Source organism: Streptomyces sp. V1I1 (assembly GCF_030817355.1).
In the GTDB taxonomy this organism is placed as follows: Bacteria; Actinomycetota; Actinomycetes; order Streptomycetales; family Streptomycetaceae; genus Streptomyces.
In genome coordinates this window covers 1-56554 of sequence record NZ_JAUSZH010000001.1, presented here as the reverse complement: position 1 = coordinate 56554, position 56554 = coordinate 1, and the positions used below count along the sequence as shown (strand labels likewise).

At 68.2% G+C, this 56554-nt stretch carries 53 protein-coding genes and 5 pseudogenes; 36 read left to right on the top strand and 22 right to left on the bottom strand.

Features of this window, described 5'->3' with window-relative positions; all coding sequences use genetic code 11:
• Window positions 1-241: 241 nt before the first annotated feature.
• The gene (locus tag QFZ67_RS00280) at window positions 242-661 is read right to left on the bottom strand and encodes a transposase (protein ID WP_307659096.1); all 420 of its coding nucleotides are present in this window, start codon (window positions 659-661) and stop codon (window positions 242-244) included.
• Here QFZ67_RS00280 and QFZ67_RS00275 point away from each other — a divergent pair.
• Window positions 638-844: a hypothetical protein gene (locus QFZ67_RS00275; RefSeq protein WP_307659095.1), complete on the top strand. Its 207-nt coding sequence runs from the start codon at window positions 638-640 to the stop codon at window positions 842-844. The two genes, QFZ67_RS00280 and QFZ67_RS00275, sit on opposite strands and share 24 nt — an antisense overlap.
• Window positions 845-1129: 285 nt before the next feature.
• Here QFZ67_RS00275 and QFZ67_RS00270 read toward each other — a convergent pair whose 3' ends face one another.
• Window positions 1130-2266 carry a PP2C family protein-serine/threonine phosphatase gene (locus QFZ67_RS00270; protein WP_307659094.1) on the bottom strand — a complete coding sequence of 379 codons (1137 nt, stop codon included), beginning with the start codon at window positions 2264-2266 and terminating at the stop codon, window positions 1130-1132.
• A gap of 371 nt (window positions 2267-2637) precedes the next feature.
• Here QFZ67_RS00270 and QFZ67_RS00265 point away from each other — a divergent pair, with 371 nt between their 5' ends.
• Both QFZ67_RS00265 and QFZ67_RS00260 read left to right on the top strand, forming a co-directional pair.
• Window positions 2638-3279 carry an ISAs1 family transposase gene (locus QFZ67_RS00265; RefSeq protein ID WP_307659093.1) on the top strand — a complete coding sequence of 214 codons (642 nt, stop codon included), beginning with the start codon at window positions 2638-2640 and terminating at the stop codon, window positions 3277-3279.
• Complete coding sequence (locus QFZ67_RS00260; RefSeq protein WP_307659092.1) at window positions 3276-3653, top strand: hypothetical protein; 378 nt, start codon at window positions 3276-3278, stop codon at window positions 3651-3653. The genes QFZ67_RS00265 and QFZ67_RS00260 overlap by 4 nt, the downstream gene beginning before the upstream one ends.
• Window positions 3654-3742: 89 nt before the next feature.
• Here the strand turns inward: QFZ67_RS00260 and QFZ67_RS38865 are convergent.
• Window positions 3743-3856 (bottom strand): annotated as a pseudogene (locus tag QFZ67_RS38865) (Tn3 family transposase); the annotation flags it as partial.
• Between the two features lie 67 nt (window positions 3857-3923).
• Window positions 3924-4052: pseudogene (locus tag QFZ67_RS38860) on the bottom strand (Tn3 family transposase); the annotation flags it as partial.
• 31 nt (window positions 4053-4083) lie between these two features.
• Between QFZ67_RS38860 and QFZ67_RS00255 the strand changes: the two are divergent.
• From QFZ67_RS00255 to QFZ67_RS00220, 8 genes and pseudogenes are all read left to right on the top strand, one after another.
• Window positions 4084-4468, top strand: a pseudogene (locus tag QFZ67_RS00255) (LuxR C-terminal-related transcriptional regulator); the annotation flags it as partial.
• A 128-nt stretch (window positions 4469-4596) separates the two neighbouring features.
• A complete protein-coding gene (locus QFZ67_RS00250) occupies window positions 4597-6438 on the top strand; it encodes a glycoside hydrolase family 18 chitinase (protein WP_307659091.1) in 1842 nt (613 codons plus the stop codon).
• 271 nt (window positions 6439-6709) lie between these two features.
• Window positions 6710-6850: a hypothetical protein gene (locus QFZ67_RS00245; protein WP_307659090.1), complete on the top strand. Its 141-nt coding sequence runs from the start codon at window positions 6710-6712 to the stop codon at window positions 6848-6850.
• 210 nt (window positions 6851-7060) lie between these two features.
• Window positions 7061-7444 (top strand): hypothetical protein, encoded by a 384-nt coding sequence (locus QFZ67_RS00240; protein ID WP_307659089.1) that lies wholly within the window; start codon window positions 7061-7063, stop codon window positions 7442-7444.
• A gap of 39 nt (window positions 7445-7483) precedes the next feature.
• Window positions 7484-8646, top strand: a protein-coding gene (locus QFZ67_RS00235; protein ID WP_307659088.1) for an IS3 family transposase whose coding sequence is annotated in 2 segments (ribosomal slippage) — window positions 7484-7768 and window positions 7771-8646 — 1161 coding nt in all. Because the reading frame shifts where the segments join, the coding sequence is not laid out codon by codon here.
• A 303-nt stretch (window positions 8647-8949) separates the two neighbouring features.
• Window positions 8950-9282, top strand: coding sequence for a glyoxalase superfamily protein (locus tag QFZ67_RS00230; RefSeq protein ID WP_307659087.1), 333 nt, complete (start codon window positions 8950-8952; stop codon window positions 9280-9282).
• 36 nt (window positions 9283-9318) lie between these two features.
• A complete protein-coding gene (locus QFZ67_RS00225) occupies window positions 9319-10452 on the top strand; it encodes an IS630 family transposase (protein ID WP_307659086.1) in 1134 nt (377 codons plus the stop codon).
• A gap of 165 nt (window positions 10453-10617) precedes the next feature.
• Entirely contained in the window at window positions 10618-11349 is a 732-nt protein-coding gene (locus tag QFZ67_RS00220) for an A24 family peptidase (RefSeq protein ID WP_307659085.1), read from the top strand.
• Window positions 11350-11830: 481 nt separating this feature from the next.
• Here QFZ67_RS00220 and QFZ67_RS00215 read toward each other — a convergent pair whose 3' ends face one another.
• From QFZ67_RS00215 to QFZ67_RS00190, 6 genes are all read right to left on the bottom strand, one after another.
• Window positions 11831-12346 (bottom strand): ATP-binding protein, encoded by a 516-nt coding sequence (locus QFZ67_RS00215; protein ID WP_307659084.1) that lies wholly within the window; start codon window positions 12344-12346, stop codon window positions 11831-11833.
• Window positions 12347-12414: 68 nt separating this feature from the next.
• Window positions 12415-12672 carry a hypothetical protein gene (locus tag QFZ67_RS00210; protein WP_307659083.1) on the bottom strand — a complete coding sequence of 86 codons (258 nt, stop codon included), beginning with the start codon at window positions 12670-12672 and terminating at the stop codon, window positions 12415-12417.
• A 225-nt stretch (window positions 12673-12897) separates the two neighbouring features.
• The gene (locus tag QFZ67_RS00205; protein ID WP_307659082.1) at window positions 12898-13179 is read right to left on the bottom strand and encodes a hypothetical protein; all 282 of its coding nucleotides are present in this window, start codon (window positions 13177-13179) and stop codon (window positions 12898-12900) included.
• A 389-nt stretch (window positions 13180-13568) separates the two neighbouring features.
• Complete coding sequence (locus QFZ67_RS00200; RefSeq protein WP_307659081.1) at window positions 13569-14141, bottom strand: dihydrofolate reductase family protein; 573 nt, start codon at window positions 14139-14141, stop codon at window positions 13569-13571.
• Window positions 14142-14451: 310 nt separating this feature from the next.
• Complete coding sequence (locus QFZ67_RS00195; protein ID WP_307659080.1) at window positions 14452-15003, bottom strand: transposase; 552 nt, start codon at window positions 15001-15003, stop codon at window positions 14452-14454.
• Complete coding sequence (locus tag QFZ67_RS00190; RefSeq protein WP_307659079.1) at window positions 14976-15578, bottom strand: helix-turn-helix domain-containing protein; 603 nt, start codon at window positions 15576-15578, stop codon at window positions 14976-14978. The genes QFZ67_RS00195 and QFZ67_RS00190 overlap by 28 nt, the downstream gene beginning before the upstream one ends.
• 299 nt (window positions 15579-15877) lie before the next feature.
• Between QFZ67_RS00190 and QFZ67_RS00185 the strand changes: the two genes are divergently transcribed.
• Both QFZ67_RS00185 and QFZ67_RS00180 read left to right on the top strand, forming a co-directional pair.
• A complete protein-coding gene (locus QFZ67_RS00185; protein WP_307659078.1) occupies window positions 15878-17509 on the top strand; it encodes an MFS transporter in 1632 nt (543 codons plus the stop codon).
• A gap of 98 nt (window positions 17510-17607) precedes the next feature.
• Window positions 17608-18249, top strand: coding sequence for an isochorismatase family protein (locus QFZ67_RS00180; protein WP_307659077.1), 642 nt, complete (start codon window positions 17608-17610; stop codon window positions 18247-18249).
• A 28-nt stretch (window positions 18250-18277) separates the two neighbouring features.
• Here the strand turns inward: QFZ67_RS00180 and QFZ67_RS00175 are convergent, their stop codons facing one another.
• Window positions 18278-19042, bottom strand: coding sequence for a VIT1/CCC1 transporter family protein (locus tag QFZ67_RS00175; protein WP_307659076.1), 765 nt, complete (start codon window positions 19040-19042; stop codon window positions 18278-18280).
• A gap of 305 nt (window positions 19043-19347) precedes the next feature.
• Between QFZ67_RS00175 and QFZ67_RS00170 the strand changes: the two genes are divergently transcribed.
• From QFZ67_RS00170 to QFZ67_RS00150, 5 genes and pseudogenes are all read left to right on the top strand, one after another.
• Window positions 19348-19992, top strand: coding sequence for an isochorismatase family protein (locus tag QFZ67_RS00170; RefSeq protein WP_307659075.1), 645 nt, complete (start codon window positions 19348-19350; stop codon window positions 19990-19992).
• A 226-nt stretch (window positions 19993-20218) separates the two neighbouring features.
• A pseudogene (locus QFZ67_RS00165) lies at window positions 20219-21170 on the top strand (pirin family protein).
• Between the two features lie 73 nt (window positions 21171-21243).
• Entirely contained in the window at window positions 21244-21843 is a 600-nt protein-coding gene (locus tag QFZ67_RS00160; protein ID WP_307659074.1) for an antibiotic biosynthesis monooxygenase, read from the top strand.
• On the top strand, window positions 21836-22762 hold the full coding sequence (locus QFZ67_RS00155; protein WP_307659073.1) for an LLM class flavin-dependent oxidoreductase: 927 nt from the start codon (window positions 21836-21838) through the stop codon (window positions 22760-22762). The genes QFZ67_RS00160 and QFZ67_RS00155 overlap by 8 nt, the downstream gene beginning before the upstream one ends.
• Entirely contained in the window at window positions 22759-23097 is a 339-nt protein-coding gene (locus tag QFZ67_RS00150) for a hypothetical protein (protein ID WP_307659072.1), read from the top strand. The genes QFZ67_RS00155 and QFZ67_RS00150 overlap by 4 nt, the downstream gene beginning before the upstream one ends.
• Here the strand turns inward: QFZ67_RS00150 and QFZ67_RS00145 are convergent.
• A complete protein-coding gene (locus QFZ67_RS00145; RefSeq protein WP_307659071.1) occupies window positions 23084-23641 on the bottom strand; it encodes a YceI family protein in 558 nt (185 codons plus the stop codon). The two genes, QFZ67_RS00150 and QFZ67_RS00145, sit on opposite strands and share 14 nt — an antisense overlap.
• 124 nt (window positions 23642-23765) lie before the next feature.
• Between QFZ67_RS00145 and QFZ67_RS00140 the strand changes: the two genes are divergently transcribed.
• Genes QFZ67_RS00140 through QFZ67_RS00125 form a run of 4 tightly spaced genes read left to right on the top strand, consistent with a single transcriptional unit; the run spans window position 23766 to window position 27905 of the window.
• Window positions 23766-24857, top strand: a complete 1092-nt coding sequence (locus QFZ67_RS00140; RefSeq protein WP_307659070.1) for an NAD(P)-dependent alcohol dehydrogenase — start codon at window positions 23766-23768, stop codon at window positions 24855-24857.
• Window positions 24858-24903: 46 nt separating this feature from the next.
• Window positions 24904-25209, top strand: coding sequence for an antibiotic biosynthesis monooxygenase (locus QFZ67_RS00135; protein ID WP_307659069.1), 306 nt, complete (start codon window positions 24904-24906; stop codon window positions 25207-25209).
• Window positions 25210-25229: 20 nt separating this feature from the next.
• Entirely contained in the window at window positions 25230-27113 is a 1884-nt protein-coding gene (locus QFZ67_RS00130) for an alpha/beta fold hydrolase (protein WP_307659068.1), read from the top strand.
• Window positions 27114-27158: 45 nt separating this feature from the next.
• Complete coding sequence (locus QFZ67_RS00125) at window positions 27159-27905, top strand: PIG-L deacetylase family protein (protein WP_307659067.1); 747 nt, start codon at window positions 27159-27161, stop codon at window positions 27903-27905.
• Window positions 27906-27909: 4 nt separating this feature from the next.
• Here QFZ67_RS00125 and QFZ67_RS00120 read toward each other — a convergent pair whose 3' ends face one another.
• Window positions 27910-28449 carry a MarR family winged helix-turn-helix transcriptional regulator gene (locus QFZ67_RS00120; RefSeq protein WP_307659066.1) on the bottom strand — a complete coding sequence of 180 codons (540 nt, stop codon included), beginning with the start codon at window positions 28447-28449 and terminating at the stop codon, window positions 27910-27912.
• Window positions 28450-28819: 370 nt separating this feature from the next.
• On the opposite strand from QFZ67_RS00120, the gene QFZ67_RS00115 reads away from it, so the two are divergent.
• The 4 genes from QFZ67_RS00115 (at window position 28820) to QFZ67_RS00100 (ending at window position 33538) form a co-directional block, all read left to right on the top strand.
• On the top strand, window positions 28820-29728 hold the full coding sequence (locus QFZ67_RS00115; protein WP_307659065.1) for an LLM class flavin-dependent oxidoreductase: 909 nt from the start codon (window positions 28820-28822) through the stop codon (window positions 29726-29728).
• A gap of 115 nt (window positions 29729-29843) precedes the next feature.
• Window positions 29844-30347, top strand: coding sequence for a nuclear transport factor 2 family protein (locus tag QFZ67_RS00110; protein ID WP_307659064.1), 504 nt, complete (start codon window positions 29844-29846; stop codon window positions 30345-30347).
• A gap of 92 nt (window positions 30348-30439) precedes the next feature.
• A complete protein-coding gene (locus tag QFZ67_RS00105; RefSeq protein WP_307659063.1) occupies window positions 30440-31933 on the top strand; it encodes an MFS transporter in 1494 nt (497 codons plus the stop codon).
• Window positions 31934-32593: 660 nt separating this feature from the next.
• Window positions 32594-33538: a hypothetical protein gene (locus QFZ67_RS00100; RefSeq protein WP_307659062.1), complete on the top strand. Its 945-nt coding sequence runs from the start codon at window positions 32594-32596 to the stop codon at window positions 33536-33538.
• Between the two features lie 434 nt (window positions 33539-33972).
• Here the strand turns inward: QFZ67_RS00100 and QFZ67_RS00095 are convergent, their stop codons facing one another.
• Window positions 33973-34968: an NADPH-dependent FMN reductase gene (locus QFZ67_RS00095; RefSeq protein ID WP_307659061.1), complete on the bottom strand. Its 996-nt coding sequence runs from the start codon at window positions 34966-34968 to the stop codon at window positions 33973-33975.
• Window positions 34969-35019: 51 nt separating this feature from the next.
• Window positions 35020-35388: a hypothetical protein gene (locus QFZ67_RS00090; RefSeq protein WP_307665687.1), complete on the bottom strand. Its 369-nt coding sequence runs from the start codon at window positions 35386-35388 to the stop codon at window positions 35020-35022.
• A 617-nt stretch (window positions 35389-36005) separates the two neighbouring features.
• Here QFZ67_RS00090 and QFZ67_RS00085 point away from each other — a divergent pair.
• The gene (locus QFZ67_RS00085) at window positions 36006-37403 is read left to right on the top strand and encodes a nucleotide sugar dehydrogenase (protein WP_307659060.1); all 1398 of its coding nucleotides are present in this window, start codon (window positions 36006-36008) and stop codon (window positions 37401-37403) included.
• Between the two features lie 461 nt (window positions 37404-37864).
• On the top strand, window positions 37865-38299 hold the full coding sequence (locus QFZ67_RS00080) for a hypothetical protein (protein ID WP_307659059.1): 435 nt from the start codon (window positions 37865-37867) through the stop codon (window positions 38297-38299).
• 276 nt (window positions 38300-38575) lie between these two features.
• On the opposite strand, the gene QFZ67_RS00075 is transcribed toward QFZ67_RS00080, so the two are convergent.
• Window positions 38576-38995, bottom strand: coding sequence for a CBS domain-containing protein (locus tag QFZ67_RS00075; RefSeq protein ID WP_307659058.1), 420 nt, complete (start codon window positions 38993-38995; stop codon window positions 38576-38578).
• A gap of 974 nt (window positions 38996-39969) precedes the next feature.
• Between QFZ67_RS00075 and QFZ67_RS00070 the strand changes: the two genes are divergently transcribed.
• From QFZ67_RS00070 to QFZ67_RS00060, 3 genes are all read left to right on the top strand, one after another.
• Window positions 39970-41250 carry a transposase gene (locus QFZ67_RS00070; RefSeq protein ID WP_307659057.1) on the top strand — a complete coding sequence of 427 codons (1281 nt, stop codon included), beginning with the start codon at window positions 39970-39972 and terminating at the stop codon, window positions 41248-41250.
• A gap of 259 nt (window positions 41251-41509) precedes the next feature.
• Window positions 41510-42118: a hypothetical protein gene (locus tag QFZ67_RS00065; protein ID WP_307659056.1), complete on the top strand. Its 609-nt coding sequence runs from the start codon at window positions 41510-41512 to the stop codon at window positions 42116-42118.
• Window positions 42119-42333: 215 nt separating this feature from the next.
• On the top strand, window positions 42334-42936 hold the full coding sequence (locus QFZ67_RS00060) for a recombinase family protein (protein WP_307659055.1): 603 nt from the start codon (window positions 42334-42336) through the stop codon (window positions 42934-42936).
• 332 nt (window positions 42937-43268) lie between these two features.
• Here the strand turns inward: QFZ67_RS00060 and QFZ67_RS00055 are convergent, their stop codons facing one another.
• Complete coding sequence (locus QFZ67_RS00055) at window positions 43269-44180, bottom strand: hypothetical protein (protein ID WP_307659054.1); 912 nt, start codon at window positions 44178-44180, stop codon at window positions 43269-43271.
• Between the two features lie 389 nt (window positions 44181-44569).
• Between QFZ67_RS00055 and QFZ67_RS00050 the strand changes: the two genes are divergently transcribed.
• Together QFZ67_RS00050 and QFZ67_RS00045 are read left to right on the top strand one after the other, a co-directional pair.
• A complete protein-coding gene (locus QFZ67_RS00050) occupies window positions 44570-46015 on the top strand; it encodes an NF041680 family putative transposase (RefSeq protein WP_307659053.1) in 1446 nt (481 codons plus the stop codon).
• A gap of 150 nt (window positions 46016-46165) precedes the next feature.
• Complete coding sequence (locus QFZ67_RS00045) at window positions 46166-47605, top strand: NF041680 family putative transposase (protein WP_307659052.1); 1440 nt, start codon at window positions 46166-46168, stop codon at window positions 47603-47605.
• Between the two features lie 71 nt (window positions 47606-47676).
• Here the strand turns inward: QFZ67_RS00045 and QFZ67_RS00040 are convergent, their stop codons facing one another.
• Window positions 47677-49785 (bottom strand): hypothetical protein, encoded by a 2109-nt coding sequence (locus tag QFZ67_RS00040; protein ID WP_307659051.1) that lies wholly within the window; start codon window positions 49783-49785, stop codon window positions 47677-47679.
• A gap of 324 nt (window positions 49786-50109) precedes the next feature.
• Between QFZ67_RS00040 and QFZ67_RS00035 the strand changes: the two genes are divergently transcribed.
• Entirely contained in the window at window positions 50110-51513 is a 1404-nt protein-coding gene (locus QFZ67_RS00035) for an IS701 family transposase (RefSeq protein WP_307659050.1), read from the top strand.
• A 363-nt stretch (window positions 51514-51876) separates the two neighbouring features.
• Here QFZ67_RS00035 and QFZ67_RS00030 read toward each other — a convergent pair whose 3' ends face one another.
• Window positions 51877-52380, bottom strand: coding sequence for a hypothetical protein (locus tag QFZ67_RS00030; RefSeq protein WP_307659049.1), 504 nt, complete (start codon window positions 52378-52380; stop codon window positions 51877-51879).
• Between the two features lie 318 nt (window positions 52381-52698).
• Window positions 52699-53052: a hypothetical protein gene (locus QFZ67_RS00025; RefSeq protein WP_307659048.1), complete on the bottom strand. Its 354-nt coding sequence runs from the start codon at window positions 53050-53052 to the stop codon at window positions 52699-52701.
• A 294-nt stretch (window positions 53053-53346) separates the two neighbouring features.
• Between QFZ67_RS00025 and QFZ67_RS00020 the strand changes: the two genes are divergently transcribed.
• Together QFZ67_RS00020 and QFZ67_RS00015 are read left to right on the top strand one after the other, a co-directional pair.
• Complete coding sequence (locus QFZ67_RS00020; protein ID WP_307659047.1) at window positions 53347-53577, top strand: hypothetical protein; 231 nt, start codon at window positions 53347-53349, stop codon at window positions 53575-53577.
• A 110-nt stretch (window positions 53578-53687) separates the two neighbouring features.
• Window positions 53688-54688 (top strand): annotated as a pseudogene (locus QFZ67_RS00015) (IS5 family transposase).
• A gap of 729 nt (window positions 54689-55417) precedes the next feature.
• Here QFZ67_RS00015 and QFZ67_RS00010 read toward each other — a convergent pair.
• Together QFZ67_RS00010 and QFZ67_RS00005 are read right to left on the bottom strand one after the other, a co-directional pair.
• Window positions 55418-56104 (bottom strand): histone-like nucleoid-structuring protein Lsr2, encoded by a 687-nt coding sequence (locus QFZ67_RS00010; RefSeq protein WP_307659046.1) that lies wholly within the window; start codon window positions 56102-56104, stop codon window positions 55418-55420.
• On the bottom strand, window positions 56101-56554 hold a 454-nt coding region (locus QFZ67_RS00005; RefSeq protein ID WP_307659045.1), incomplete at its 5' end, for a DNA/RNA non-specific endonuclease. The genes QFZ67_RS00005 and QFZ67_RS00010, both read right to left, overlap by 4 nt.

Genomic DNA, 56554 nt, shown 5'->3' with positions numbered 1-56554 from the left:
GCAGTCCCCGCATTTCCTGTGTACGCCGTCCGAGGCATTCCGTGTGCCCATCCGGACTCCAGGCATGCCGAGCGGGCGGCCTGTTGCGACGGATGGATCGGTGAGCGCGGCGAGCGGCCGTGATGGCACGACGAACGGCACAGTGCACGGCCGCACGGGCCCGTTCGCGCTGAGCAGGGGCCCGTGACACCGCCGTCTGCGGACTAGTGCTGCTCCGCAGAAGTTCGTGGAGGGGTGTTGATCAGGTGGTCTTGAGTGGGGTGCCGTCGTAGGTCCAGCGGTAGGGCTTGGCGGTTTCGTTGTGGCCGATGACGTAGGCGTCCAGCTTGTCGATCAGGTCGTCGCGGCTGGAGAAGTCGCCGTGCCTCAGTACCCGACGGGCCAGGGTGGAGAAGAACAGCTCGACCTGGTTGAGCCAGGACGCGTGCGGTGGCGTCCAGTGCACGTGCCAGCGCGGGTGGTCGGCCAGCCACTTCTTGGTGTGTTTGGCGGTGTGCGAGGATCCGTTGTCGAGCACCACGCGGATCTCCTTGCCTGGCTCGACGGCGGCGTCGAGCTGGTCGAGAAACGCGGTGAAGGTGACCGCGTTGTTCCGGGCGGGCACCAGGAGCTCGCCGAGGTGCCGGTCGTCGCCCTCATGGACATCATCGTTGAGATTCATGTGCCCCTTCGGGAAGCTCCGGGCACTCCGGAAGGTTCCTATCCGTTCCCCTGGATCGACCAGGTCGAGGACTTCCTCGCTGAACAGGAGGAAGCGGAAGTGCATGACGAAGGAGAGGAGTACGACGACGCGTACGTCTTCTTCATCACCGGGGCCGCCGAGGTTATCTCGGGTGCGTTTTGAGCGTCAGGCAAGTCTGGCAAGTAGGGCCAGGAGCCCGTGCCTGACGGGTATCAACGGGTCATTCAGGCACGTACGGCATGTTTGTGAAGTGCGGCCCGGGCCTTTGGCTTCGTTCACTTCAAGCAGCAGCGTGTGTCCGCCGGTTTGGCCAGCAGTTGACGATCTTGAGACTCGTGGATGTTCACGAGAGATGACGTCAGTGCCTGAGCTTGGGGTTGTGACGCACTTGGGCTGCCATCGCTCCTGCCTCCGCCCTCAGCGGTTCGAGGAAGGAGAGCTCCTCGGCTACCTCTCCGCCGAGGACATGGGGCGCGTGGAACGGGCTGTACGCGCCGTGCTCGACATGTATCCGCTGTCGGCGGTGTCCTCGTCGAGCCGGTCGACGAGGATCATCGCCACGTCGTCCGTCAAGCGGCCTCCGGTATGGCGGATCAACGCCTGGTGCAGTTCCTCCAGGAACTCCCGAGGGGTGGTGCTCGCCCGTATCCCCTCCATGGTCTCCGGCAGAGGGAAGAAGTCGTTGTCGCGATTGCGGGCTTCGATCACGCCGTCGGTGTACAGGAGCAGACGGTCGCCGCGTACCAACGGATAGCTCTCGGCCTTGGCGGTAAGGCCGTCCACGAGGTCTTCCAGACCCAGCGGCGGCAGCGGCGAGGCCGGCATCAGGGCCTGAACGCTGCCCCGGTGCAGCACTAGCGGAGGCGGATGGCCACGGTTGACCACAAGCACCACCTGTTCCTCCGGCACCTGGGCCACGAGGGCGGTAGTGAATCCCTCCGTCAGAACTTCCTGAGAGTACGTACCGGGCACGGCCGCCTCCCGTTGCAGGGCGGCCTCGCAGCAGTACATGACCTCCGTCAGCTCGTCCTCGTAGTGCACGGACACCCGGAACGCGCCCAGGGTCACCGCGACCGCGCGCATGGCAGTCAGCCCCTTGCCCCTCACGTCCCCCACGATCAGCCGGACGCCGTACGGCGTCTGCACGGCCTCGTACAGATCACCGCCGACCAGCGCCCCTGTCCCCGCAGCGAGGCACAGGCTGGCGGCCCGCACCGGGCCCAGCCGCTCGGGGACGGGCCGCAGGACGACCTCCTGCGCCGCTACAGCGATCCGGCGGACCTGGTCGAGCTCGCCCTGCCTGCGCGTACGCATGGCGTTGCTCAGGATGACACTGGCCACGGACACCACGAACAGCCCCAGGAAGTTCCCGATGATCAGCTGGGTCAGCGTCCCCCACGACTGGTTGTAGGTCGCGGAGGCCGCGTTCACACCCGCGGCGAGGACTGCCGTGGACAGCGTGCCCATCGGCCCCATGGTCAGCGCGGCCAGCGCCGGCGTCGTGGTGAGCACGGGGCCGGTGACCAGATCGTGCGCGGGCGAGAGCTCGATGCCCAGCACGGCCAGCACGATCGCGAAGGGCACACACTGCCCCAGCATGAACGGAACCCCGCCGTGACCGCCCGCTCCTGGTCGAGTGGACGCTCCGGGCCGCAGAGAGGGGCGGAGGCGGGAACGCATAGGTACAGCCTGCCTCGCCGGAAGGGAGCGCTCCACCCCTCGGCCCGTGCCGGGCTCCCGGATCAGCGGACCGGGAGAAACGGTTTGACCGAACCGTTTCCGACGCCACCTGAAAGACCGTGCCTGCCGACGCATCTTCACCGATCCCACCTGCCCTTGACCAGCTCAGCGAGCATCCCGAGGTCGTGCCGAGGGAAGTGCCCGGCCTTCTGCACTGGCTGGCTGAGGTACCTGACCCGCGCGATCCACGCAGGGTCCGGCACCCTCTGAGCGTCGTGCTCGCGCTGACCGCGTGCGCGGTGCTGGCCGGGGCCACCTCCCTGCTGGCGGTCGGCGAGTGGATCGCCGACACCCCGCCCCACCTGCTTGCACTCGTCGGCGGGCATCCCGGCCCACTGTGCCCGAAGCGGCCCCTGCCTGCGGAAACGACCGTACGCAGGCTGCTGACCCGTATCGACGGCGACGCACTGGACCGGGCCGTGGGCTGCTGGCTCGCCGACCGTTGCACCCACACCGCGGGCGAACTGCGGGGGCTGGCCGTCGACGGGAAGAGCCTGCGCGGCGCGGCCAGAGCCAAGGGCCGCAAGATCCACCTGCTGGCCGCGCTCGACCACACCACCGGCATCGTGCTGGCCCAGCTGGACGTGCAGGAGAAGACGAGCGAGATCACCTGCTTCCAGCCGCTGCTGGACAACGTCACCGACCTGGCCGGCACGGTCGTCACCAGCGACGCGCTGCACACCCAGCGCGAGCACGCCGACTACCTCCTGAGCCGCGACGCCCACTACATCGCGATCGTCAAGGGCAACCAGAAGAAGCTCCGCAGGCAACTGAAATCGCTCCCCTGGAAGGATATCCCGCTCCAGGGGCGGCGGCCACGGCCGCGCGGAGATCCGCAGTCAAGGCCGCCACCGTGAACAACCTGCTTTCCCCCGAAGCCCGACAGGCGGTCCAGATCAAGCGCCGCCGTACCGACCGCAAGACCCGGAAGACCACCGTCAAGACCGTCTACGCGGTCACCGGCCTGACCGCCGGGCAGGCGACTCCCGTCCAGCTGGCGACACTCGTCCGCGACCACTGGAAAGTCGAGGCCCTGCACCACGTGAGAGACACAACCTTCGCCGAGGACGCCTCCCAACTGCGGACCGGTAACGCACCACGAGCCATGGCCACCTGGCGCATCCTCGCCATCGGAGCCCTACGACTGCAAGGCGCCAGGAACATCGCAGCCGGCCTCCGCCACAACGCCCGCGACCCGCGCCGACCCCTCAGCCTCCTCGGACTCACATGACCACGAAACGGACGCCACGTGACTACGCCGAAGCCTTGGTTGGAGAGGGGGAGGGCGGCCATGAATTGGGCGATGTCGACGTAGTAGATGAGCACCCCGCGGCCGCCGTAGCGCGAGTGACACTCGGTGAACAGGCTCTGGTCGTACGCGCGGACGTAGGTGGAGTCGGAGGAGGCGACCGCGGTCGAGCCCTGGCCCCACAGCTCGGTGCTGTGGGGCAGTGAAAGTGGCGTTCGCGATCTGGATGGCGATGGCGAGGGCAGCTTCTGCGGACAGGTATCGGCGCCTTAGGTACCGCAGCTCGTCTTCGGTATGGCCTTGGCCGCCGGATGCCACGGCCCTGATCCCGGTGTTCGTGCCGTACGCGTAGATGACCAGCAGCAGGCGCTCGGCCAACACCTTCGCCGAGAGACTGCCGCCGCCGGAGACGGACGTACTCTTCGGGCCTTTGCGGGCGGGTGCTGTCGGTTTTCTGCTGAAGAACACCGAGGCCAAGGATCTGTTGGAGGCGGTGCGCGCGGTGGCGCGCGGCGAGGGGCTGAGCGCCCCGGTCGTGACCGTCGGCTGATCGCGGAGTTCGCGACGCCGAGGCCCGTGCGGTCGGTGAACGCGCCCGATCCCGCGATCCTCGATGTGCTCACCCGGTGTACGCGAAAGTGCGGGCGTTTTTGGGTGAAGGGATGTCGAATGCCGCCATCGCCATGCGGCTGGCCATGGCCGAGGCAACGGTGAAGACCCAGGTCAGCAGGTTGCTGGGGAAGCCGGAGCTACGCCGCCGGGTACAAGCAGCCGTCCAGGCCCAGGAGTTGGGCGTCTATGGTCCGGACCTATTGACCATTGGTCCAGACCTCCCTACTCTCGCCGCACACGCTGCGGTTGGCAGTCGCAGGGTGCGCAGTGCACGGACCACCCGAACGTCTGTCCGCTACTCGTGGAGCACCCCTTGAGAACTCGCATCCCCCTCCGCCGAAGACCGATCAGCACCAGAGCTGTCGCGGGACTCACCGCGCTGCTGCTTCCCCTGGCCGCCCTAGTCGGCCTCGCCTCTTCCGCCGAGGCCGCGACCTCGGCGACCGCCACCTACGCCAAGGCCTCCGACTGGGGGACCGGCTTCGAAGGCAAGTGGACGGTGAAGAACACCGGCACCACATCGCTCAGTTCCTGGACCGTCGAGTGGGACTTCCCCTCGGGCACCGCGGTCACCTCCGCCTGGGACGCCGACGTCACCAGCTCCGGCACCCACTGGACCGCCAAGAACAAAACCTGGAACGGCACCCTGGCCCCCGGCGCCTCCGTCTCCTTCGGCTTCAACGGCACCGGATCGGGCGCCCCCTCCGGGTGCAAGCTCAACGGCGCCTCCTGCGACGGCGGCAGCATCCCCGGCGACAACCCGCCCTCCGCCCCCGGCACCCCGACCGCGAGCAACATCACCGATACCGCGGTCACGCTGTCCTGGACCGCTGCCACCGACGACAACGGCATCAAGAACTACGACGTGCTGCGTGACGGCGCCAAGATCGCGACGGTGACCGGCACGACGTACACGAACACCGGGCTGACCGCCGGTACCGACTACTCGTACACCGTCCAGGCCCGTGACACCGCCGACCAGACAGGACCGGTCAGCGGCGCCCGCGCGGTGCGCACCACCGGCGGCACCAACCCCGACCCTGGCAGCAAGGTCAAGCTCGGCTACTTCACCGAGTGGGGCGCCTACGACCGCAACTACCACGTCAAGAATCTGGTCACCAGCGGCTCCGCCTCGAAGATCACGCACATCAACTACTCCTTCGGCAATGTCCAAGGCGGTAAGTGCACGGTCGGCGATGCCTACCCTGCGTACGAAAGGGCGTACACGGCCGACCAGAGCGTCGACGGCGTCGCCGACGGCTGGGACCAGCCGCTGCGCGGCAACTTCAACCAGCTCAAGAAGCTCAAGGCGAAGTACCCGCACATCAAGGTGCTGTGGTCGTTCGGCGGCTGGACATGGTCCGGCGGCTTCGGCCAGGCCGCAGCGAACCCGACGGCCTTCGCCCAGTCCTGCTACGACCTGCTCAACGACCCGCGCTGGTCCGGGCTCTTCGACGGCATCGACCTGGACTGGGAGTACCCGAACGCCTGCGGTCTGTCCTGCGACACCAGCGGCGCCGCGTCCTTCAAGAACATGATGCAGGCGATGCGCGCCAAGTTCGGCAGCAAGCTCGTCACCGCGGCCATCACCGCCGACGCCGTCCCCGGCGGAAGGATCGACGCGGCCGACTATGGCGGCGCCGCCCAGTACGTCGACTTCTACAACGTGATGACGTACGACTTCTTCGGCGCCTGGGCCGCACAGGGCCCCACCGCCCCGCACTCCCCTCTCACCTCGTACTCCGGCATCCCGCAGCAGGGCTTCAACTCCGACGCGGCGATCCAGAAGCTCAAGGGCAAGGGGATCGCGGGCAGCAAGCTGAACCTGGGCATCGGTTTCTACGGCCGCGGCTGGACCGGCGTCACCCAGGCCGCCCCAGGCGGCTCGGCGACCGGCCCGGCCCCCGGAAAGTACGAGCAGGGCATCGACGACTACAAGGAGCTCAAGACCAGGTGCCCGGCCACCGGCACCGTCGCCGGTACCGCCTACGCGCACTGCGGCACCCAGTGGTGGAGCTATGACACCCCGTCCACCATCAGCAGCAAGATGACCTACGTGAAGAACCAGGGCCTCAAGGGCGCGTTCTTCTGGGAATTCAGCGGCGACACCAGCAACGGCGAATTGGCGACTGCGATCAGCAACGGCCTGCAGTAGGCCCTGCCACAAAGGAGCCCGGGAGAGATCCTCTCCCGGGCTCCGCCACGTTCGAGAGGCAGCCTTCGGGCTCTCTGGGTGTAAGGCCCGTCCAACAGCTCCTGCCCGTCGGCCTACAAGACGTCGAAGGCGATGAAGTGCGCGGGTATCACAGCGGCCAGGTATGCCACGGTGCGGCCGCGGCAGCGCAGCCTAGCCCACGGCGCTGCAACGCCTCGAACGACAGGCGGTCCCCCGACTACACGACGAGCTCGCCGTCGAGGATCAGGCCGTGCGGCAGCCGCTTCGCGGCGGTGACCAGGTCGGGGAATGGCGCTGGATCAGGCTGCCGCGCCGTGACTACAACAGCGTCGGACTGCGCGGTCGGGCCGGGGTGAACAAGAGGGCCGCTGTCGCTGAGCTGGGGCGGTAATTGGCTGCTGGGGGCACTGAAGCTGTCGGTCTAGGTCGCGGGACTGCGCCGGAGTGACCCCCGCCTGATGATGGATTCTCGCTCACTGGGCTGCGACGGGCGGGTTGGCTGTTCTCCGTCGAGCCACCGCGCTTGTGACGCTGGCTCGATAGGCAGAGGGATGTCGGCCATGAATTGGGCGATGTCGACGTAGTAGGCGTAGTCACCGCCTTGGATCATCTCGCGCAGCCAGGCGGTCTCGGCAGCCAATTCACCGTGAGCGCCCAGGACGGCGTGGTGGAAGCACACGGCCAGTTCGAGGGTGGGCTGGGCGGAGTTGAAGCCTGCGTTGTCGATCTCGGTTCGGAGCAGGCGGGCGCGGTCCTCGAGGTTCCCGGATTGAGGGCCGCAATGAAGCGGGTCGAGCAGACGAAGGAGGAGACGATGCGCGAGCAGCGCGGCCTCACCCTCCACGGCGCTGGGCAACGACTCGAGGACAGCCTTCAACCGGCCACCGAAGACAACCACGCGCTCAACGCCCGTCTCGCGAGCCTTGAAGCCGACCTGGCCGCAGCACGCACCAACGGGTCTGCTGCACGATCGGGTGACATCTGAACTGGCTTGCCCTGTGGGGCGGGTGGGAAGGATGTCGCTGTGCCCAAGCCTTATCCGGAAGAGTTCCGCGAGGATGTCGTACGGGTCGCGAGGAACCGCGGCCCGGGGGTGACGGTCGAGCAGGTGGCCGCCGACTTCGGAGTCCACGCGATGACCCTGTGGAAGTGGATGCGCCGGGCGGACATCGACGACGGGGCAAAGCCCGGAACGACCAGCCAGGAGAGCAGGGAACTACGGGAAGCACGTCGGCGGATCAAGCTGCTGGAGCAGGAGAATGAGGTCCTGCGCCGGGCCGCGGCCTACCTCTCGCAAGCGAACCTGCCGGGAAAAGGATCTACCCGCTCGTGAAAGAGCTCGCTGTGGACGGGGTTCCCGTCACGGTCACGTGCCGGGTCCTGAAGCTCGCCAGACAGCCCTACTATCGCTGGTTCGACGAGCCGGTGGCCGACGCCGCGTTAAAGGAGGCGTATCGCGCGAACGCGTTGTTCGACGCCCACCGTGAGGACCCGGAGTTCGGCTACCGCTTCCTGGCCGACGAAGCGCGAAGCGCGGGAGCTGGCATGGCTGACCGGACCGCGTGGCGGATCTGCCGGGACAACCGCTGGTGGAGCGTGTTCGGCAAGAATCGCAGCAGGACCAAGAAGGCCGGCCCGCCGGTGCACGACGACCTCGTCCGCCGCGACTTCACCGCGGATGGCCCGAACATGCTGTGGCTCACCGGCATCACCGAACATCCCACAGCGGAAGGGAAGTTGTATCTGTGCGCGGTAAAGGACGTCTTCAGCAAGAGGATCGTGGGCTACTCGATCGACGCGCGAATGAAGTCCCGCCTGGCCGTCGCAGCGCTGGACAACGCTGTTGCCCGGCGTGAGAACGTCGCCGGGTGTGTCCTGCACAGCGATCGCGGGTCGCAGTTTCGGTCCCGGAAGTTTGTCCGGGCGCTCGGCCGGCACCAGATCGCCGGCTCGATAGGCAGGGTCGGGGCGGCAGGCGACAACGCCGCCATGGAGTCCTTCTTCAGCCTGCTGCAGAAGAATGTCCTCGACCGCCGAAAGTGGGCCACCCGCCAGGAACTGCGGATCGCGATCGTGACCTGGATCGAGCGGACTTACCACCGACGCCGCAGACAACCCTCACTCGGCCGGCTGACTCCCGTCGAATACGAAACCGTCATGACCACTCCGGCCCTCCTGGCCGCGTGACCGAACCTGTCACCCAACCTTGCAGCAGACCCCAATTACCTGCCGGCGAAGCCGCATCAGGCAACGTTCGCCCTGTCCTGACGGTAGCGTTGTGGCCAGGTGGCGACCTCCTACCGGCATGGGAGGATTCATGAGCCAGCAGTTGACCTGGTGACATTGGGCGTCGACGATTTGAAGGTCAGTCGCCAGTTCTACAGCCAGGGCCTGGGCGGGTCTCCCCTGCTCGATCTGAACGAGATCGTTTTCTACTAGTGCCGCATCACGCAACGTTTGCCCTGTCCGTCGTCTGGGACGATGGGCCACATGGACGAGGAAGTCATTCCAATTCTTCACGTCGAGGACGCTGCTGCGGCGGTCGCGTGGTACGGCCGTCTGGGCTTCACCCAGCAGTGGGAACATCGCTTTGAGCCGGGGCTTCCCGCGTTCGTGGAGGTGGCCCGTGGCAGGGTCAGGTTGTTCTTGTCAGAGCACAAAGGCGACGCCCGTCCCGACACGTTGATCTACCTCCGCGTCCGTGAAGTCGATGCCATCGCGGGGGAGTTCGGTGTCCGAGCGAAGGACGCTCCATGGGCACGCGAGATTGAGCTGCGTGATCCTGACGGCAACCGCCTATGGGTGGGCACTCCTGCGGAATAAGCACTGCCGGTAGTGCGAGGCAGAGAAACTGTGCTGGTGGCAGAACGAGTACGTGTCCGTGAGATCGATGATGACGAGGGCAGGCGGCTGCTGCGGATCATCCGCCGCGGTACCGGTTCGGTGGTGACCTGGCGGCGGGCGCAGATGGTGCTGCTGTCCGCGCAGGGCATGACCGTGGCGAAGATTGCCGAAGTGACGTTCACCAGCACCGACCGGGTCCGGGACGTCATCCATAACTTCAACACTGACGGCTTCGGCTCCCTCTACCCGAAGTACAAAGGCGGCCGGCCGAAGACCTTCAGCCTTACCGAACGCCGCGAGGTCAAGAAGATCGCCAAGTCCCAGCCGGCTGAACACGGCCTGCCGTTCTCGACCTGGAGCCTGACCAAGCTGGCGGACTTCCTGGTTGCAGAGGGGGTGGTCGACGACATCAGCCACGAGGGCCTGCGCATCCTGCTCCGCGAGGAAGGCGTCTCCTTTCAACGCGTGAAGACCTGGAAGACCTCCCGCGACCCGGACTACGCGGCCAAGAAGGCGCGCGTCGAACATCTCTACGCGATCGCCGACGGCGAGGTCATACCTGAAGAAGGCGAGCCGGAGGTGGTCTTATGCCTGGACGAGTTCGGGCCGCTGAACCTCCAGCCACATCCGGGCCGTCAGTGGGCCGAACGCGGCGGCAAACACAAGGACCGAGACCGTGAACCCCGGCCCCGCCGACGGGCGACCTACACCCGCCCGCACGGGGTGCGGCATCTGTTCGCCGCCTACGACCTCGCCAAGGACAAGCTCTACGGACACATCAAGAAGACCAAGACCCGGTCGAAGTTCCTGGAGTTCTGCCGCTACCTGCGGACCCTCTACCCGCCGACGGTCCGCCTGGCGATCGTGTGCGACAACTACTCCCCGCACCTGACCACCAAGCGGTGCCGCCGCGTGGCGGACTGGGCCCAGGCCAACAACGTCGAGATCGCCTACACCCCGACGAACTCCTCGTGGCTGAATCGCATCGAGGCCCAGTTCACCGCCCTGCGCTACTTCACCCTCGATGGCACCGACCACGCCAGTCACAAGGAGCAGGGCAGCATGATCCGCCGCTACCTCATCTGGCGAAACCGTCATGCTGACGATCAGCGGCTACGAGCCGTGCTCGACAGGGCGAACGTTGCCTGATGCGGCACTAGTAAGCAAGTAGCCGGCCCTATGGCGTACTCGTCACCGGTGAGCCGCAGCCTGTCCCGCAGCGGCTCCATGAACGGCGGCAGGCGACTGCGGTGCGCGCCCTGGCCACTGCCCTGAAGGAGTGGACCGAGCGCAGCTGAGCATAGGCTCCGTCCGGTGGAGACGTTGTTGATCATCACGGCTGCTGCCCTGTGGGGTTGCGGCACAGACGTGCTCATACCCCGCCCCGTGTACCGGCTCTCCGTGCCGCCCGATGAACCCTGGCGCACGGCGTGCCCGGCAGGCCACCCCCTCACCGGCATCAGCAGCGGATGGCTGGGGCGTGCCCGCTGCGCCGCCGGGGATGCGTACGGCCCGAGCACGCTCTCTATCGCCTCCGTGTCGGCGGTGGTCTGCGCGCTGCTGGCGGTCGCCGCAGGGGCCCGCCCCGAGCTGGTGGTCTGGCTGCTGCTCGCCCCGCCCGGCGTACTGCTTGCCACCGTCGACTTCACGGCGCACCGGCTGCCCGACGTGCTCACCCTGCCGCTCGCCGCGGCCGCGCTCGTCCTGCTCGGCGTCGCCGCGTTGCTGCCCGATGCCGGCGGCAGCTGGATGTCCGCGCTGCTCGGCTCCCTCATTCTGGCAGCCGGCTATTTCGCGATCTTCCTCATCAGCAAGGGCTTCGGATTCGGCGATGTGAAACTCGCCCTCGTCCTGGGCGCGGTCCTGGGCTGGTACGGCTGGGCCATCGTCTTGATCGGGACCTTCGCCGGGTACCTGCTCGGCGCGCTGTACGGCATCGCGCTCATCCTCGCGGGCCGGGCTGGCCGGAAGACCAGGATCCCGTTCGGCCCGTTCCTGCTCGCCGGGACGTTCGTCGGTGTGCTCCTGGGCTCCTACGCTCATTGAATCCCGGCCGCCGGAGAGGAGTTCGACCAGTTACATACCGACCACTTCGCCGTCTGGGACCGATCACGCGCGTACACGGCCGCCGTTCTCGCCCTGCTGCGGGCTGGCGTGTAGCCCCCTGGGCGAACGGAGTTGAGCCATCTCGCGGCGACTTCACCCCGGAGACCGAGCGTGCCGAGGACGGGTATGGCAGCGTGGATTCAGGTCTGGCCCGTCACTCCCCCCGTGGTGGCGGGCCCGACCTTTTGCGGGCGTTGTCCGGCTCCGCACCCGAAGGGCCCTCGCCTTGCCGCTCGGACAGAAGTAGCGAGGGCCAGGGTCGGTGGCGACGACGATGAATGAACCGGCACGGCGTGGCTTCGGCATCATGAGGGCCATGGACGACGTCGAGCTCACCGAGGACGAGGTCAACGGCCTGCTCAGCGGTGAGGACCATGGGGCCGGGTGGGACGAGGAGGACGGCTACGAGTGGGTGAGCTGATCACCGCACTGCCAGCGCCCCGTCCAGCTTGTTGGCGCTGACGGCGTCCTCGTCGGGACTGGGGGGCTCGAAGCGGGCGAAGAAGTCGTCCAGCGCCCCGGGGGTGACGGTGAGTGCGTTGGCATCGGCGTGCTGGTTGCGTTCGTTCAGGCGCCGCAGCAGCTCCGTCTTCTCGACGGGGAGGTACACCAGTGCCCACCGGCCGCCCGCGGCCTCGACGGTCTTCTTCCACGCGTCGCGGTCCTCGCGCAGCCACAGCCCGTGGTCGAGAACGACGTCCCGGCCGGCGGCCAGCTCGTCGGATACCCGTTGTCGTACGGCGTCGACGACCGGACCTTCGCGCTCGAAGTACTCGTGCTCGGGGTAGTCGACGCTGTACCGGCCGTGGAGGCGGTGGACCTCTTCGTCGACCGACAGGCGGACCATCCCTCGGTCGGCCAGGGCCTGGGCGAGCACGGTCTTGCCGGAGGCGGTGATGCCGACCAGCAGCACGGCGAGCGGTGCGGACCTGCTCACGATCATCCTTTCGGCGGGCGGGTCCTTGTCCTTCCCTTGTGGCCCGGCCGCCCGGCTTGCGGGCTGGTTTACGGGCGGGTGCCGCTGCGGGCCGCGGGCGGGCGCCACGCGGTGGCGATCGTCTGGGCTTCGCGCTCCCATCCGGCGGGCAGTTGGCCGAGGCTCACGCGGCGGAAAGTGAGGCGGAGGTCGGCGACGTCGATCCGGCCGCCGTGGCGGCCGGTGTGGTCCAGCAGCCGGCCGGCTTCGTCCCGTACGGCCGGGGTGTGCTCGGTCCTGTCGCCGGAGGCGAACCGTTCGACCCGTCGCCGCAGGTCGTCGCGCACGCAGGAGCGCCAAGGGAGCCGTGCGGACCCAGGGGCATGCGTCGTTGCTGCGGCCACCGGGCGGAAGCGGTGCTGCCCGGCACCATGCCGCGTGTCTGGTTGATCTGGACGGTGGCCGCGACGATCGCGCCGAAGACGTCGGCGGGCAGGGACAGGTCTTGCAGCAGCGCATCGATCTCGCTGGAGAGCACGCAGGGCGAGCCCTCCGGCTCGCCGCCGTGCGGGTCACTCAACGGGCAGGCCGGCCGCGGCGATCGCCTCGGTGACGCTGTGGGTGGGCAGCGTGCCGCTCAAAGCAGCCTCGGTCAGCCGGTCGCCCTTCGCCTGGTCGGCATCGAGCGTGGCCTCGCACCACCACCGGCGCAGGACCGCCTCGGCGTCCTCGGGGGAGGCCGCCAGCAGCTCGCGGTAGAACTCCATGCGCCGCTCGCCGGACAGGGCGGCGCCGATGCCGTCGGCGTTACGCGGCACCTCCGACGGGTGGGCGTGTACGGGCTGTGCGGTCATCGGTTACGTCCCTTCCCTCAGGGTCGAGTCTGCCGTCTTCCCGGGCCCAGGTCGACCGCCCCGCCAAAGGCGGGCACGGCACGCGGTGTGTGCGAGGGTCCGGCGGCGGCATCGGCCGGACACAGAACCCGGCCGCCGGACCCCGGACTCGCCTACCCCCCGGTTCTGGCAGGCGCCGGGCCCGGCTGGGGTCTTGCGGTCGCGGTGTCAGCCGGTGTTCTGCGGGATGGCCAGCTCGTGGCCGCAGGAGAAGCGCACGATGCGGTCCAGCGGCTTGAGCACCGCCTCGCCGGAGGTCTGGCACTGCGTGCACACGGCCGCCTTCCCGTTCACGTACTGGCGAGTGCCACGTCCGGGGACGCGACGGCAGGGCGAGTGCGGGAGCCTTGTCAGCGGACGACGTCGAAGACGTTCTTCTGCAGGCCGTTGGCGTAGACCTCGTGCTCGACGAGCTTCAGCTTCTGGGTGTCCTTGTCGGTGGCGCTGAACAGACGCTTGCCCGCGCCGAGGAGGAGCGGGAAGACGAGCAGGTGGTAACGGTCGATCAGGCCGGCGTCCGAAAGGCTCTGGTTCAGGGTGGCGCTGCCGTGGACGATGATCGGGCCGCCCTCGGTCTCCTTCAGCGCGGCGACCTCGTCGAGCGAGCGCAGGATCCTCGTCTCGCCCCAGTTCGAGACCAGGTCGTCCTCGGTGAGGGTGGTGGAGACGACGTACTTCGGCATCGCCTTGTAGTCGGCGAAGTCCTCCATGTCGGGCCACACGGGGCTGAAGGCCTCGTAGCTGGTCCGGCCCATCAATATCGCGGTGGCTTCCTTCTGCTCCTGGCCCTTGATGTCGAATGCCTCGGGGAGGAACTCCATGTCCTTGAAGGTCCAGCCCGAGTTCCGGTATCCGGGCTCGCCGCCCGGGGCCTCCACGACGCCGTCGAGGGAGATGAAGGCGGTGCTGATCAGGGTGCGCATCTGGGGTTCCTCGGTGTCTCGTGTCTGGTTCTCAGCGGGTTTCGGTCGGTGCACGCTTCGACCACGCTCGTGACTGCGGTGCACCAATCATGATCTATGACTGTGGATCACGGAGAAACTCATCGGCCGTCGCCCGCTCCTTCCGGCGGCTTCGGTCATCCGGATCACCTCGGCGAGCCACACACGTGCCCGATCGCGAGAACTACCGGCAGCGAACAGCGACGAGCGGTGCATGGCCGCAACCGGTGACGCGGCATCTTGATGTCGTCGGGCTCGGTGATCCAAACCAAACGGCCTAGTGCTGGATTCCTCAAAGGCAGTACACATATCGGCGTCGTAGTTGGCGGGTTGGCGGGGCTGCTCGGCCCCAGATCCATGGTCTGGCACGGGCGTTGAGCTGGGCGGTGGCCACGGCCGTGGCTTGGGTGATGTCGTCCGGGTTGGCGAAGGACCGGCCGGCCAGGGCTGCCTTGCGGAAGATCCGCCACCAGCCCTCCTGCAGGTTCAGCCAGCACGCGCCGACCGGGATGAACGCGTGCCGGATCCGAGGATGATCCTCCAGCCAGGTCCGGGTGGACAGGCTGTTGTGGGAGGACAGGTTGTCGGTGACGATCCAGATCTCCCCGGTCGGGTTGGCGTCCTCGACCTGTTGCAGGAACTGCTGGTAGAAGGCGCTGTTGCGGGAGGATGCGGCCATGGTGATCTCCTGGCCGTCCCTCACGCGCAGGCCGCCGTATACCCAGGTCTTCTCCGGCCCGCGGCTGTAGTCGATCTCGTTCTTGATGCGATGCCCGTCCGGCGACCAGCCCGGTGCAGGTGGGAAGGCGCGCGGGATCACCGGCCCGAGTTCGTCGGCGCACACGACCGTCGCACCGTCCGGCGGGTGGGTGTAGAGGCCGATGATCCGCGTCCTTTTCCCGCGAAGTCCGGGTCCTTCGAGCGGGTCCAGGAGCGGGTGCGGCGCCAGCGCACCCCCTCGGCCAGCAGGATTCTGCGCACTTGGGAGCGGCCGACCTCGATCCCCAGCCGCTGGGCCTCGGCGGCCAGGGAGTCCAACGTCCACTCCGACGCGCCGCCCTCGTCCGCGGCCCACAGGTCCCCGTATGGCTGCATCTCCAGCCTCCCGGGCGGCACCTGCTTGACCAGGGCGATGATCCTCGACCGCTCGGCCTCGGTGATCCGCCGCTTGCGGCCCTGCCCACCGAGATCTTCCAGGCCCTCCAGACCGGCGCGGTTGAAGCGGTGCAGCCACCTGCGCACCGTCTTCTGACTGCAGCTCAGCTCATCCGCGATCGCCGGCACCCGCTGCCCCGCCCAGCTCAGTTCGATCATGCGGGCCCGCATCACCACATCCCGGGGGGCCTTGCGGGCTCGCGAGAGTCGATGGATGACCGCCTGCTCGCCCTCGTCACGGCTTTGTCGTGCTCGTAACACCATCAACCAGCACCCGCCCCCGAGCACCCGAACCGCCCCGCCACCAGCACATATACCCAACCAAAGCGGAATCCAGCACTAGAACGTGACCTGCGCAAGTTTGGGCTGCCGGACTGTGGAAAGCTGATCAGTGACGCCCTCAGCCTGCTGCGGCACCGGCCACCTGCCGCACGGTCGACGCCGTCACCGAGGTGGATCTCAAGATCGCGGCCACGTGACGGCGCCGTCAACCATCCGATGTCCTCGCCTGCTGGACCTGCGACCCGGGCCCCCAGGTATCAGGGTGGGACATGGAGGACGGTATGAGCGAGACGAAGGGCAGTGGTACCGGAGCCGGGCTGCAGAGCGGGGAGCCCGCACCGGCGGTCTGGGCTCCGCTCGCCCACCCGGTCTTCCGGGCGTTGTGGATCGCTCAGCTCGCCTCGGCCGTCGGGACGTGGATGCAGACGGTCGCCGCCCAGTGGCTCATGGTCCAGCGAGGGCCGACGTTGGTGGCGCTGGTGCAGACCGCGTCCATGCTGCCTGTCTTCGTGCTCGGGCTGCCGTCGGGGGTGCTCGCCGATCTGGTGGACCGCCGTCGTCTGCTGGTGGCCGCGCAGCTGCTCATGCTGGTGACGGCGGGCACCCTCGCTGGGCTGACCTGGGCTGGGCTGACCACGCCCGCCGTGCTTCTGGGCCTGGTCTTCCTACTGGGGTGCGGTACGGCGCTGATGGGTCCGGCGTGGCAGGCGATCCAGCCGGAGCTGGTGCCTCGTGCTCAGTTGCTCCAGGCGGCCTCGCTGGGTGCGGCCAATGTGAACATCGCCCGGTCGGTCGGCCCTGCGCTGGGCGGACTGCTGGTCGCGGTGGCCGGGCCGGCCTGGGTTTTCGTGCTGAACGCAGTTTCGTTCATCGGTGTCGTGGCGGTTCTGCTGCGGTGGCGGCGGCCCGCCCAGGTGCCGGTCGGGGGCGAGCGGGAGCGGGCGCTGGCGGCGTTGTGGGCGGGCGGGAGGTATGTGTGCAACGATCCCGAGGTGCGGAGGGTCCTGCTGCGGGTCCTGCTGTTCGTACCTCCAAGCGCCGCCTTGTGGGCCCTGCTGCCGGTGGTTGCCGACCAGGTGCTGGGTCTGGGCGCCGGTGGATACGGGCTGCTGCTCACCGCGGTGGGCGTGGGGGCCGTCTCCGGTGCGGCGGTGCTTCCCAGGGTCAGTCGCCGATGGGGCAGCACCCTGATGGTCGCCGTCGGGAGCGCGGCGCTGGCTCCTGTGCTTGTGGTGATGGCGGTCGCGGACGTCCCCGCGCTGCTGGCCGCGCTGCTCGTGGTGGCCGGGCTGGCCGAACTGGCGGTGCTCTCCACTTTCAATGCCTCCCTCCAACTGCTGATGCCCGCCTGGGTGCGGGCGCGCGGGCTGGCGATTTCCATGACCGTGTTCATGGGAGGGGCGGCCTTCGGCGCCGCGTTCTGGGGGGCGCTGGCCTCGCGTATCGGTCTCACTGAGACGCTGTTGATCGCCGCGGGCGTGCTGCTGCTGGGAGCGGCAACCGTAGCTGTCTGGCCGCTGAGCGAGGCGGCCGAGCTCGATCGTTCGGCCTCCATGCACTGGCCCGTGCCCAGTCTGATGTTCGAGCCCCCGCCGGACCGTGGCCCCGTCCTGATCAGCATCGATTACCGGGTGCCGCCCGAGAACAGAGCCGCGTTCGTGGAGACGATGCAGGAGCTGGCCCTGGCCCGGAGGCGTATTGGCGGCATGGACTGGGGGCTGTACCAGGATGCGTACGACGAGCAGCGGTTCGTGGAGAACTACCTTGTCGCCTCCTGGTCCGAGCACATGGCGCAGCATGGGGGAAGGCTCACCGGCGGCGACCGGGACCTTGAGGAGCGGGCATGGGCGCTGCTGAAGGAGCCTCCTGTCGTCACCCATGCCTTCGCCGCCACAGGTCGGCGAAGCCGGTAGGGCAAGGACCGCACCGACGCGCAGTCCGCGTACCTGAGAAAGAGGAAGGGAGCAACGAGAGAGAGGAGGAAGGGGGAAGGGGGCCGAGAGGGACAGAGATGACTGACACATCCGCCGTATCCCGTTTCCATGAGCCGCTGTCCCGGGAGAACGCGTTGCTGCTGCTGGTCGACCACCAGATCGGGCTGCTCACCGGTGTACGCGACATCGACGTGGCAGAACTTAAGCACAACGTGGTGGGCCTGGCGAAGGCCGCGCGGACGCTTGAGGTGCCGATCGTGGCCACCACCACGTCGGCCGAGAGCATGTGGGGACCGCTGCTCCCGGAGCTGGCCGAAGTGCTGCCGCCGGAGCTGGAGATCATCGACCGGAGCACCGTGAACGCCTGGCATGAGCCGCGGGTGCGGGAGGCCGTCGAGGCGACCCGCCGACAGAAGATCATCATTGCCGGTGTATCGACGGAGGTCTGCGTCGCCTTCCCTGCCATCGCCGCGACCGCAGCCGGGTACACGGTGTTTGCCCCGGTCGACGCCTCGGGGACCTTTAGCGAGACCAAACGCGCTGCCGGCCTGCTTCGTATGCACCAGGCGGGCGTGATCCTCACCGACTACGCCACCGCTGCCGTCGAGATGCTTGAGGACAACGCCTCGCCGCAGGCACCCGACCTGTACGCGGCGATCGACATGCCGTTCGCGGTTCTGGTCGGACAGCTCGCCACGGTGTACGCCAAGCGTTCCTGAGCTTGGTCGGACCAAGGGCGCACTCTGATCAGGCGAGCGACGTGCCGACCAGCCTTCCGAGCGCGAATGTCACACCGGCGGCGGCTGTCAATACGACCAGCTGACGCACTGCTCCTCGCACCACGCCGCGTTGCGAGGAGCGGGACAGCACGCCGCCGACGACCGTGGCCGCCAGTGCGGTCGCCACCACCGAGCCCCACACAGCCGCCTCTCCCCGCCACAGGAACCAGGGCAGCAGCGGGACGGCGGCTCCGAGTGCGAACAGCACCAAGGAGAAGGCAGCTGCGATCTTCGGGCTGCCGGGTTCATCGGGATTGATGCCCAGCAGCGCGCGGGAGGCCACCCGTAGTCGACCGTCCTGATGGCCAAGGACATCGCGCGCCGCACGCGCGGCGGAATCGGGCCGGTACCCGTTGCGGACGAACTCCTCCCGCAGGCGCCGTTCCACGCTGCTCGGGCTATGGCTCAGAAGGTCACGCATCGCCGCCAGCACGCCACGGGTGAGCTCTACCTGGGTGAGGACCGATATCCACTCCCCGGCCGCCATGGAGAACGCGCCGGCGACCAGGCTGGCGAAACCGGCGAGCTGGACGGCGGCGGGTGAGGCGCTCGCCCCTGCGAGTCCGAGTACCAGACACAGGTTGGTGACCAGGCCATCGTTCACGCCGAGCACCGCTGCCCGGGCGCTGCCCTGGCCGAGCTGGTGACTACGCTGCGCCAGGCGGCGCTCGGCGGCGTCCGCGTCCTGGTCGGTGCCGGGGCTGTACGGCAGCTCGTCCTTCGAGGACTGCATGGCGTCTCCAAGCGGGAGTGGTAAGTCGCGGCAGATGATAACTGACTTTGATAGTCACTTATCTTGACTGAACCTCGCTCCTGCCTGGCGGGTGCAAGCTCGACCCCAGGTCCTGGCCTCACCTCGGGTGCCCGCACTCTTCGGGGCTGTCGGGCGGGTTGCGGGTGGCTCCAGGGGTCTCCTGTGGAGTGATCTTGCCTGTCCTGCTGGTGCGGGAATAGGCTGCCATTAGTCACTGTTCTTGACTATCAAGATGTTGATGAAAGTGATGGGCGGGTGACCGCCCCTGACACAGGAGACGCCCCATGACTGAGAACCTTCCGGGAACCAGCCGCTTCCTCGAGCCGCTGACCCGCGACAACACCACCCTGCTTCTCGTCGATCACCAGATCGGCCTGTTTACTGGAGTGCGCGACATCGACGTCGCCACGCTCAAGCACAATGTCGCCGCGCTGGCGAAGGCCGCGCAGGTGCTCGACATCCCCACCGTGGTGACCACCACGGGCGCGGACGGCATGTGGGGGTCGCTCGTACCGGAGCTTGCCGAGGTCCTCCCCGCTGACCTCGAGGTGATCGACCGCAGCACCGTCAACGCCTGGAGCGACGCGCGCGTCCGCGACGCCGTGGAGGCCACCGGCCGCAAGAAGCTGATCATCGCGGGCGTCTCCATCGAGGTCTGCCTTGCTTTCCCGGCGATCTCCGCCACTGCGGCCGGGTATGACGCGTACGCGGCCATCGACGCCTCCGGCACCTTCAGCGAGACCAAGCGCACCACGGGTCTGCTGCGCATGCAGCAGGCGGGCGTGATCGTCACCGACTACGCGACCACGATGGTCGAGATCCTGGCCGACAACGCCGACCCGAAGGCCTTCGAGGTCTACACGGCCCTCGACATGCCGTTCGCGACGCTGGTCGGCCAGATGTCCTCCGCTTACTCCAAGAACGGCTGAGCCGTCCAGCCACAAAGCCGCTCCTTCGGGGCATCACCCCCGTAACCGCCCCGCGGGAGCTCCCCGGGTGCCGGTCCCTGCCCCCCGCATGGCCCGGCACCCGGGGAGCTCCCCGGGTGCCGGTCCCTGCCCCCCGCATGGCCCGGCACCCGGACCCGGCCCGCCACCCATGCCGCCCGTCCGGTGCAGCGCGCGGCGCACATCCGGCGCCTGAAGGAGAAAGACCATGCCCGCCGTAAACCATCGATTCGCCCCTCGCCCTGCCACGCATCCCACGCCCCGGTGAAGCCGCCCGACAACGCCCCGTCCTCACCGTGACCGACGCCCCCCAGGGCTTCGAAGGCGAAGGATTCCCGGTGCGCCGGGCACTCGCAGGGATCGATCTGCGCCACCTCGACCCGTTCCTGATGATGGATCAGATGGGCGAGGTGGAATACAGCCCTGGCGAGCCCAAAGGAACCCCATGGCACCCCCACCGGGGGTTCGAGACCGTCACTTACATGATCGACGGCATCATGGAGCACCGGGATTCCAATGGAGGTGGCGGCGTCATCACCAATGGGGACACCCAGTGGATGACGGCCGGATCCGGCATGCTGCACATCGAAACGCCCCCCGAACAGCTGGTGATGAGCGGCGGCCTGTTCCACGGCTTCCAGCTGTGGGTCAATCTGCCCCGCGACCGCAAGATGACCGCGCCCCGCTACCAGGACATCCGCGGATCCCAGCTGGAGCTCCTCGCCAGTGACGACGGCGGAGCCCTGGTCCGGCTGATCGCCGGTGAACTGGCAGGCAGTCACGGGCCCGGTGCGACGCACACACCGATCACGCTGCTGCACGCCACTCTCAGCCCGGGTGCCCTGCTCACCCTTCCCTGGCGCCCGGACTTCAACGCCCTCGCCTACGTTCTGGCAGGCAGGGGCAGCGTCGGCGAGGAGCGGCGACCGGTGCACTCCGGTCAGCTCGCCGTCTTCGGCCCGGGCGACGTGATCGGCGTCGCGGCCGATGAGAAGCAGGAGAGCCGGTCCCCGGGGCTTGACGTGGTGATCCTCGGCGGTCTGCCGATCCGTCAGCCGGTCGCCTGGAACGGCCCCTTCGTCATGAACACGCGCAGCGAACTCATGCAGGCGTTCGACGACTTCCAGTCCGGACGGTTCGGCCGGATCCCGGCCGTCTGACCCCGTGCACGGGATCGCTCAGGTTCTCTGATCCCGGCCGCCCGCCCTCCCAAGCCATCGCAGGAAACCGCCCATGAGCATAGACCGCCCCATCCCCGAACAGAGGCATGCCGACCCTGTCACCGTGCTGGTCGAACGCCGCGTCCTTCCCGGCAGGGGGGAGGAGTTCCAGTCGTGGGCACACGGCATCCTGGCCGAAGCCGCTGGATTCACCGGATATCTCGGTGGCGGCGTCCTGCACCCGGCAGCCGCAGACGACCGGTGGCACCTTGTCTACCGGTTCACCGACCAGGCCGCCCTGCATGCCTGGGAGAGCTCACCGCACAACGAACGCTGCCTCCACCATGGCAGAGAACTGCACGAACTGGTCCGCGTCCGCCATCTGTCCGGCATGGAGGACCTGTTCGCTCTGCCGGACCGGGCTGCGCCGCCCCGCTGGAAGCTCACTCTCGTGGCAGCGGCCGCCGTGTATCCCCTCTCGCTCCTCTCCAACGTTCTCCTCGTGCCGTACACAGGTGGCCTTCCGCCGGCCGTGCGCAACGCGCTGATCGCGCTCTTCTTCAGCGTCGCCATGACCTATGCCCTGCTGCCCGCGCTCTCCCGCGTCCTGCGCCGCTGGCTGAGCGGTCCGTCACCGTCATTCGCACCCCACCCCGAGGACAGCCATGCGTGACCTGCAGTTCGGTTTCTCGCTCAACCCCACCACCGACATCGCGGCACACCGCGACCTGGTGTGCGTGGCCGAGGAGGAGGGACTCGACCTCGTCGGCGTGCAGGACCATCCCTACAGCCCCGCGCTCGTGGACACCTTCACCCTCATCGCCATGCTGCTGGAGGGCACCGAGCGGCTGCGCTTCTTCCCGGACGTGGCCAATCTGCCGCTGCGTCATCCGTCGATGCTCGCCAAGACGGCGGCTTCGCTCGATCTGCTCTCCGCGGGCCGCTTTGAACTGGGTATCGGTGGTGGCGGCTACTGGTCCGCTATCACCCAGATGGGAATGACGCCCCGGCTCGGCCCGGCCGAGGCCCTGGCCCAACTGGAGGAGGCCGTCCAGATCCTGAGGGCACTGTGGCGGTCCGCACCCGAGCCGGTCACGTTCGAGGGCCGCCGCTACACCATCCCCGGCCTGCGCAGCGGGCCCGCTCCGGCCCATCCGATCGGCATCTGGATCGGTGCCCAGGGCCCCCGTTCCCTGGAACTGACGGGCCGACTGGCCGACGGATGGGCCGCGCCCATCCCCAGCTACCTGCCGTACGAGAAGTGGGCCGAATCCAACGCGCTGATCGACGACGCGGCCCGCGCCTCCGGCAGGAACCCTCAAGACGTGCTGAGGATCGCTCAGCTCGTCGGCACCATTACGGACCGACCCGGCGACGCTGCGGCCACAACGGGTAAGGCCCCTGTCCGCGCGACCGCGGAGCAGTGGGCCGCTCTACTGGCTCGCCTGGCAACCGAGCAGCCGTTCCGAACCTTCGTCTTCTGGCCGGAGGAGACCACGGTCGATCAGGTCGGGCGTTTCGCCCGCGAGGTGGTGCCCGCCGTACGAGAAACGCTTCGTCAAAGCGCAGAACAGGAGAAGTCACCGTCATGACCTTGTGGAACGTCACCGCGCCGACCGTGCGCATAGTGGGCGACAAGGAAGTGCGCGGCACCCAGACGTGGGTCGTCCGGGCGCCGCGCAGCGTCGAGGCGGTGCGGCAGGTGGCCGCCCGCGTTGCCGCCGAGGAAGCCGTCCGGCACCGCCGGGGTGCCGCCATCGACTCCACCGCATTCACCACCACACGCTGGAGGAGCCCCCACGGGGTGCTGGGACCCACGGCTCCGCACCCGCAGGTCCCTCGAGCCGGACACGGTGGGCCCGATCAGGGGGCGGACACCTCCTCGTCCGCGCCCCTGACAGCCGGATGCGGGACTATTGCTGCCTGACCGCCTCGATCTCGAGTTCGATGTCGACGCTGTCCCCGATCAGCGCGCGCCCGCCGGGCAGGGGCACATTGCCCATCACGCCGAAGTCGGAACGGCTGATCCGGGTGGACGCCCGGAATCCGGCTCGTGTGCCGCCCCACGGGTCCTCGGCCACGCCGAGGAACACCAGGTGGAGAGTGACCGGGCGCGTCTCGCCCTTCACGGTCATGAATCCCTCGACGCTGTATCGACCGTCTTCCTGTTCCCGTACGGTCGCAGACTCGAAGTGTGCCGCCGGGTGGGTGTCGGTGTCGAAGTAGTCGGCGCTGCGCAGGTGCTTGTCCCGCTCGGCATTGCGGGTGTCCACCGACGTGGTGTCGATTTCTGCCCGGACACTGGACCGTGTCGGGTCGTCGCCGACGCTGATGGTCCCGCTGAAGGACGAGAAGCTGCCACGCACACGGGCCATCAGGTGGCGCACCGTGAAGCTCACCTCGGAATGGGCCGGGTCTATCTGCCATACGCCCGTGAGCTGGTCGGTCTCGGTGAGCGGCGGGGTGCTCATGGTGGTCTCCTGGATGTGTCGGGTCGCGGCTCGATGAGCCACCCACTCAGTTTATGGTCATAATCTTGACGGTCAAGAGTTTGACTAATAGCTTCGTCGGGTCGGCAACACCGAAGGAGTGGTCATGCCGAAGCTGATCGGAGCCGCCGTCGTACCTGAGCCTGGGGCCGACTTCGAGATCATGGACGTGCTTCTCGACGACCCGCGCGCCGGTGAGGTGCTGGTACGTATCGAGGCGGTCGGCATCTGCCATGCCGACATCGCCGCCCGGGAGGGGAAGACCCCGTTCCCGCATCCGGCCGTACTGGGGCACGAGGGGGCCGGGGTGGTGGAGGCAGTCGGAGCGGGCGTCACCTCCGTGGTACCCGGTGACAAGGTGGTGCTCACGTTCGCCTCCTGCGGCGTCTGTGCGAGCTGCCGCTCCGGTCTGCCCAGCCAGTGCGAGGACTTCCTGTCACTCAACTTCGCCGCCGGCACACGTTCGGACGGCAGCCCGACCCTGTGGCTCGGGGACACACCGCTGCACGGGCACTTCTTCGGACAGTCGTCCTTCGCCACCCACGCGCTGGTCACCGAGCGGAACGCGGTGAAACTCCCCGACGAGGCGCCGCTGGCCACACTCGCACCGCTCGGCTGCGGCATCCAGACCGGCGCGGGCGCTGTGCTGAACGTCCTTCGGCCAGCGCCCGGCGGTTCGGTCGCGGTGTTCGGGGCCGGTGCAGTGGGACTCGCAGCCGTCATGGCGGCCCGGCTCACCCAGGCCGCGCACGTCATCGCCGTCGACGTGCACCCCGGTCGGCTGGACCTGGCCGCCGAACTGGGGGCCACCGACACCATCGACGCCCGGACCACCGACCCGGCAGCGGCCATCCGGAAGCTCACCGGCGGTGGAGCTGGTTATGTGCTGGAGAGCAGTGGCAATGTACTGGTGTTCCGGCAGGCCCTCGACGCCGCGGCCATCGGCATCGTGGGTGCCCCTTTCGGGCGCGAGGCGGCAGTCGACGTCGCGGACATCGTCAACAGCAGCAAGCGGATCGTGGGAATCGTCGAGGGCGGGGGTGTACCCCACGTGTTCATACCTGCTCTTGCCGAACTGCACGCAGTCGGCCGCCTTCCCGTCGAGCGCCTGGTCGCCGCGTTCCCGTTCGACCGGATCAACGAAGCCGCCCGGGCCGCGGCCTCCGGCGAGACCGTCAAACCCGTCCTCCTTCTTTGACCCGCCGGCGACCGAGCTGGCGAGCGTACGACCCCTGAGGATGATCATGACCACCGCAGAACTCACCCGCTTCCGGGTCTCGGCCGACCGGGCTCAGGAACTTCTCGACGCACGGCCGGGGATGCTCAAGGCATTCCGTACGGACCGAGAAGGATTCCTCGGCGCCCAGCTGGTGCGCATCGACGACGAGCAGTGGCTGGACGTCGTGTGGTGGGACACGGCCGAAGACCTGGACGCGTCCAAGGCCAAGTGCGGTAACCTGCCGGCCATCCAGGCGTTCTTCGCACCCATCAGCGAGCTGCTCAGCTCCGAGCGGGGCACCCTCCTCGACACGACGGCCCAGCCGTGGTGAGCGTCCGGAAGGGGGCCGTGTTGACCGTCCGTTACGGGTCCGCGCAGTCCCAGACCGGCGACCTGTACCTTCCGCCAGGCGAAGGCGCCCACCCGGTCGTGGTGCTCATCCACGGCGGGTTCTGGACCGCGATGCTCGACCGTAGCCAACTGGTGCCGCTGGCACACGACCTGGTGGCCCGCGGCTACGCCGTGTGGAACATCGACTACCGGGGCATTGGAGAGAGCGGCGGCGGATGGCCCGGAACGTTGGTGGACGCCGCTGCTGCTGTCGACACCCTGGCCGGTCTCGCGGCGGGGGACGTGCCCGGCGGGCAGGCCGCGGCTGATCTCGCCCGGCGCCGGCTCGACCTGGACCGTGTCGTGGCGATCGGGCACTCCGCAGGAGGCCAGCTCGCCCTGTGGCTCGCGTCCCGGCCCGGGCTGCCTGCCGGAGCGCCGGGCAGTGGTGGCCGCGGCGTACCGCTAGCCGCCGCGGTGTCACTGGCAGGGGTGCTGGATCTGCGGGCCGCGGATGCCGACGAGCTGGGAGCCCGCTTCGGCGACCCGTCGGTACCGCCTCCGGCGAAGGCGCCCGCACCGGCCAGGCCGGAACTCGCGCCGACCCTGGCGAGGCTGACGCCGCACGGAGCGGCGGCCGCACTGCTCGGCGGCCGCGCGGACGACGTGCCCGACCGCTACGCGCTGGCCTCACCCCTCGAACGCCTGCCCCTCGGTGTACCTCAGCTTGTCGTCCACGGGAGCGACGACACGGGGGTTTCCCCCTGCTCAGGGCCGGACGTATGTCACTGCTGCCCGGGAACTGGGCGACCAGGTGGAGTACGTCGAGGTCCCGGGTGCGGACCACTTCGACGTCGTCGACCCCGACCACCCGTCCTGGCAGGCAGTGGTACGCCGGCTGCCGGACCTGCTCAAGACCGTGGAGGACTGAGCGCCGTGCGCGCAGCGTGGTACGAGTCGACCGGTCCGGCGTCCGAGGTGTTGCGGGTCGGCGAAATGGAGGATCCGCAGCCCGGTCCCGGCGAGGTGCGGACCCGTGTGCATGCCTCGGGTATCAATCACGGGGACGTGATCAAGAGGCAGGACTGGATCGGCTACGGCATGGCCTGGCCTCGGGTCATCCCGCACTCGGACGGCGCCGGGGTCGTCGACGCCGTGGGGGAGGGCGTCCCCGCCGCCCGGGTGGGGGAGCGCGTGTGGTGCTATGACGCACAGTCGTACCGGCCTTTCGGTACGGCCGCCGGCTATGTGACCGTGCCTGCCGAAAAGGCGGTGCACCTCCCTGATGCCGTCTCCTTCGAGCAGGGGGCCTGCCTCGGAATATCCGGGCTGACCGCGCACCGCGCCCTGTTCATGGACGGTCCGCTGCGGGACGCCTGGGTGCTCATCACGGGTGCCACGGGTGCGGTCGGCCGCTCGGCCGTTGCCCTGGCCCGGCGCGGCGGGGCGAGGGTGATCGCCACCGTCCGGCGGCCGGGCCCTGTCCCCGGGGCGGACCATGTACTCCTTGCGGACGACACGCTGCCGGCTCGCGTGAAGGAGCTCACCGTGGGGCGTGGAGTCGACCGGGTGCTCGAGGTGGCGTTCGGGGCCCATGCGGACACCGATCTGGAGATCCTTGCTGTGGGCGGGGTGATCGCTGCCTACGCCACCGATGTGGCACGCCCGGCCATCCCCTTCTGGCAGCTGGGGTTCTCCAACGTCACCGTGCACTTCCTGGGTAGCGACGACTTCCCCGCAGGGGCCAAGAGGGCCGCGGCCGCGGAACTGAGCGCAGCGGCGGCCGCGGGCGATCTGGTCCATCCCGTCGCTCACCGCTTCGCGCTGGAGGACATCGCCGCCGCTCATGAAGCCGCCGAGAGCGGCGGCGCCGGAGGCCGCGTCCTGATCGTTTCCGGCCCCTGAGGGTCAGGACCTATCGGCTCGAGCGAATGGGTTATAGTAAGAATCGTGACTGTCAATAAATTGATCATTGGTCGGGTGTTGCGGCATCCCGTGCCGGAGGACTGGCGCCGCGGGCTTGCGGTGGTGGCGCACCCGGACGACCTGGAGTTCGGGGCCTCGTCGGCGATCGCCCGGTGGACCGCTCAAGGCAAGACGGTGGTCGATCTGCTGGTCACCCGGGGCGAGGCCGGAATCGAGTCGATGCCTCCCGAGCGCACCGCGGCGGTGCGCTCGGCCGAGCAGATCGCTGCCGCCGGGCTCGTCGGGGTGGACCAGGTCGAGTTCCTGAACCACCCCGACGGCACGGTCGAATACGGCATCGCGTTGCGCCGCGACCTCGCCCGCGCCATCCGACGCCACCGCCCCGACGTGATCATCTCGCTCAACTTCCGGGAGTTCTTCGACAACGGTGCGCTCAACCACGCCGACCACCGCGCCGTGGGCTCGGCGCTGATCGACGCGGCCCGCGACGCGGCGAACCGGTGGGTGTTCCCCGAACTGCTCGACGAAGGACTCCAGCCGTGGTCCGGCGTTCGCTGTGCCATGTTCGGTTCGTCGCCGGAGGCCGAGCACTTCGTCGACGTCACGGCGCATCTCGACCGGGGAGTGGAGTCCTTGGCCGCGCACGAGGCATACCTCGGCAACCTTGCGGGAGGCTTCGACCCCGAGCAGTTCCTGCGCCGTCAGGCCGCTGACGCTGGACGCCGCGCGGGAGTGCCGCTGGCGGTCGCCTTCGAAGTGGTCCCGCTATGAGTGATCAGCAGCCGGTGCCCTTGCGCGGCTCCCGCCTGCTGGCTGCGGCCTCGTCGAACTGGGCCAGCTGCTGGGCGGTGATCTCCCGGAAGGCGTCCCTGAATGCCGTGTACTTCCGCTCACCGATCGCCTCCGCATGCCGCTGCTCGATGGCGGCCATGATCGCGTCCGACTTCTTCATCTGGTCCCGGCCGCGGCGGGTGGGGACGATCAGCTTGGCCCGCCGGTCCCGGGGGTCGGGCCGGCGCTCCACGTACTCCAGGGCCTCCAGCTCGTCGATCAGGTTGCCGATGACCTGCTTATGAGTGCCCGACTGCCGCGACAGCTCCGTCGCCCGGCTGCCCTCCTCGTCGAGAAAGCCCATCACGGCGCCGTGCTGTGGACGCAGGTCGGGATGCCCCTGCTCGGCCAGCGTGTCGAAGAGCTCCTTCTGGATCGAGAAGAGCAGTCGCGTGGACAGAATCCCGAGATCCGGATCTTTGAGCTTCCGTTCGCTGCGCCGCACCACGACACCCTCCTCGTCACCGTTATTGACTGTCACCATCAGTAATAATAGTGGTCACAGAGGGGGCGGTCAGGGCTGCCGTCCGCCCCATTCCTGGTCGGGGGTCGCACCGGGATCGAAGGCCTGCACCCCTGGTTGCGCGGGTCCATGGACGTCTTTCCGATCTCCGCTCGCCCCGTCGCCGACATGAACGGCTCTCGCAGCGTCCGTCCTCGATGCACAGGCCGCCACAGGGCTCGGCGTCCTGCACGTCGATGCAGATCTTGATAGTCACTTATATCGACCGAATTTCGACTGTCCGGCCGGTCTTGGGATCACGGTGCGGTGGTGACCCGAGTTCCTGCGTCAGGGCCGGCGGAATGCCAACCGAGGTGCCGGGCGGCAGCCCGGGATCGGAGACGGAGGTGTCATGACGGACTACGGTCGGCCGGTGGAGTTCGGGTACTCCACCGAGCCCGGGCGGTACGACGAGGTGCTGCACTCGGTCCTGCTGGCTGAGCGGCTGGGACTCGACCTTGTGGGCATCCAGGACCATCCCTATCAGGGAAGGTTCCTGGACACATGGACGCTGCTGAGCTGCCTGGTCGCCCGCACCGAGCGGATCCGCTTCTTCCCCGACGTGTCCAACCTGCCCCTGCGGCATCCGCCGCTGATCGCCAAGTCGGCCGCCACTTTGGATGTCATCAGCGGCGGCCGGTTCGAGCTCGGGTTGGGGGCAGGTGGCGCCTGGGAGGCGGTGGAGGCGTACGGCGGCATGCGGCGTACCGCCGGCGAGGCGGTCACGGCGCTCGAAGAGGCGATCGCGGTCATCCGGCTGCTCTGGAGCGAGCAGCGGTCGGTGCGCTATGAGGGGCGGTTCTATTCGCTGCGGGGCGCCCACCCGGGTCCGCTCCCCGTCCACGACATGGGCATCTGGCTCGGTGCCCTCGGGCCGCGCTCCCTCGAACTGACGGGACGGCTGGCGGACGGCTGGGTGCCCTCGTCGCCCTTCCTGCCGCCGCCCCGGCTGCCGGAGGCTCATGTCCGGATCGATGACGCCGCCGGCTCGGCCGGTCGACGCCCCGAGGACATTCGCCGCCTGTACAACGTCAACGGCGTGATCACCGACGGACCGGGCCAGAGCTTCCTCGTTGGGCCTGTCGAGCAGTGGGTGGAGGAGTTGACCGGGCTCGTCGTCGAGGGCGGCATGGACACCTTCGTCTTCTTCCCGAGGGGTCCCGTCGACCGTCAGCTGCCGCGGTTCGCCGAAGAAGTGGTGCCCGCCGTCCGGGCGGCCGTCGCCCGCGAACGGGGCGACGGTCCCGCGGCCTCGCGCTGACTGACTCCTTGTTCTCCGGCGCTGGACGCCGCGCCGCGCACAGGAATACGATCAATGTAGTCACTGTTGTGACTATCAAAGTGCATGACTAATATCGCGTCATGAGGGAGTCGACATGAAGAACATCCGGAGGGTGGCCGCACCCTTCATCGGTGTGCTGGCGGGTGCTGTGGCCACGGGCCTGCTGATGGGCGAGAACGCCACCGCCACGGAGAGCGACAGTCCTAGCGACCGGTTCGCCATCCGCGAGGTGATAGACCGTCACCAGATGTACATCGATCTCAGGGACGCCGACGGCTACGCCAACCTGTACGCCAAGGACGGCCACTACCGGAGCCCGTTCGGCTCCGCCGACGGCCGGAGCGAGATCAAGGCCATGTTCATCGACCTGGCCGAGAAGGGCTTCACCAAGGGCAAGCGGCACATGACCGGACCCGCCATGATCGAGGTCAACGGCACGGCCGCCACCGCCCGTTCCTGGTACTGGGTCGCGGAGACCGAGACGGAGCACGCCGTCTACGCCACCGGCACCTACACCGACAAGCTCCGCAAGGTGAACGGCAAGTGGGAGATCGTCCAGCGCACGCAGACGCTCGACGAGCTTGCTCCCAACAGCTAGTAACTCCGCCGATCGGACCGTTCCGCCAGTCGCTTGCTCCCCCCCGCTCGCGGAGCCGACTGCCGTCACCGCGCCGAGCTCTCCTCGGCGCGGTGACGGTCCTGCCGGTCGCCCGTCCCACACCAGAGGTCGTCATGTCCCAGGAAGACCGATCTACTGCCCTTTCCCCCGTCTCGCCCGCGGGCGGCCCCCCGGACGCCGGCCCGCCTGCCGGCCGTGTGGTCGCCGCACTCTCGGTAGCGGTGCTGGCCTACGGGCTGCTCCAGACCCTGGTTGCTCCGGCCTTGCCCACCTTCCAGCGGCACTTCGGGGTGAGCGGCGACTGGGCCGCGTGGGTATTCACCCTCTACCTGCTGTCCGGCGCCGTACTGACTCCCGTGCTCGCCCGCTTCGGCGACCGGCGCGGCAAACGCCGCGTCCTGCTCGTTTCGCTCGCCGTCTTTGGGGCCGGCACTCTCTTGGCCGCCCTCGCTTGGAACTTTCCCGTCCTGCTGCTGGCGCGCGCGGCACAGGGTGCCGGAGCGGCCGCACTTCCCCTGTCCTTCGGGCTCATCAGCGCCCTGCTTCCCCGGCAGCGGATCGGCCATGGCCTTGGGATCGTGTCCGCGATGATCGGCGCGGGCACCGGGCTGGGCTTCGTCATCGGCGGCCTCCTGGTCGACCACGCGTCATGGAGATGGATGTTCGCCGTGCTCGCCGGCGTCATCGCGTTCGCCTTCCTGCTGGTGGCCCGGTGGATTCCCAATGACACCGCGCGCCGGGAGGAACCTCAGGACGTGGCGGGGACCGTCCTGCTCTCGCTCGGCCTGGTGGCACTTCTGCTCGCGATCACCCAGGGCTCGCACGCCGGATGGCTGTCCGCCCCCGTGCTCGGACTCTTCCTCACCGCCGCCGTGTTCCTGGCCGCCCTGGCGGTGGCCGAGAAGCGCACGCCGCATCCACTGCTCGAACCGCGCGTTTTCCTCGACCGACCGATGCTGCTGACCCACTGCGCCGCGGCGCTCTTCTACGCCGCAGCCCTGATCTTCTTCCTCCTCGTGCCGACGCTCGCTCAGTTGCCGACGCACGGCCCCGAAGGTGCCGTGTCGGGATTCGGTTTCACCGTCACTGCGGCCGGCCTGCTCATGCTCCCCTCGGCACTGCTGCAGGTTCTGGTGGCACCGCTCGTACCCGCGCTTGAGCGGAGGTTCGGCCACCGCGCCCCCTTGCTCGGAGGACTGTTGCTCGTACTTGCCGGGAGCCTGGCGCTGGCACTCTGGCACGCCACGCCGGTGCAGGTGCTCGCCGATTCCGTACTGCTGGGAACGGGCGCCGCCTTCAGCTTTGCGGCACTGCCGTCGCTCGTGGTCCGGTTCGCTCCGGGACACGCGATAGCCACCGCCAACGGCCTCAACACCGTCGTCCGCACAGTGGGCGGCGTCATCGGGACCCAAATCGCCATCGCGATCCTCAGCGCCCATTCGGTCACCGGCTCGGCGCTGCCGAGCGCAGGTGCCTTCACCGTCGTGTTCGCGCTCGGCGCCGTATTCGCGGCGGTCGGTGTGGCGGTGGTCCTGCTCCTGCCTCGGGCTGCCGCCGCACGTTGAAGCGTGGGGCGGCAGTGCGAATCAGCTGGGGAGCAGCCGGGGCAATTGAGGCTCCCCACTCCATTGGGGCTGCCGACGAAATGAGTCTCCCGAGGTGACGAAATGCCGAGCGTGATCACTACCTGAAGATCGCGTCAGGTCGAAGCCGGACAAGCTCCTCCGCGCTCCGACGCGAGCAGGATCCTTGATCAAAGGGACCGCGCAGTGTCCAAGTTCGCGCGCACCTGCCTTGTCGTCGGGTGGTCCTTGCCCAACACCCGCACGCAGTCGGCGAGGGCCCGCTCGTGGAGGGGGATCGCCGAGGGAAGCCCAGAAGCGCAGTAGCCCGCAGCCTCACCGGTGCCGCATGCGGTACGCAGCGCGGACCTGGACGGCGCGGACCTGACCGGTGCGAAGCGGTAGCGCACTGCTCCTTCGGGCGTGACGACGACGTCCGAACACGGGCCTGACAGGCGAACCACTGCCCTGACCAGTGCGAACACGCCTCTACCCCTAGATAAAGAGTGAGGCGACGGCGAGTCGAGGAGGGCTGAGGCGCGCGACATCCCCGACTGTTTCCTCCGAGAGAAGGCACTGGGGCAGTCGGGAGGAGGCGCAGTGGGTTCTGTACGGTTCAGTGGCTGTTTGGGATCCCTTGATCATTCGTTGAATAGTGCGTGGATGCTCGGGACCGGCGCGGACTGCGACACGGGAGGCGCCGTTTCCGACACCGGCGCGCTCTCCGTGACCGGGGCGGTCTCCGTGACCGGGGCGGACTGCGTCACCGGCCCGGTCTCCGTCACCGGCGCGCTCTGCGACACGGGAGCGGTCTCCGTCACCGGCGCGCTCTCCGTGACTGGGGCGGTCTCCGTCACCGGCGCGGTCTCTGACATGGGAGGCGCCGTTTCCGTCACCGGCGCGGACTGCGACATGGGAGGCGCCGTTTCCGTCACCGGCGCGGACTGCGACACGGGAGGCGCCGTTTCCGTCACCGGCCCGGACTCCGTCACCGGCCCGGACTCCGTCACCGGCCCGGACTCCGTCACCGGCGCGGTCTCCGTGATCAAGGCGGCATCCGTGAAGGCATTCTCGGAAGCGCGGTTGAGGTCGCGCTGGAGGTCGTGTAGGCGGGCCTCATCGGCCCTGGGCCATTCCTCGCCGGTCATAAACCTAAACAAATTCTCCATCTCGGAGGGGAGCCCACGCTGCCCGGCGGAGCGTTCGGCCGGGGACTCCGGGACCGGTGCGGACTCCGACATGGGAGGCGCCGTTTCCGACACCGGCGCGCTCTGCGTCACCGGCGCGGTCTCCGTCACCGGCGGAGCAGTTTCCGACACCGGGGCAGACTCCCAGTCCTGCGACACCGGGGCGCTCTCTCTCACAGGTGCGGCCTCTGTCACAGGTGCGGCCTCTGTGACCGGAGCGGCCTCCGGCTCCGGCTGGGGATTCGGCGCAACCGCAGCCTCCGATATCGGCGCGGACTCCGGCCCCGGCTCGGGATTCGGCCAGGCTCTGGAGCCAGGACTCGTCCGGGGGCGGGGTTGGGGCTGGCGGGTGCGGCGCTGGCAGGATCCGCTCGCCAACTCAGGGCAGCTAGGGCAACTACCGGCAGTGCGGCGAACCTGACGGGCAAGGCACGTGTGCCTTTCGGTCGAGCATGCCGAGCGCGTGGTCTTGGGTCTGACAAGGCTTGTTCCTTTCTCGAGCAGCTGCACTGACGGCACCTGAGGTGGGGCTGCCAACGGTCCGCGGCGCATTCACGACCCTTCACACCCCAGTCGCGACTCGGGCTGTGGTGGCCACCAGGGCCGGGCGATTCAGCCGTCGAACGCAATCAGCGTATAATCAAGTTCACTTACTATCAATTTTTTGACTTACATTTCGATTCTGAGGTCGGCAGGCCCGCCCACGCCGGGCAGGAAGGTTCAGGCCCCGGCACAGACCGCGGAAGCCCGTCCCGCCCATTCGCTGGTGGTGGGTTTAAAGCCGCTCCGCCCGACACGCGGTCGCGCCGTCCGGCGCCTGGTCGTGCCGGAGAGCGTCATGGCCGTCACGACGGGTCAGTCCTCGGCCCGCTGCGTTACCAGTGCGTCCGTGCGGTCGCCCGGGAACTCGTACCAGAGACGCTGCAGGCAGACGAACTGCACATCGGCCCGAACCAGTTGAATGAACCCGGAGATGATTTCGGCGAGCCGCTCCTGCGACCCGGGCTGAGCGAGCCGGCCGTCCTGGGTGAAGCCCTCGTGCGCACGGGGCAGGCTGAACATGTCGGGGTAGACCCGCGTTCCCAGATGCTCAAGGGGGACCCGCAACGCCCACAGGCCGCGGTTGCCGCCGACCAGCGACGGCGAGGATGACAGCAGCAGCGCGTGCTTGGTCTTGAACGGCTGCGGCCGCACTCGTGACACCCAGTCGATGGCGTTCTTCAGCAGTCCCGGAACGGAGGCGTTGTACTCGGGCGACGAGATCACGAACGCATCGCAGCGCTTGATCCGCTCACACAGCGCCAGGGCACCGGCGGGCAGACCCTCGTCGGCCTCCACGTCGCCGTCGTACAGCGGCATGTCGAAATCCCGCATCCTGGCCAGGTCGACCTCGGCACCGGCCTCCACGAGCAGGGTCGATGCCAGCGAGGCCAGCCGCGCGTTGGTGGAATCAGCGCGCAGGGCCGCACCGAACACCAGCATCCGAACGGGACCCGGGTCGACATCCTTGGTCATCTGGCTGTCCCTTCTGCCTGGCGGTGTCCCCGGCCGCCAGTCTTCCCCGGGCCTGGTCTGCGTACGAGACGACACGCCTTGCGGCTCCGGGAGTGCCGGAGGGGATCCGAGACCGTACGCCGGGTCTCCGCCCAGCTCGTGCAGCTCCCGCAGCCGCTTCACGATCCGACCGGTCTTGATCTTCCCCAGGCGGATCGACGGGCGCTTCGGACGGGGCTTCCCGGCCGCCTTCGAGGTCTTCCTCACCACGCTCGAAGTCTTCGCCACCAGCGAGTTCCCAATCTGGGAACCTGCCATGACCACCCAGACCGACGACACCGGCGTACTGCCGTTCACCGGGAAGATCCACACTCCTTCGCGGGAACCCCACGCCGCAGAGGCCGCGTTTCAGCAGGTCAGCGAATTCCGTCGGTTGGCCAGAACAAGGACCGATACCGATACCCCACCGACTGGTCGGTCATCTCCCTTGCTGCGAAAGAAGCCGCGGGATGGCTCTGCGCCTGCACGGGGCAGTGCGGCCGCGGCACCCATCAAGGCGCTGCCCCAACCGGCACGGCCAGGCCGCCTTCGGCATCGGCACGAAGGTCCTGACCACCGGGCCTGCTGGGTGATACCGCGTACATGGCCGACCAGCAGGACAGCTGCGTCCATTCGTTCGGCGCTGCTCAGCCCCGTACCGTCCAGTGCGGAGACGGCGCGCTCCAGCCACGACAATTGCCCAGGCCCCGTGATCCGCGGTCCGGTGGTGGCGTCCAGCGCCCAAGAGTGCCGGTGGAAGACAGTGATCAGTTGACGGGCCCAGCGGCTCGGAGCTGTTGAAGGCCGATGGCGGAGAAGCCTGACGGTGAAGCCTGCGCGGCTGAAGTACAGGGCGTCGCGGCCGTGCCCGGCGCCCAGCTCCAGGACCTCGTTAGCTCCGGCCGCGCGGAAGACTGCGGCGAGCGTGGACGGCTGGCGCGGAGGGCTGCCCGCCGTACATGCCCGGGAGGGCGGTGTAGGTCTGCTGTCGGGTCACCTCCTCCGTATCGGCGGCCCGCTGGCGGGCGCGTTCCAGCATCGCCGGTTGAGGGCGCGGGGGACCTCAGCGACGGGACAGCTCGGCGGCGTAGTCGGCTAGAAGTTTCGGCAGGTCGAGCTGGGTGATGTAGGCGAAGACTTCGCCCCTTCAGGACGAAGCGTGTAGCGGGCCTCCCCGGGATGGTGCAGTCCCGATCGCCGGGCATCTCGTCCCGGGTGAGAATCGGCTGGGAGATCGATCCCTTGCCCGGGCGTCTGCTGCACGGTGGCCGCACCCGTCTGTGTTGCGCGGGCTGGGCGCGCTGTCTTGCCGCCTGGTCCCTGGCCCGGAGTGCAGCAGAAGTGAGGTGTGGGCGATGCGTGTCGGTGTGGTGGGGCAGGGCTATGTGGGGCTGACGGCCGCGGTGGGGCTGGCCGAGCAGGGGCATGTGGTGACCGGGATCGACTGTGATCCGGCTCGTGTGGCGATGCTGGCCAAGGGGCGGATGCCGTTCGAGGAGCCCAGCCTGGAGCTCCCCCTGGCCGCCGCGACCGATGCGCAGAGCCTGTCCTTCGTGACGGACCTGGCCGACCTCGAGGTGCCCGTGGATGCGGTGGTGGTGGCGGTGGGCTCGCCGCCCACCCCTTCGGGCCGCCCCGATCTGCGTCAGGCAGGCGCCGCGTTGGCCGGCGTCATGGCCCTGGACCCGCTGCCCGGCCTGGTGGTGGTCAAGAGCACCATCCCGCCGGGCACAAGCAGCGGGTGGCTGGCCGGCCGGTGGGGCGAGCGGCTGGCCGACCGGTATGTCTACAGTCCGGAGTTCCTCAACCAGGGAGCGGCGATCGAGGACTGGCGCCACCCCGCACGCCTGGTCGCCGGTCTCACCGACGCAGGGCTCCTGCCGGTGGTGCGGGAGCTGTACCGAGGTATCGACGCGCCGCTGGTGGTCACCGATCCCACCTCCGCGGAAGTGGTCAAGTACGCCAGCAACGCGTTCCTGGCCACCAAGGTCAGCTTCGTCGGCGATCTGATCACCCTGTGCGAGGGCACCGGCGCCGACATCGACGACGTGCTGACCGCCACCGGGCTCGACCCGAGGATCGGCACCGCTTTCCTGCGCGCCGAAGGCGGATACGCCGGCTCATGCCTGCCCAAGGACACCCTGGCGCTGCGCCACTGGGCCCGGCTCACCGGACGCCCGCTGCCGGTCATCGAGGCGGTCATCGCCGCCAACCAGGCCCAGCAGCTGCGGACGGTCAGGATCATCGAAGAGGGCCTTGGCCCCGCCCGGCTTCTGGCCGGTGACGCCATCGTGGCCGTCCTCGGGCTGCGCTACCAGCCCTGGACGGACGACCTGCGCGACGCTCCCTGCATGACGCTCCTCCCCGAACTGCAGACTATCGGCGCCCGCTTGCGTGTCTTCGAACCGACCCTGACTCCAGGACAGATCACCACCTTCTTCCCCGGCATCGAAGTGGCCGCCGGCCTGGAAGAGGCCCTCACCGGTGCCGCGGCTGCCATCGTGCTGACCGACTGGCCGCAAACCGTCAACGCCCCCTGGCCACAGCTGGCTACCCTGATGGAAACACCCCGACTGGTCGTCGACACCAAGAACTGCCTGCCCGCCGACATGCTGGCCGCCTCCCCGCTGCGCTACCACTCCATGGGACCACGCGCCCACACCACCCTCAGCCCGGCGTCCCCTCCGCACATCGCGGAACACGAGAACGCCTCACCCAAGCAGACGCCCCGCCCCGGACCCCGAATCCCCTGAAGCACCGGGCCTTGCGAAGCCAAGGGCAGGTCACCGAGTCCGCCGAGCTGGTCGCCCCCTGTTCAGCGCCTGCGCAACGCCGCCGCGCCCCTCACCGTGGCCGGACATGCCCCGAGGATCGCGCGCCCAATGCCACAGAAAACCTCAAGAGAGGACTCCCAAGACCGATGAGGACCGGCGTACCGCGTACTTGCCCGGTCGTGTCATGGAGCCAGCGCCCTACTGGCGGTAGACCTGCTCCGCTTGCAGTCCACACACTCAGTCGCAATCAGAGGGTAACCGAGCGTAGTCGAGGCATGTACGTACCAGTTCACCAGTCGGCCACACGGCTGATGAGGGTACGCCGGTACAGGGCTTGTAGGGCTGGGAATCTAGTCTGACCGCAAGAGTCGCGGGGGCTTCGCTGCTCTGCCCCGCGCTTCGCGGAGTTGACTGGTCTGCAGCCAGGAGGGAAGACCGCCGTGGAATGGCCACCGGACGATGCACCGGCGGCGCCGCCCGCCAGTGTGCTGCTACTCGGCCTCACCCTGCAGGTCGGGTACGAGGAGACTGCTATTCCCCTGCTGCCAGCCGACAGGCAGGCCGGCGTTCCGGTTCTGAAAGAGGGAACGGAGTGCCGGACTGACCTGAAGTTCAGCGTGGCAGGCGACGCCGTTCAAGGTCTGAAAGTTGTGGACGTTCGCTGGAAGGAGGGTACGGAGGTGGCCAGGCGCGAGGTGTTCCTTGGTGACTTCCGGGTGGGAGGCCCCTATGAGGTGGCGCTTCCTCCAGAGAGGATGCCCAGTGGATCGGTCGCGCAGGGGCTCTACGAAGTCCGAACCACACTGATCGACGTCCAGCGCCACATTCTTGGCGAGCAGACATACTCCTTCGAGATCAAAAGGCTGATGCCCTGAACAGCAACTACGGAGGCAAACTGCCAATGCGCGGTGAGCGCTTTGCCGGTCACAGGCTCGGGCACGGAGTCCGCCGTCCTCCGTGCCCGAGCTCCCGCACCCTCACCGCGCGGCCGCTCAGCCGCACCTCCACGGGTCCCCCAGCCCACTGGGACGAAACCCGTCAGCCACGATCAAGATGACCTGAACAATCACGCGATCGCCGCCGTCCGCGCCGCCTGGACAGCGGCGGCCGGGTTGTCCGGGAGATGGGCACGCCACGGCGCCCCAGGCGTTTTACTGGTTGGGTTCGGCCGAGCTGATGTCGCCCAGCGTCGAGTCGGGGTCCCGTTCGATGGCCAGGTCGCCGAGGGAGATGATGCCCACCGGGCGCCCGTTGTCGAGGACCGGCAGCCGGCGTACTGCCCGTTGTCTCATCAGCTGCACGGCGCGGTCGATGTCGTCGTCGGGGGAGACGGCGACCGGGTCGGCGCTGCAGGCCGCCGACACGGTGGTGTCTTCGATGTTCTTCCCGTCGGCAAGGACGCGCACCACCAGGTCCCGGTCGGTGACCAGGCCGCGCAGTTGTTCGTCCTCCACGACGAGGACCGCCCCGATGTCTTCCTCACGCATCCGCCGGGCGACCTCGGTCACTGACGTCTGCGGTCCCACCGCGGCGGGAGTTCCCGTCATGATCTCGCGGACTTGCTGAGCCATTGCTCCACCCTTGATCGGCAAGGAAACCCGGCCCGCAGAGCGAGCCCGTCAGTTCGAGTACCCCCACCCCGCAATCCACGCACCCGAAAAATGGGAGCGGGCCGCGAAGAGGGCGGGCACGACACCCGCGAGCGGAAAGACCAGAAGGCCCGGTTCCCGACGGAGGGGAGCCAGGCCTTCAGCACGGGAGAAAACGTGGGGGAGCCACCGCTCCCGTGTTCCGCTGGCACTACAGATCCCGCTCGGCGAAGTGCGCATCCTTGCGCACTCTGAGTGGCTGACCGCCGACAGCCGCGGGTTCGACGAAAAATGATCCCGCGAAGCCGAGGGCAACTCCTGATGTCCAATCAAGTGCTCGCCTCCGTCCCGGGCACGCATGGTGCCCACGCCGCTGACGCCGGCTTGGGACACCGTTCCGCGACGCCTGCCGTTCCCGGCAGGCGCACGCGCCGCGGCGAGCAGCGCCAGGGGGCGTCCCCGAGATCAGGGTCCCGCTTCCAGGACACCGAAAAGTATGGTGCGCGCAGGCTTGCACTCCGGCTGACGAGCCGTGGGGAATACACCCTTGGACCTGGCCTGGACAATGGCCGTGGGTGCCTGCGTGGCCGTTCACGTCTCCGCCGGTTTCCTCCATGCGCACGCACGGCATGGGCACCGCGCCGTTGCACCCCTGGGAGAACTGTGCGGCACGGCGGGCGAACACACAGGCACAGTGGCTCCCGTTGGGGTACTCGCCCGCTCGAACATCCTGCTGCCCGCCCGGCCCCCACTGACGGCAGCCCACCAGCACCGGACCATCGGGACCCCGAAAAGCGCAAAGAGACTCACTCAGGGGAACTCGCGCAACACGGCACACACAACCGCCGCGCCGACCGGGGCAGACCGGGGCGATCCGGCTCACGGCGGCCGAGGCCCAGCCCGAGCCGCGCAACCTGCGCCGGATCAAGAGCGAGGTACAGCGCCGATGGGGCGTCGTGCCGCTCGTCGACATGCTGAAGGAGGCGGTGCTGCGGACCGGCTGCCTGGACGCGGTCACTTCCGTCTCCGGCGGCGGCAGCCTCTCGCCGGAGGTGCTGGCGGAGCGCCTGTTGCTGGTCATCTGCGCGTACGGAACGAACACCGGGATCAAGGCCGTGGCGTCCGGCGGTCACGGGCACACCGAGGACGAACTGCGGTACGTGCGGCGTCGGTATCTGTCGGCGGAGGCCGCACGCGCCATCGCTGTCCAGATCGCGAATGCCACCTTTGCGGCCCGCAGCACCGAGTTGTGGGGCCAGGGCTCGACCGCGGTCGCCTCCGATTCCACCCATGTGCGCGCCTACGACCAGAACCTGTTCGCCGAGTGGCACTCGCGCTACGGCGGCCGCGGGGTGCTCATCTACTGGCACGTGGAGAAGAAGTCTCTGGCCATCCACTCCCAGCTGATCAACTGCACCGCATCCGAGGTCGCCGCGATGATCGAGGGCGCGATGCGGCACGGCACCACCATGGACGTCGAAGCCAACTACACAGACAGCCATGGCCAGTCGGAGATCGGGTTCGGCATCACCCGGCTGCTGAACTTCGACCTTCTGCCGCGGATCAAGCGGATCAACAAGGTCAAGCTGTACCGGCCGGTGGTCGGCGAGGCGGACGCCTATCCGCAGCTCACCCCGGCGCTGACCCGCCCGATCCGCTGGGAACTCATCGCCCAGCAGTACGACCAGATGATCAAGTACGCAACCGCGATCCGGACCCGTACCGCGTCCACCGAGGCGATCCTGCGGCGCTTCACCCGCAACGCCTCCCACCCCACCTACGCGGCGATGCTGGAGGTCGGCCGCGCGCAGAAGACCATCTTCGTGGCCCGCTACCTGCGGCTGCGGGACCTCCAGCGGGAGATCGAGGAGGGCCTGAACGTGATGGAGTCCTCCAACGGCGCGAACTCCGTGATCGCCTACGGCAAAGGCGGGGAGATCGCGTCCAACCGGCGCGACGAGCAGGAGATGTTCGTGCTGTGCCTGCGGATTCTGCAATCGGCCCTGGTGTATGTGAACACCCTGATGCTCCAGAACGTCCTGGACGAACCGGAGTGGGCCGACATCCTCACGCCCGCCGACCGGCGCGGCCTGACCTCGCTGTTCTGGTCCCACGTACGTCCGTACGGGGAAGTGAACCTTGATATGGACAGCCGCTTGGAGCTCGCCGTGGCCCGCGTGCCCGGACCTCGCACACCGGCGGACGACGCCGAACACCCAGCCATGGAGAAGCGGTGAAACCGCCCCCATTCCGTCGACGCCGAGCTGCATGTGGGGGCAGCATCCAGCACACCTACGTCCACGAGTGGGCTGTCGACCGCGACACCATGCGGAACTGACCTCGATACGGAGGCGTGTTCTCTCAATGACGCTGCGTGACACGGCGGGCGGCGCTACCTTGCCGATTGAGCATGTGCCGGAATCCGTCGGCCGGAGTGCCGACGGCATCGCACGCGATGGCTTCTGATGGGGACTGGGCAGCGAGGAGAGCAGTCACGTGGAAAAGCCTGGTGACGGCGGGATGGTGACCCGACGATCGGTTCTGGCCAAGGGGGTGGGTCTGGGGGCGGCTGCTGTAGCCGGTTCAGTGTTATCCGCCCAGCCAGCCCACGCATGGACGAGCAACCTGCAGGCGAACTGGCGGTACTGCAACCGGTGCGCGTGCATGGTGTACGTATGGCCGGTAAACCAAGGCTGCCCAGCAGGTGGGGCGCATGTCGTCCAAGGCTGGACGTTTCAGCTGCCCTACAACAGTTACTGGACGCCTAACGACCAGCCGGACTGGCGGAACTGCGGCAAGTGCCGAGCCCTGTACTTCGAGGGCTACAACCCGGACGGCGTTTGTTCGCTGGGCGGGAGCCATGAGAACACCTCGCTCAATCAAAACGCGAACTACATCCTGCCTCATGACATCGGTGAGCCCGCAGGAACCCAAGCGAAGTGGAGGTTCTGCGGGAAGCCCGGCGTGGATGGCTGCTACATGCTTTTCTACGACGGCTACGACGGCCTGAACGGCAGGCCGTACTTCAAGGGTGTCTGCCCGACTGGAGGCGGACATTCTGCAGCTGGCTTCAACTTCGCGATCCCCGTCTACGCCTACACCTGATGACTCAGTTGGTCTGCGGGCGGGAGAGCCGGGTGCGCTTGTGGCGGGCCCCGGCCGCCGCGGGGGCATCTGCTGGATCAACCGCCTCGTCGAGTGTCGGCAAACGAACGTCTGCCGACACTCGCACCCGTGATCACGAACCCGCAGGTGGACACTGTCGGCAACTCGCGTCGGAAATCAACGTCGGAGAACGGCCCTTCGGATAGTTTCCGACAATGCTCATCGGCTACTGCCGCACATCGACGGCCGACCAGAACCCCGATCATCAGATCGACGCACTCCTCCGCCACGGTGTCGACCGCGACAACATCCACGTCGACGTCGCCAGCGGCGCGAAGGCGTCCCGCCCAAAGCTCGACCTCGTCATGCAGCTGCTGCGCGAGGGCGACACGCTGAAGGTCACCCGGCTCGACCGGCTCTCACGCTCCGTGCTGCACCTGGTGACGCTCGGCGCCGAACTGCGTGAGCGCGGCATCGGGCTGCACGTCATCGAGCAGGGCATCGACACCGCCACCATGGAGGGCCGGGCGATGTTCGGGATGCTGTCCGTACTGGCAGAGCTCCAGCGCGAGCTGATTGTGGCGAACACCAACGACGGACTCGCCTCCGCACGGGCCCGCGGCCGGGTCGGCGGGCGCCGGCCACGCCTCACCGAGGACCAGGCTGCACTCGCCCAACGGCTCTACGACGAGCGGGAGAAGACCGTCCAGCAGATCGCCGACATGTTCGGCGTACCCCGGACGACGGTGTACGGGCACCTCGACCAGAACAAAACCGTCCCCCGCCAACCCAAGAAGACCACGGTCACGAAACCCTGAGTGCCTGTTTGCGACCCCGGATTCTGAGTAGCCTGGGCGCCGTAGCTTGATGGGGTGCCCGAGGACGCCGGACGTTGGTGCCCTGGCTGCGGCGAGAGGTTGCGGAGTGCGGTCCAATGCCTTGTACTGCTCGGCAGCGTGTCGTGCCAGGCAGTGGCGGATGAACCGCCAGCCGAAGCGGCGCCTGGTGGCCGCGCAGCGCGGTTAGGGTGAGCGGGAGTGTCCGGAGTGCGGAGCCCGCTGGGTGGCCGGTGTCGACCGATGCTCGAACGCCCGCTACTGCGGCGGGAAGTACCGGACCCGGGCCTGGAGGCGCGGGCGGAAACGTTCAGTTAGAGCAGTCCGACTCTCATCGGGCTGTCGAGGTGCCGATCGGTGCATGCGTACTGTTGCCCCCACTGCCCGTTGGTGAAGCGCGACCACCACACGGCGGAGTCGCCTGCCGCGCCCGCCCACACCATAATCACGGACCCTGGATCAGAGGCTCCCAGCGTCGGACTGCCCGCTGTCCGCCGGTCGTTGAGCACTTGCCGCGGCCGCCACCTGGGGGCCTCGGGAGGGCCTGTCAGCGTTGACCAGCTGATGTGGTCATCGTCGGTGTTGCGCCATGCCATGTGGAGCGTGGTGCCGTCGGATACCAGGGAAGGCAGCGCGTTCGTGTGCTGGTCGTCGGCGATCGCCCCGTCTTGCGCGTGCCCACCGTCGAACCAGTGCCAGTGAATACGGGTGTCGGTGCCCCTGCCCCGCCACGCCAGGTAGCGACGCCCTTGGTGTACAGCCGCTGCGACGCCCTCTACACCGCGAAATACGGTGTCGAACTCCGTCGGACTGGTCCACTGGCCGTCGACCAGCTCGGACCAGACCATCCTCCGGTCATTGGAGTACGGATCGGGGTTGGTGCTGTACCGCTTCCAGTACATCAACAGCCGACCATTCCATGGCGACAAGGTCGGAAACGTGTCTGTCTGGAGCCAGTGCGCCGATTGCTGCGGTGACCAGGTGGCTGGGTGGTCGCTCAATGGTCCGCTGTAGCCCGACAGCGTCGACCAGTAGATGTGCTTGTCGTCGTTGGCGCCTTTCCACGCCATGTAGGTGGTGTGCCCGACGCGCGCGATGGACGGCGGGCTGCTGGCGCGGCGATCGTCTAGTACATGAACTCCCGGCCACTGGAACACCAGCCCAAACTGACGCTCATCCCGCGACCATCGAACATGATTGTCCGAGTCACCCTGAAACCAGACCATCGCCGGCACTCTCGACATGCGTCCCCCCGTCCCCACGCACCCTGCTGTCGCCGTCCAGCTAGTACAGCAGACCTAGCCGCACCTCGGTGCCCCTACGCGAGGGAAAGCACCGATCGGGGAGGCGGGTCAACGCCCACCCGTCGGACAGAACGGATCGCAGCGCTCTCCGTTCGCATTGCCCGCGCTGACAAGACGGCGGGCGCAGCGGCGTCCGGTGCGCAGGTGGGGGTTTGGAAACACGCTCTGAGCTTGTTCTTTATGGTCTGACCTCGAACGACGTCCCGAACGTGATCGCTCGTACGAGGATTCCGGGGACGTGAACACGGCCTTCGTCTGATCCTGTGCTCCGACCAAAGAGGCACTTGACCAGCAACGAAGGCCGTGGGGGGATGAGTTTGCTGCATCACGATGTCGGGCGGGATCCGTTCACGGTGGCGTCACGCTTCCGGGACGATTTCTTCGACTGCCTGACCGGGCGCGGGGACGAGTTGTTCGAACTGGCGGGCGCGCTGCTGTGTGCGGACGGGCCGGTGACCGCGCCGGTAGACCTGACGCTGGTGGCCGGGCACCGGCGTGGACACGGCGCGATGTACGACGCGCTGAACTGCGGGAGCGTGGACGTGCCGCGGTTGCGGCAGGTGCTGGCCGGCTTGCCGCAACCCGAGGCCGCCGACGGGCGCCTGGTGCTGGCCGTGGACGTCACGAACTGGCTCCGCCCGGACGCACCCACCAGTCCGGATCGCTTGTTCTGCCACGTCTACGGCCGCAGCGGCCGGTCCTCCGACCAGTTCGTGCCCGGCTGGCCCTACTCCTTCGTCGCCGCCCTGGAATCGGGCCGGACGTCATGGTGCCAGCTCCTGGACGCCGTCCGTCCCGGCCCTGCCGACGACGTCGCCGAGGCTACTGCCACGCAGGTCCGCAGGGTGGTCGAGGACCTCATCGACATGGGCCGGTGGCGCATCGGCGACCGCGACATCCTGATCGTCTTCGACGCTGGATACGACGCCCCGCGCATGGCCCACCTCCTGCACGGGCTGCCGGTGGAGGTCCTCGGGCGGATGCGCACGGACCGGGTGATGCGCAGGCCGGTCCCGGTCCCGTGGATCTCGCCACCGCAGGGCGGCCGTCCGCCCAAGCACGGCAAGGAGTTCCGCTTCGCCAAACCGGAGACCTGGGGCGAGCCGGACGCGGCCACCACGCAGGTCACCGACCGGTACGGCACCGCCCGCGCGATGGCCTGGGACCGCATCCACCCCCGGCTGACCACCCGATCGGCGTGGATCGACCACACCGGTGAACTCCCCGTCATCGAGGGCACGTTGATCCGCCTCCAGGTCGACCGCCTGCCCGGCGGCAACGACCCGCTGCCGCTCTGGCTGTGGTCTTCGGCCACCGGCCTGACCGCCGCCGAAGTCGAGATCCGCTGGCAGGCGTTCCTGCGACGCTTCGACCTGGAACATACCTTCCGCATGATCAAACAGACCCTCGGCTGGACCCGCCCGAAGCTCCGCACCCCCGAGGCCGCGGACCGCTGGACCTGGCTGATCATCGCGGCGCACACCCAACTCCGTCTCGTCCGCGAGGCCGCCGCCGACCTCCGCCGCCCCTGGGAGCGACCCGCCGAGCCCGGCCGCCTCACCCCCGCCAGAGTCCGCCGCGGGTTCAGGAACCTCCGCCCACACTTGACCTGTCCCGCCCGAGCGCCGAAACCATCCCGGCCGGGACCTGGCCGTCCTCCCGGCTCGAAGAACCGGCACCCGGCACCCCGTCACGACGTCGGCAAAACCGTCAAACGGCCCGAGGGCATCAAGGAACGCTCCCGGGCCGGAGGATAAAGAACAAGCTGAGCTTGTTCTTTATCTTCGAGCCTCGAACGGGCTTCGAACTTGAGGCAGGTTTTCGCAGTTCACCGGCTATGTGAGCGGCCTTCGCGCGATCGTGTGCCGTGTTGAGTAAGGCATCTGATCAGCACGAAGGCCGTGGACATGAGTCTGCTCTTATCCGGGCCCCGGCGGGAGGCGTTCGCGCAAGCGTCACGCTTCAGGGGCAAGTTCTATGCGTGTCTGACCGCTCGGCGCGATGAACTGTTTGAGCTCACCGACGCGGTGCTGTGTGCCGACGGCCCGGTGAAGTCGCCCGTCGACCTGACGCTCCTGCCCGAACACCGGCGTGGGCACGGGGCGTTGTACGGCGGGCTCAACCGCGGCCGGATCGATGTCGGACGGCTGCGGGCGGTGCTCGCGGGACTGCCGCTGCCGCGTTTCCCGGACGGTCGGCTCGTCCTGGCCGTCGATGTGTCGCCATGGTTGCGCTCGGATGCGCCATGCTCGAAGGATCGGCTGTTCTGCCACGTCTACGGCCGCGCGAAGAGCGCGTCGCAGTTCATCCCGGGTTGGCCGTACTCCTTCGTGGCCGTGCTGGAGCCCGGCCGCACCTCCTGGACCACCGTCCTGGACGTCGTCCGGCTCGGACCCGTCGACGACGCCACCGCCGTGACCGCCGCCCAGCTGCGGGCCGTGGTCGAGCGGCTCGTCGCTGCCGGCCAGTGGACGCCGGGCCAGCCGGACATTGTGATCGTCGGTGATGCCGGATACGACATCACGCGCCTGGCCTGGGTCCTTCGCGACCTGCCCGTCGAGGTGGTCGGCCCGATCCGTTCCGACCGGGTCATGCGGCTGCCGAAGCCGCCGCGGGTCTACGACCCCAAGGGCGGGCGTCCGCCCAAGCACGGCAAGGAGTTCCGCTTCGCCAAGCCGGACACCTGGCCGGAGCCTACGATCACGACGATCACGGACACCACGAACTACGGCAAGGCCCAGACACAGGCCTGGGACCGGGTCCACCCGCGCCTGACTCATCGCTCGGCCTGGCTCGACCACCAGGGCGAACTACCCCTGGTCGAGGGCACATTGATCCGACTGAAGGTCGAGCACCTCTCGAAGGAGCGCGAGGCGCCGCCGGTGTGGCTGTGGTCCTCGAAGACCGGTGCCAGCCTCGCTGACGTCGACCGTTGCTGGCAGGTGTTCCTGCGCCGCTTCGATCTGGAGCACACATTTCGCTTCGTAAAGCAGACCCTCGGCTGGACCACCCCGAAGGTCCGCATTCCCGAGGCAGCGGACCGCTGGATCTGGATCCTTGTCGCAGCTCTTGCCCAGCTGAGGCTAGCCCGCCCTCTCGCCCAGGACCTCCGCCGCCCCTGGGAGAAACCAGCCTTGCCCAACCAGCTGACCCCGGCCCGGGTCCGCCGGGGGTTCAGGAACATCCGCGCTCACATCCTCTGCCCGGCCCGTGTTCCCAAACCCAACGGCACCGGCCCCGGTCGGCCACCCGGAGCCAAGAACAAACACCGGGCACCCCGCTACGACGTCGGCAAGACCGTCAAACGCGCCGAGACCCTCGCCGAACTCCACGCGTCTCGAAGATAAAGAACAAGCTCACGGACTGGCGCCGCTGAGGCCGTTGCTGCCCGCTTGTCGTCCGGCCCGGACGGGACGGGCTAACCGTCAGCTCCAGGCCGGTTGCCGGCCGTGAACGCCTCCTCCACACGATCCTGCAGCCGGGCGTGACGGAACTGGAAGACGGGCCCCACCGTGCGCAGGACGTGACGCTCGCGAGCATCCGAGAGAAACTTGACCAGGCGGACCGGAGCCTCGTTCCTCCGGCGCAGCTGGAGGCTCGCGAGGAACGCGCGCCAGGTCACCGATCCGACCAGGCTCAGCGCCAGGCTGAGCAGGAGGCCGCCCACCGTCACCAGTGCGATCCCGGACAGGAATCCGTCGATGAGTCCGAAGATGCGATGGTCCGTCAGTTCGGCGAGCAGACCCAGGCATGATCCTCCGATGAGACTGCCGGCGAGGCCGCCGGCGATTCCGGCCGTCAGCGTGTACTGGCGGTCCTGTCTCCAGCACGAGACGGGATCGATGGGAGTCCGGCTGTCGGCGCTGCGGTTGCTGAGACCCGTGACGAATCCGCCCACCACACCGGCGAGGAGGCCGAACACCAGGCCGCCGAAAAGCATGACGACGCGGCCATGGGCGAGGAGCAGGGCGACGCCTAACGCCAGTCCAAGCGCTCCACCGCCGGCGATCCCGAACAGGAAGTTCTCGCGGACGACGAAGTCCCTCCACTGCAGACGGCCCAGCAGCTGGGGGGAGTCCCCGGCACGCCCGTACGTGAGTGACATCGTCACGGAAAGTCCCACCACCGCACCGGCTATCAGGCCGGCGGCCGGCCCCGCCCAGAAGAAGCCCGCCGCCCCGGCGAGAACTCCCAGGCAGAGGCAACTGGCCGCCGTTCTCGGCCAGGCCGACCGCCACCGGGGGACCTGCCACCAGGCGAGGTCGCGGCTTCCCTCGCTGTTCATCCGGTGCGCGATGACGCCGAGCCAGCGCTCGGCCTGGCCGAGACTGTAGCGACTGCGCGGCTGACCCAGCCGGTCGTCGTCATAGGCGGCGGGCAGGACTCGATCGAGAAGGTGGTCCTCCACCGCCGCCCGGTCCGCGAAGCGCTCGAGGTCGAAGCGCTGATCCGCGCGGTAGGTGTCACGCATCAGCGTGAGCATCAGGGGTGTGTCCAGTGCCTGAGCCACTGCGCCCAAAGGGTTCATACGGATGTGCTGCACCAGACCGCGCCAGGCGTCCGGGGGCGGCTGCGCCTGGCAGCGCGTCAGGTACTCCGCCGCGTCCTCGGCGCTGACCGGAAGCAGTTCGAGGCCGGCGGAGCCTGACAGGGGTCCCGCCGCGGCAACGGCCGTCAGAAGCTCCCCGACCCGGCTCAACAGGACCAGGCGGAAGTTCGCCTGCTCGTCCAGCGCCCGCAGAGCCACGGGGCGTACGGCTTCGGGTATCTCGTCCAGCCCGTCCAGAAAGACGGCGACCCGACCCGCGCCGATGAGTCTGGAGACAACACCGCCCGCGTGTTCTTCGGACTTCCTGAACATGTAGTCCGTGGCCAGTCGAGTGGCGAGCCAGTCATGCAGCCGCTGCTTCCGCGGGTCCCATCCGCTCAGCGTCAGCAGCACTGGTACGGGAACTCTCGCGCGCGCGCCGGCTTCGAGCGCCTCGCGATGCGCGAGGGCGTCGAGCAGCAACCTAATGACGGCGCCGCTCTTGCCCGCACCGCCTGCTCCGACGATCACCATCCGCCCGGAGTCCAACGCACCATAGAGGCGGAACAAGTCCCGAACGCCGCCCGACTCCAGATCCGCCGGGGTGATCGGGTCCAGCCCCAGCAGGGGCCCAAACCGCGATGAGCCGGTCCCGATGCCCACCGCATCGGTCGCCGGACCCGATACGGGGAGACTCGACCACCTCCAGCGCACCGGCACGGGGCTCGGATGTATCAGCCGCCGTTCGCTCGCCGCGGCGCTCCACTGCGCCTTCACTCGCTCAGCCAGCTCGTCCGCGAAGTCACGCAGTGCCAGTTCGGTGTGTGCCGTCCGGGGCCTGCGGTTCGTCAGAAATAACGCCCCGCTGGCGGCGGGAACGACGACCGCGGCGATCCCCTGGACGAGCGTGGCCGCGGAGTCCCGGTCATGGGACCGGAAGACGAAGGCCAGGGCGACGAAGACGACGACTGCGATGATCAGCAAACCCACGATGACCATGCAAGTCCCCCTCCTGGCACCGTACCGGGAGTGTGTCAGAGGGTTACAGGCCGTGTCCTTCGATCGGCCGTGCAGCACGTCACGCGAGGCAGACAGGGTTACGTCCAGCTGTCACGAATCCAGCTGCTACCAGCGGTATGACGACTCTACGTCACGCTCGTTGTCCCTCTGGCTGTCCGACTTCGGTGGCAAACGGTCCAGGTTCAGTGTCAGAGGGCAAGAAGGACTGTCCTGTCTCAACGAAGTTAGTCGTTGGCAGACCGCTGACCTAGCGGTGGTTTTAGGCCGGACAGTGGGAGCTTTGCTCACTCTTCGGGGGCTGTGATGACCAAGCGTGTGCCGTGTCCGCCCGCTCCGGGCCCACTGGAAGCCTATGCCGCGCGTTTCGATGACCTCTTCTCCACGCTGGCACAGCGCCGGGGGTTCCGCGAGTATCTCGCCGGGTTACTGCTGCCGAGGGACCGCAACAAGACGCTGACCTGCCTGGCCGGGACGGAGCCTGTGGCCGGTGCCCAGCATGCGGCGGTGCAGCGGCTGCAGTTCTTCCTGTCCGAGTCGACGTGGGACCTGGAGAAGGTCAACGCCCGGCGTGTGGAACTGCTGCTTGCGGACCCGGCCACGGCCCCGCACGCGGGCGGGGTGCTGGTGATCGACGATTCCGGAGACCGCAAGGACGGCACTGCCACCGCCCACGTGGGCAAGCAGTACCTGGGCTCGGTCGGGAAGATCGACCGCGGCGTCGTCGCGGTGACCACCTGCTGGGCCGACGAGCGCGTCTACTACCCGCTGCACGCCGTCCCCTACACCCCCGCCCACCACTTCCCGAAAGGGAAGAACGACGCCGGCTTCCGCACGAAACTGCAGATCGGGGCCGCCCTGGCCCGTGATGCCCCCCGGGCGGGGGTGTCCTTGCGGGCGGTCGCCGCCGACTGCGCTTACGGCGACCAGGACGCCTTCCGCAGGCAACTGGACGCCGCAGGACTGCCGTTCGTGATGGCACTCAAGCCCCGCCGGGGAGCCTGGTCATACGGTGACGAGGCGTACACGCCCGTGGATGCCGCCCGCAACCTTATCTGGGGCGGCCCTGAGGCCCCCGGGAACTGGACCACGGTCACACGAACCTTCCGTGACGGGCACACCGCTACCTGGTGGGCCGCCGACGCACAGCTGGGCTGGTGGGGACCGGATGGCACCACGCGCCTGGTGGTGGCCACCACCGACCCGGCCACCCTGCCCGCGCAGTCCACCTGGTACCTGGCCACCGACCTGCCCCGGCCCGGCGGACCACGGGAGGCGGACAGCCCGGCCCCAGCTGCCGACCTGGCCGAAATTGTGCGAATCTACGGCATCCGGCACTGGATCGAGCAGAGCTACAAGCAGGTCAAGGACGAACTCGGCTGGGCAGACTTCCAGGTCCGCTCCGACACCGCCATCCGCCGCCACCAGACCCTCGTCACCTGCGCGTTCAGCTTCTGCTGGGACACCTGGTTTGCCCCGCCCCCGCCTGCCACGGATGAGGAGGAGCCGGTGCCCAGCCGGCCAGAGAGGGGGTATTGCGCCGTCCCACCAGACCCAGCAGGCCTGCTGGCCCCAAGCCCTCCGGGCCGTCCGTGGCTGGCTGACGCCCTGGGCCACGCTGCAACGCTACTGGCGAGCGTGGACAGCCAAGCCCCCGCCCACCGAGCTCCAGGCCCTGATCAACGCTGTCGGCACCGGCAGACCTCTTAACCTCTACCTCCCGGCCTAACAAACCACCGCTAGTCGGACTAACTTCGTCGAGACTTTCTCCCTGTTCTTGGTGTGGGGGTCCCGTGTTGAGTGCGGAGATTCCCGGCTGTCTGGTGGCCTTTCAAAGCGGTGCTGGGACCGAGCGTTTCAGCCGGCGCTCCATCTGGCCAGCCTGTGGGTTGTGACCGCGCTTGCGTGATGGATACGCCTGACTCCGGCTACTTACTACGGCGTGCGGCTGACACGTCACGCTGGCACCGCCCACACCCCGCTGAGGTCTGGCCGCTGATTCTGGTAGGGGGGAAGGGCGACCTGGAAATCCCGTCAGGTCTCGCGGCTGGCGGCAGAAGAACTGACACGAGGTCACTCGTCGGGCGGCCGAGGCGGCTCAGAAGGCGGGTTTTCGTCTGGCGGGGGCTGAGGCGGTTCTCCACTGATCGAACCGACCGCTTGCCACCTGCGGTTCTCGGGGTCCCAACGAATGTGGCGTTGAGACAGGCCCTCTCGAGCAAGTTGCGCCAGCTGGGCCGCAGCTTCGGCGGGAATCTCCTTCGGACATTCGATGACACAGTTGTTCTCAACGTCGTGGATCACCGCCCAGGTTGTGTCTTGAGCGGAGCCATCACGAACTACCGGTGTAGCCCGGGATAGTGCGCGCTTCAAGATTTGATAGGCGTCTTCGGCTGCCTTCCCCGCCATGGACGACAGGAACGCACCGGCGAGGGTGAACACCGAGATCGTGGCCACGGGGTTTCCCAGGACCAGCGACATCACGTCCATCCGCACGTCGTGCGACGTCTCGATGTGGACATCCACCTCGGCTGCCAGCCCGGGGCCATCGTTCATGACTAAGAGAGCCTGCTTCACGGCTGTGGCGCCCCCGGGTGTGATCGGCGCAGACGCCCTGCCCACTGCCCAGTACTCGTGGGCGACAGGTCCGTCGGCAGCCCATCCAACGAGGCGCAACCGTCGATGGACCCCACCTTGTGGGTCTTCTCGATACGCCACTATCTCCGCAGCCCAACGAAGATCGCCGGGGCGCCCGAAGAAGTGGGGTGCCATGCCGTACGAGGTGCTTTCGATGACCCAACCGGCCGCCACGAGTGCCGCCTTCTGTGGTCCACCGAAGGTGTCAGGTTGACTCATGGGCCCCATCGTGGCTGATGTTGCGTGACAAGAACCAGGTCAGACCTGAACGCGAGCCCGTGAGCAATCACCAGCCATGCCGAGGTGGGAACGCTTCAGGGTGCCCAGGCGATTCTGCGCAATCCGGTTGTCGTCATGCGGGCCGGGCTCCACGACGTCGTCGCCCAGCTCGCCGTCGGGCCCGTGCAGAACATGCCAGTTGCTCAGGACGTAGGGCGTGCCGTCCATCTTGTCGAAGACGACGCAGCCGAGGGTCCGGCCGAGACCTTCACGTGTCCGACGCTCGCACCGGGCAGGTTCGGGTCGAGGCGCCGCTTGCGCGTCGGGCTCTCCGCCTCGGCCACCGCCACCACGCCAAGCAGTGGTCAGCCCTGCTTCGATATCCGGCTCCATGGCAGGCTCAACGCACCCCCGATCGGGTGGGTCACGAACCACCACCGCTCTGATGCAGCGTCAGCCCACTAGACTCGAAACAGGCACGCTGACCAGGACAAATGGAGAAGCACAACTGGAGTACTAGAGGGCCCAGTGTCTGAACGTCCACGGATTCCGCCGAACGTTCCTGAACGCCTTGGGCCGTTCAGCGTTGCGCCGGTTCGCATAGCCCGGTGACCTGCGACGTCCAGGTCTATGCGGGGCCGTACGGATCACTAGGTGCCCGGGGGTGTGCGGCGGTCTGCTGGAGGCATGGCTGACATCGACACAACCTCCCAGACGCCCGAGCCCGAACTGCCCCCCGCCTCCCGGGAGCCGGCGCTGCCGCCTGAGCCGACGCGGCACCAGGTACTTGACATGGTGGTCCTCGTTGCCCTGCTGGGCGTGTGCGCGGGGGTGTACCGCGCGGTCGGGAACGCCGGCTTCTCCGTGATCACCGGGGCAGTCGCCGGGCTGTACGGCACCTGGCGCATCCGGCGCTGACTGGGCAGGTCGCTTCCGGTTGGACCCGTTGGCCCTAGGGCGCGTATCGGGTCGTGATCAATCTGTCGATTCGCCCTCGTGGTGAGGCCTGGACCGGTAGATCTTCTTCCGTGACGCGAGTGCAACTGACGGACGCGGAGTGGGAGTTCATCGGGCCGTACCTGCCGATCGGCGAGTACGGCCCGTATCCCGAGCGGTTACGGCAGCAGTTCGAGGGTGTGATCTGGCGGTTCAGGACCGGCGGACAGTGGCGGGAGATGCCGGAGGAGTTTGGTGCCTGGTCGACCGTCCACAACCGCTTCCGGCAATGGCGTGACGCCGGCGTCTTCGAGGCCCTGCTGGAGAGTCTGATCGCGGAAGCGGCGAAGCGGGGTGAGGTGGACCTGTCCCTGGTCAGCATCGACTCCACCACCGCGCGTGCTCACCACGACGCGGCCGGGATGCACCTGGGCGAGGACGTCCTCGGCGCACTGGAGAAGGCTGCCGCCGAGGCGGAGAAGGCCAGGTCAAAAGGGGCAGTCTCGAAGAACAAGACGGACAGGAGGTCGAGATCGATCCGAGCGGGAGGAGCGACGACGCATCCGGCGCCGGCGAAAACTCCGGCTGAAGACCGCCCTCCTGGACGCTCCCGGGCGGGCAGACCAGCAAGGTTCACCTGGCCGCCGACCGCAAGTGCCGCCCGCTGGCGTTCGTGCTGACCGCAGGCCAGGCTGCCGACAGCCCACAGTTCATCCCCGTGCTGGGGAAGATACGGGTCCGCGGCCCCGTCGGCCGCCCCCGCACCCGGCCGGACGCGGTCGCCGGGGACAAGGCCTACTCCTCCCGCGGCAACCGGGCCCACCTGCGCAGACGCGGTATCAAGGCAGTGATCCCGGAGAAGAGGGACCAGACCGCCAACCGGAAGAAGAAGGGCTCCGCGGGCGGTCGGCCTGTCAGCCACGACGCCGATCTCTACAAGGAGAGGAACACCGTCGAGCGCCTGATCAACAAGCTCAAGGCCTGGCGAGGGATCGCCACCCGATACGACAAGACACCGGACAGCTACCTCGCCGGCCTCCACCTGCGCGCCTCAATGATCTGGGTGAAGGACCTCGCCCGGACCACCAATTGATCACGACTCGATACGCGCCCTAACGGACTCCACGTCAGGGAAGGGGTTCTTTCGCCCAGCCGGAGGCGGCCCACAACGACACGGAAGTCACTGCCATGCCAGCTCTCGCTCTGCAGAGGCGGAAGCTGCCGCAGTGCGGCAGGCTGTTGGCGCGGATGCCTCCCCTCGGACGGGGCCGTTGCAGGTGTGCAGCTCACGCACGTGCGCAGCGATGCGTGCCGCTCCGGGCCGCCCAGCGTCGCGACGGCAACCTTCGCCCAGTTGAGCGATGCTTCCACTCCACGGAGTTTTCCCCTTCGATCTCCAGCTCACCGTAGGCCGGGCCAGGCCGTGAACGACACGGCCCCGATGACCCACATGGGGCGTCGGCTCAGGCACGATGGGCGAATGGATCATGGAGCAGCACCGCTGGCTGGCAGCACCCGTCGCAGTATCGCCATTGAGACGACTTCCACGACGCGGCGACGGGGATGAAGGTCAATGTTGGGAGCCGTCGTTGGAGGCTTCGTGCCGCCAAGGCGTGTCGTGATCGCTGGTGGATGGCGCGGGCGGATCGGCACGGGGGTGGCGGAGTTTCCGCGGTCTCGCCTCTGTCAGCGACCGATGGCCCCGCCCGAGCGGGCGGAGCCTTCAAGCCTCCTGGGACTCCGCACGTCTTGTCTCCCAAGGGGGTCGGCAGCCGCGGTTCGCTGCGGTCAGCACTGGCCCGGAAGGGCGAGCAACCGGTGATCAAGCGCCGCTGCTGGTCGCCTGCTCCCAGGCGGTGAGGACGTCGGCGGGGATGCGTCCGCGGTCGGGTACCTGGTAGCCATTGGCGCGGGCCCAGGCCCGGACGGCTTTGCCGTCGATGGCCCGGCCTGCCGAGGGAGGTGCGGGCTCGGGGTCGCGGCGGGCTGCCGTTGAGGGGGTGAAGAAGGCTCCCTGGTCGAGGAGGTCACTGGGGAACAAGGGCACTTTCGTCTCGCCGCTGAGGACTGAGGCGAGGAAGTGTGTGAGAGTGCCGTCGAAGGTGTACCAGCCGGGACCGCGGGCTTCGTTGACGGCGATACCCCAAGCGTCAGGCTCCGTTGCCGGGTCGGTGATCCAGAACAGGTATTCACCGTTGTCGGTCACGCCAATGGCGAAGAGGTCTGCCGGGTCGTAGGGGACTGGGTAGGTGCCGCGGTCGTGTCCCTGCTCGAGCTGGGCGCGGATGGTGGCGGGCATCGGGCCGGTGAGGTTGACCCACTCAGTCGCCCCGTGCGGGTGGTAGATGTTGATGAATCCGCAGAAGGCGCCCGGACCGTAGGTGGTCGCCATCTGCTTGTAGTCGTCGGGCAGTCGCATGCCGAGGGTGTTCTCGACTGTGTCCCAGTCCACGGGGGGCGGGCCGGCGGGGGGCGGGCTGAGCCGGGTGAGGTCGTTGAAGCTGGTCACAGGAGTCCTCGGCGGTGTCGCTGTTGCTGTTCGTGGGCGGGGTTGGTCATCGGGACGTCCAGGCTGAAGCCGCGGTTTCCGGTGGCTTCGAGCTGAATGTACTTCGGTACGGAGTCCTTTTCATCGTCGGTGTACTCGAGGTAGACGTTGTAGGTGATGATCTCGCCGTCCGCAACGGCGTTGTAGATATCCTGCTCCCAGTCCCGCATGTCAGGGCTGTTCGTCGGGTTCTGGGTGATGGTGAACAGGTTGTCCAACGTGTCGCCGGATCCGCCCAGCATTCTGGCCAGCATGTGCCCGCGCGCTTGGTTGTAGTCGCCGCCAAGGAAGCCTGGCGGCTCCAGCGAGTTCCTGGCATGAGTGCCTTCGTCGAGCATGTCCCGGGTGATGATCGCATTCATCTCGTAGGGGCGGCCGTGCTCGTCGCGGGTGAAGGTGACCCGCCGTCCC

Coding starts and splice junctions, on each gene's coding strand:
- QFZ67_RS00275 (WP_307659095.1), top strand. CDS start 638: ATGGACATCATCGTTGAGATTCATGTGCCCCTTCGGGAAGCTCCGGGC.
- QFZ67_RS00280 (WP_307659096.1), bottom strand. CDS start 661: ATGAATCTCAACGATGATGTCCATGAGGGCGACGACCGGCACCTCGGC.
- QFZ67_RS00230 (WP_307659087.1), top strand. CDS start 8,950: ATGGACGAGGAAGTCATTCCAATTCTTCACGTCGAGGACGCTGCTGCG.
- QFZ67_RS00205 (WP_307659082.1), bottom strand. CDS start 13,179: ATGACCGCACAGCCCGTACACGCCCACCCGTCGGAGGTGCCGCGTAAC.
- QFZ67_RS00200 (WP_307659081.1), bottom strand. CDS start 14,141: ATGCGCACCCTGATCAGCACCGCCTTCATCTCCCTCGACGGCGTCGTG.
- QFZ67_RS00190 (WP_307659079.1), bottom strand. CDS start 15,578: ATGGTGTTACGAGCACGACAAAGCCGTGACGAGGGCGAGCAGGCGGTC.
- QFZ67_RS00185 (WP_307659078.1), top strand. CDS start 15,878: ATGAGCGAGACGAAGGGCAGTGGTACCGGAGCCGGGCTGCAGAGCGGG.
- QFZ67_RS00180 (WP_307659077.1), top strand. CDS start 17,608: ATGACTGACACATCCGCCGTATCCCGTTTCCATGAGCCGCTGTCCCGG.
- QFZ67_RS00175 (WP_307659076.1), bottom strand. CDS start 19,042: ATGCAGTCCTCGAAGGACGAGCTGCCGTACAGCCCCGGCACCGACCAG.
- QFZ67_RS00170 (WP_307659075.1), top strand. CDS start 19,348: ATGACTGAGAACCTTCCGGGAACCAGCCGCTTCCTCGAGCCGCTGACC.
- QFZ67_RS00160 (WP_307659074.1), top strand. CDS start 21,244: ATGAGCATAGACCGCCCCATCCCCGAACAGAGGCATGCCGACCCTGTC.
- QFZ67_RS00155 (WP_307659073.1), top strand. CDS start 21,836: ATGCGTGACCTGCAGTTCGGTTTCTCGCTCAACCCCACCACCGACATC.
- QFZ67_RS00150 (WP_307659072.1), top strand. CDS start 22,759: ATGACCTTGTGGAACGTCACCGCGCCGACCGTGCGCATAGTGGGCGAC.
- QFZ67_RS00145 (WP_307659071.1), bottom strand. CDS start 23,641: ATGAGCACCCCGCCGCTCACCGAGACCGACCAGCTCACGGGCGTATGG.
- QFZ67_RS00140 (WP_307659070.1), top strand. CDS start 23,766: ATGCCGAAGCTGATCGGAGCCGCCGTCGTACCTGAGCCTGGGGCCGAC.
- QFZ67_RS00135 (WP_307659069.1), top strand. CDS start 24,904: ATGACCACCGCAGAACTCACCCGCTTCCGGGTCTCGGCCGACCGGGCT.
- QFZ67_RS00120 (WP_307659066.1), bottom strand. CDS start 28,449: ATGGTGACAGTCAATAACGGTGACGAGGAGGGTGTCGTGGTGCGGCGC.
- QFZ67_RS00115 (WP_307659065.1), top strand. CDS start 28,820: ATGACGGACTACGGTCGGCCGGTGGAGTTCGGGTACTCCACCGAGCCC.
- QFZ67_RS00110 (WP_307659064.1), top strand. CDS start 29,844: ATGAAGAACATCCGGAGGGTGGCCGCACCCTTCATCGGTGTGCTGGCG.
- QFZ67_RS00100 (WP_307659062.1), top strand. CDS start 32,594: ATGCTCGGGACCGGCGCGGACTGCGACACGGGAGGCGCCGTTTCCGAC.
- QFZ67_RS00085 (WP_307659060.1), top strand. CDS start 36,006: ATGCGTGTCGGTGTGGTGGGGCAGGGCTATGTGGGGCTGACGGCCGCG.
- QFZ67_RS00075 (WP_307659058.1), bottom strand. CDS start 38,995: ATGGCTCAGCAAGTCCGCGAGATCATGACGGGAACTCCCGCCGCGGTG.
- QFZ67_RS00060 (WP_307659055.1), top strand. CDS start 42,334: ATGCTCATCGGCTACTGCCGCACATCGACGGCCGACCAGAACCCCGAT.
- QFZ67_RS00055 (WP_307659054.1), bottom strand. CDS start 44,180: ATGGTCTGGTTTCAGGGTGACTCGGACAATCATGTTCGATGGTCGCGG.
- QFZ67_RS00050 (WP_307659053.1), top strand. CDS start 44,570: ATGAGTTTGCTGCATCACGATGTCGGGCGGGATCCGTTCACGGTGGCG.
- QFZ67_RS00045 (WP_307659052.1), top strand. CDS start 46,166: ATGAGTCTGCTCTTATCCGGGCCCCGGCGGGAGGCGTTCGCGCAAGCG.
- QFZ67_RS00040 (WP_307659051.1), bottom strand. CDS start 49,785: ATGGTCATCGTGGGTTTGCTGATCATCGCAGTCGTCGTCTTCGTCGCC.
- QFZ67_RS00035 (WP_307659050.1), top strand. CDS start 50,110: ATGACCAAGCGTGTGCCGTGTCCGCCCGCTCCGGGCCCACTGGAAGCC.
- QFZ67_RS00025 (WP_307659048.1), bottom strand. CDS start 53,052: ATGGAGCCGGATATCGAAGCAGGGCTGACCACTGCTTGGCGTGGTGGC.
- QFZ67_RS00020 (WP_307659047.1), top strand. CDS start 53,347: ATGGCTGACATCGACACAACCTCCCAGACGCCCGAGCCCGAACTGCCC.